General features: G+C 37.9%; 53 protein-coding genes (2 of these 53 cut by a window edge). 29 read left to right on the top strand and 24 right to left on the bottom strand.

Annotated elements, in window-relative coordinates; translation table 11 throughout:
• Positions 1-1012 carry the 3' portion of an anhydro-N-acetylmuramic acid kinase gene (locus B2107_RS12035; RefSeq protein WP_293955863.1) on the top strand. The gene continues 185 nt to the left of window position 1, outside the view, so 1012 of the gene's 1197 nt are visible here — the last part of the coding sequence; its start codon lies beyond the left edge, outside the window; the stop codon is at positions 1010-1012.
• Here the strand turns inward: B2107_RS12035 and B2107_RS12040 are convergent, their stop codons facing one another.
• The 10 genes from B2107_RS12040 to B2107_RS12085 all read right to left on the bottom strand — a co-directional run bounded on the left by B2107_RS12040 (position 1013) and on the right by B2107_RS12085 (position 11244).
• Positions 1013-1684 carry a DUF2461 domain-containing protein gene (locus B2107_RS12040; RefSeq protein WP_293955864.1) on the bottom strand — a complete coding sequence of 224 codons (672 nt, stop codon included), beginning with the start codon at positions 1682-1684 and terminating at the stop codon, positions 1013-1015.
• 7 nt (positions 1685-1691) lie between these two features.
• Positions 1692-2492, bottom strand: a complete 801-nt coding sequence (locus B2107_RS12045; protein ID WP_293955865.1) for a phosphatidate cytidylyltransferase — start codon at positions 2490-2492, stop codon at positions 1692-1694.
• A complete protein-coding gene (locus B2107_RS12050; protein ID WP_209576943.1) occupies positions 2489-2704 on the bottom strand; it encodes a DUF2007 domain-containing protein in 216 nt (71 codons plus the stop codon). Before B2107_RS12050 ends, B2107_RS12045 begins: the two co-directional genes overlap by 4 nt.
• The gene (locus B2107_RS12055; RefSeq protein WP_293955866.1) at positions 2679-3602 is read right to left on the bottom strand and encodes a CPBP family intramembrane glutamic endopeptidase; all 924 of its coding nucleotides are present in this window, start codon (positions 3600-3602) and stop codon (positions 2679-2681) included. The genes B2107_RS12050 and B2107_RS12055 overlap by 26 nt, the downstream gene beginning before the upstream one ends.
• Positions 3603-3763: 161 nt before the next feature.
• Positions 3764-7081, bottom strand: a complete 3318-nt coding sequence (locus B2107_RS12060) for a S41 family peptidase (RefSeq protein ID WP_293955867.1) — start codon at positions 7079-7081, stop codon at positions 3764-3766.
• Positions 7082-7224: 143 nt separating this feature from the next.
• A complete protein-coding gene (locus tag B2107_RS12065) occupies positions 7225-7977 on the bottom strand; it encodes a zinc ribbon domain-containing protein (protein ID WP_293955868.1) in 753 nt (250 codons plus the stop codon).
• The gene (locus B2107_RS12070) at positions 7977-9077 is read right to left on the bottom strand and encodes a Nif3-like dinuclear metal center hexameric protein (RefSeq protein WP_293955869.1); all 1101 of its coding nucleotides are present in this window, start codon (positions 9075-9077) and stop codon (positions 7977-7979) included. Before B2107_RS12070 ends, B2107_RS12065 begins: the two co-directional genes overlap by 1 nt.
• Positions 9067-9552 (bottom strand): hypothetical protein, encoded by a 486-nt coding sequence (locus tag B2107_RS12075; RefSeq protein ID WP_293955870.1) that lies wholly within the window; start codon positions 9550-9552, stop codon positions 9067-9069. The genes B2107_RS12070 and B2107_RS12075 overlap by 11 nt, the downstream gene beginning before the upstream one ends.
• A 15-nt stretch (positions 9553-9567) precedes the next feature.
• On the bottom strand, positions 9568-10329 hold the full coding sequence (locus tag B2107_RS12080) for an alpha/beta fold hydrolase (RefSeq protein WP_293955871.1): 762 nt from the start codon (positions 10327-10329) through the stop codon (positions 9568-9570).
• 204 nt (positions 10330-10533) lie between these two features.
• On the bottom strand, positions 10534-11244 hold the full coding sequence (locus B2107_RS12085) for an SAM-dependent methyltransferase (protein WP_293955872.1): 711 nt from the start codon (positions 11242-11244) through the stop codon (positions 10534-10536).
• Between the two features lie 149 nt (positions 11245-11393).
• Here B2107_RS12085 and apaG point away from each other — a divergent pair, with 149 nt between their 5' ends.
• From apaG to B2107_RS12105, 4 genes are all read left to right on the top strand, one after another.
• Complete coding sequence (apaG, locus tag B2107_RS12090; protein WP_293899512.1) at positions 11394-11780, top strand: Co2+/Mg2+ efflux protein ApaG; 387 nt, start codon at positions 11394-11396, stop codon at positions 11778-11780.
• Positions 11781-12132: 352 nt separating this feature from the next.
• Entirely contained in the window at positions 12133-13998 is a 1866-nt protein-coding gene (locus tag B2107_RS12095; protein ID WP_293955874.1) for an ABC-F family ATP-binding cassette domain-containing protein, read from the top strand.
• A 92-nt stretch (positions 13999-14090) separates the two neighbouring features.
• A complete protein-coding gene (mnmG, locus tag B2107_RS12100; protein WP_293955876.1) occupies positions 14091-15950 on the top strand; it encodes a tRNA uridine-5-carboxymethylaminomethyl(34) synthesis enzyme MnmG in 1860 nt (619 codons plus the stop codon).
• Positions 15951-16118: 168 nt separating this feature from the next.
• Entirely contained in the window at positions 16119-17708 is a 1590-nt protein-coding gene (locus B2107_RS12105; RefSeq protein ID WP_293955878.1) for an Ig-like domain-containing protein, read from the top strand.
• Between the two features lie 49 nt (positions 17709-17757).
• On the opposite strand, the gene B2107_RS12110 is transcribed toward B2107_RS12105, so the two are convergent.
• Both B2107_RS12110 and nadB read right to left on the bottom strand, forming a co-directional pair.
• Positions 17758-18264, bottom strand: a complete 507-nt coding sequence (locus B2107_RS12110) for a gamma carbonic anhydrase family protein (RefSeq protein ID WP_293955880.1) — start codon at positions 18262-18264, stop codon at positions 17758-17760.
• Positions 18265-18269: 5 nt separating this feature from the next.
• Entirely contained in the window at positions 18270-19862 is a 1593-nt protein-coding gene (nadB, locus tag B2107_RS12115; protein ID WP_293955881.1) for an L-aspartate oxidase, read from the bottom strand.
• Positions 19863-22815: 2953 nt separating this feature from the next.
• Here nadB and nadA point away from each other — a divergent pair.
• The gene (gene nadA / locus B2107_RS12120) at positions 22816-23811 is read left to right on the top strand and encodes a quinolinate synthase NadA (protein ID WP_293955882.1); all 996 of its coding nucleotides are present in this window, start codon (positions 22816-22818) and stop codon (positions 23809-23811) included.
• 210 nt (positions 23812-24021) lie between these two features.
• A complete protein-coding gene (gene thiL, locus B2107_RS12125) occupies positions 24022-25074 on the top strand; it encodes a thiamine-phosphate kinase (RefSeq protein WP_293955884.1) in 1053 nt (350 codons plus the stop codon).
• A 28-nt stretch (positions 25075-25102) separates the two neighbouring features.
• On the opposite strand, the gene B2107_RS12130 is transcribed toward thiL, so the two are convergent.
• A complete protein-coding gene (locus tag B2107_RS12130; RefSeq protein WP_293955886.1) occupies positions 25103-25891 on the bottom strand; it encodes a segregation and condensation protein A in 789 nt (262 codons plus the stop codon).
• 158 nt (positions 25892-26049) lie between these two features.
• Here B2107_RS12130 and dxs point away from each other — a divergent pair, with 158 nt between their 5' ends.
• Both dxs and dnaA read left to right on the top strand, forming a co-directional pair.
• Complete coding sequence (gene dxs / locus B2107_RS12135; protein WP_293955888.1) at positions 26050-27978, top strand: 1-deoxy-D-xylulose-5-phosphate synthase; 1929 nt, start codon at positions 26050-26052, stop codon at positions 27976-27978.
• Between the two features lie 526 nt (positions 27979-28504).
• Complete coding sequence (gene dnaA / locus B2107_RS12140; protein WP_046672557.1) at positions 28505-29929, top strand: chromosomal replication initiator protein DnaA; 1425 nt, start codon at positions 28505-28507, stop codon at positions 29927-29929.
• 93 nt (positions 29930-30022) lie between these two features.
• Here dnaA and B2107_RS12145 read toward each other — a convergent pair whose 3' ends face one another.
• The 5 genes from B2107_RS12145 to B2107_RS12165 form a co-directional block, all read right to left on the bottom strand.
• Complete coding sequence (locus B2107_RS12145) at positions 30023-30385, bottom strand: hypothetical protein (RefSeq protein ID WP_293955890.1); 363 nt, start codon at positions 30383-30385, stop codon at positions 30023-30025.
• A 146-nt stretch (positions 30386-30531) separates the two neighbouring features.
• Positions 30532-31581 carry a tetraacyldisaccharide 4'-kinase gene (gene lpxK / locus B2107_RS12150; RefSeq protein WP_293955891.1) on the bottom strand — a complete coding sequence of 350 codons (1050 nt, stop codon included), beginning with the start codon at positions 31579-31581 and terminating at the stop codon, positions 30532-30534.
• Positions 31578-32048 (bottom strand): gliding motility lipoprotein GldH, encoded by a 471-nt coding sequence (locus tag B2107_RS12155; RefSeq protein WP_293955892.1) that lies wholly within the window; start codon positions 32046-32048, stop codon positions 31578-31580. Before B2107_RS12155 ends, lpxK begins: the two co-directional genes overlap by 4 nt.
• 52 nt (positions 32049-32100) lie before the next feature.
• A complete protein-coding gene (locus B2107_RS12160; protein ID WP_293955893.1) occupies positions 32101-33477 on the bottom strand; it encodes a PSP1 domain-containing protein in 1377 nt (458 codons plus the stop codon).
• Between the two features lie 6 nt (positions 33478-33483).
• On the bottom strand, positions 33484-34629 hold the full coding sequence (locus B2107_RS12165; RefSeq protein ID WP_293955895.1) for an ATP-binding protein: 1146 nt from the start codon (positions 34627-34629) through the stop codon (positions 33484-33486).
• 209 nt (positions 34630-34838) lie between these two features.
• Here B2107_RS12165 and dnaN point away from each other — a divergent pair, with 209 nt between their 5' ends.
• The 9 genes from dnaN to B2107_RS12210 all read left to right on the top strand — a co-directional run bounded on the left by dnaN (position 34839) and on the right by B2107_RS12210 (position 42177).
• Positions 34839-35960, top strand: a complete 1122-nt coding sequence (gene dnaN / locus B2107_RS12170; RefSeq protein WP_088159749.1) for a DNA polymerase III subunit beta — start codon at positions 34839-34841, stop codon at positions 35958-35960.
• 13 nt (positions 35961-35973) lie between these two features.
• Positions 35974-36636 (top strand): DedA family protein, encoded by a 663-nt coding sequence (locus B2107_RS12175; protein ID WP_293955896.1) that lies wholly within the window; start codon positions 35974-35976, stop codon positions 36634-36636.
• Positions 36637-36660: 24 nt separating this feature from the next.
• On the top strand, positions 36661-37308 hold the full coding sequence (locus B2107_RS12180) for a DedA family protein (RefSeq protein WP_293955897.1): 648 nt from the start codon (positions 36661-36663) through the stop codon (positions 37306-37308).
• A 281-nt stretch (positions 37309-37589) separates the two neighbouring features.
• Positions 37590-38162 (top strand): CAP domain-containing protein, encoded by a 573-nt coding sequence (locus B2107_RS12185; protein ID WP_293955899.1) that lies wholly within the window; start codon positions 37590-37592, stop codon positions 38160-38162.
• A gap of 84 nt (positions 38163-38246) precedes the next feature.
• The gene (locus tag B2107_RS12190; RefSeq protein WP_293955900.1) at positions 38247-39122 is read left to right on the top strand and encodes a YicC/YloC family endoribonuclease; all 876 of its coding nucleotides are present in this window, start codon (positions 38247-38249) and stop codon (positions 39120-39122) included.
• Positions 39123-39124: 2 nt separating this feature from the next.
• Positions 39125-39694, top strand: a complete 570-nt coding sequence (gene gmk / locus B2107_RS12195) for a guanylate kinase (RefSeq protein ID WP_293955901.1) — start codon at positions 39125-39127, stop codon at positions 39692-39694.
• 4 nt (positions 39695-39698) lie between these two features.
• Positions 39699-40274 carry a nicotinate (nicotinamide) nucleotide adenylyltransferase gene (gene nadD / locus B2107_RS12200; protein ID WP_209576976.1) on the top strand — a complete coding sequence of 192 codons (576 nt, stop codon included), beginning with the start codon at positions 39699-39701 and terminating at the stop codon, positions 40272-40274.
• A gap of 186 nt (positions 40275-40460) precedes the next feature.
• Positions 40461-41216 carry a hypothetical protein gene (locus tag B2107_RS12205; protein WP_293955902.1) on the top strand — a complete coding sequence of 252 codons (756 nt, stop codon included), beginning with the start codon at positions 40461-40463 and terminating at the stop codon, positions 41214-41216.
• 97 nt (positions 41217-41313) lie between these two features.
• Complete coding sequence (locus tag B2107_RS12210; RefSeq protein WP_293955903.1) at positions 41314-42177, top strand: SUMF1/EgtB/PvdO family nonheme iron enzyme; 864 nt, start codon at positions 41314-41316, stop codon at positions 42175-42177.
• Between the two features lie 82 nt (positions 42178-42259).
• Here B2107_RS12210 and B2107_RS12215 read toward each other — a convergent pair whose 3' ends face one another.
• Genes B2107_RS12215 through kduI form a run of 3 tightly spaced genes read right to left on the bottom strand, consistent with a single transcriptional unit; the run spans position 42260 to position 44998 of the window.
• A complete protein-coding gene (locus B2107_RS12215) occupies positions 42260-43024 on the bottom strand; it encodes an SDR family oxidoreductase (RefSeq protein ID WP_293955989.1) in 765 nt (254 codons plus the stop codon).
• Between the two features lie 5 nt (positions 43025-43029).
• Entirely contained in the window at positions 43030-44151 is a 1122-nt protein-coding gene (locus B2107_RS12220; protein ID WP_293955904.1) for a DUF4861 family protein, read from the bottom strand.
• Between the two features lies 1 nt (position 44152).
• Positions 44153-44998, bottom strand: a complete 846-nt coding sequence (gene kduI / locus B2107_RS12225) for a 5-dehydro-4-deoxy-D-glucuronate isomerase (protein ID WP_293955905.1) — start codon at positions 44996-44998, stop codon at positions 44153-44155.
• A 466-nt stretch (positions 44999-45464) separates the two neighbouring features.
• Here kduI and surE point away from each other — a divergent pair, with 466 nt between their 5' ends.
• The 8 genes from surE (at position 45465) to B2107_RS12265 (ending at position 53746) form a co-directional block, all read left to right on the top strand.
• Positions 45465-46265, top strand: a complete 801-nt coding sequence (gene surE / locus B2107_RS12230) for a 5'/3'-nucleotidase SurE (protein ID WP_293955906.1) — start codon at positions 45465-45467, stop codon at positions 46263-46265.
• Complete coding sequence (locus B2107_RS12235) at positions 46255-46515, top strand: hypothetical protein (protein WP_293955907.1); 261 nt, start codon at positions 46255-46257, stop codon at positions 46513-46515. The genes surE and B2107_RS12235 overlap by 11 nt, the downstream gene beginning before the upstream one ends.
• Before the next feature lie 46 nt (positions 46516-46561).
• Positions 46562-47431 (top strand): 1,4-dihydroxy-6-naphthoate synthase, encoded by an 870-nt coding sequence (locus tag B2107_RS12240; protein ID WP_293955908.1) that lies wholly within the window; start codon positions 46562-46564, stop codon positions 47429-47431.
• A gap of 257 nt (positions 47432-47688) precedes the next feature.
• Positions 47689-50976, top strand: a complete 3288-nt coding sequence (secA, locus tag B2107_RS12245) for a preprotein translocase subunit SecA (protein WP_293955910.1) — start codon at positions 47689-47691, stop codon at positions 50974-50976.
• 20 nt (positions 50977-50996) lie between these two features.
• Positions 50997-51455 carry an SPOR domain-containing protein gene (locus tag B2107_RS12250; RefSeq protein ID WP_293955911.1) on the top strand — a complete coding sequence of 153 codons (459 nt, stop codon included), beginning with the start codon at positions 50997-50999 and terminating at the stop codon, positions 51453-51455.
• A 15-nt stretch (positions 51456-51470) separates the two neighbouring features.
• Complete coding sequence (locus B2107_RS12255; protein WP_293955912.1) at positions 51471-52661, top strand: M20 metallopeptidase family protein; 1191 nt, start codon at positions 51471-51473, stop codon at positions 52659-52661.
• 9 nt (positions 52662-52670) lie between these two features.
• Complete coding sequence (locus tag B2107_RS12260; protein ID WP_293955913.1) at positions 52671-53249, top strand: hypothetical protein; 579 nt, start codon at positions 52671-52673, stop codon at positions 53247-53249.
• On the top strand, positions 53246-53746 hold the full coding sequence (locus B2107_RS12265; protein WP_293955914.1) for a GNAT family N-acetyltransferase: 501 nt from the start codon (positions 53246-53248) through the stop codon (positions 53744-53746). The genes B2107_RS12260 and B2107_RS12265 overlap by 4 nt, the downstream gene beginning before the upstream one ends.
• On the opposite strand, the gene B2107_RS12270 is transcribed toward B2107_RS12265, so the two are convergent.
• Positions 53743-55047 (bottom strand): M20/M25/M40 family metallo-hydrolase, encoded by a 1305-nt coding sequence (locus tag B2107_RS12270; protein WP_293955915.1) that lies wholly within the window; start codon positions 55045-55047, stop codon positions 53743-53745. The two genes, B2107_RS12265 and B2107_RS12270, sit on opposite strands and share 4 nt — an antisense overlap.
• A 98-nt stretch (positions 55048-55145) precedes the next feature.
• On the opposite strand from B2107_RS12270, the gene B2107_RS12275 reads away from it, so the two are divergent.
• Genes B2107_RS12275 through B2107_RS12285 form a run of 3 tightly spaced genes read left to right on the top strand, consistent with a single transcriptional unit; the run spans position 55146 to position 55993 of the window.
• Positions 55146-55460: a rhodanese-like domain-containing protein gene (locus B2107_RS12275; RefSeq protein WP_293955916.1), complete on the top strand. Its 315-nt coding sequence runs from the start codon at positions 55146-55148 to the stop codon at positions 55458-55460.
• Position 55461: 1 nt separating this feature from the next.
• Positions 55462-55761, top strand: a complete 300-nt coding sequence (locus B2107_RS12280; protein ID WP_293955917.1) for a hypothetical protein — start codon at positions 55462-55464, stop codon at positions 55759-55761.
• Position 55762: 1 nt separating this feature from the next.
• Positions 55763-55993, top strand: a complete 231-nt coding sequence (locus tag B2107_RS12285; RefSeq protein WP_293955918.1) for a DUF6358 family protein — start codon at positions 55763-55765, stop codon at positions 55991-55993.
• Positions 55994-56027: 34 nt separating this feature from the next.
• Here B2107_RS12285 and gcvT read toward each other — a convergent pair whose 3' ends face one another.
• The gene (gcvT, locus tag B2107_RS12290; RefSeq protein ID WP_293955919.1) at positions 56028-57110 is read right to left on the bottom strand and encodes a glycine cleavage system aminomethyltransferase GcvT; all 1083 of its coding nucleotides are present in this window, start codon (positions 57108-57110) and stop codon (positions 56028-56030) included.
• Positions 57111-57190: 80 nt separating this feature from the next.
• A protein-coding gene (locus tag B2107_RS12295) for a DUF6929 family protein (RefSeq protein ID WP_293955920.1) crosses the window boundary here: on the bottom strand, positions 57191-57671 show its 3' portion. The gene runs 338 nt beyond the window's last position; 481 of the gene's 819 nt are visible here — the last part of the coding sequence; the start codon falls outside the window, past its right edge — the gene reads right to left on this strand; it ends in the stop codon at positions 57191-57193.

A 57671-nucleotide genomic window follows, 5' to 3' on the forward strand; every position in this document is an offset into this window, starting at 1 on the left:
AGCACGAGTCCGTGAAGTATTTGCAAAACGAAATATCGACCAACAGTTATTTTCGGGACTCAATGCTTATATTGGAGTCACACATGCCAAATTAATCAATACAGCATTACGACAGTGGAATATACCAAGCAGCGAGATTGATTGTATAGCCAGCCATGGGCAAACCGTATACCATGCTCCCCAATCATTAACCAAAGACCGCAACTGGCCTAATAGTACCTTACAGATGGGCGATGGAGATCATATTGCCGTAAATACCGGCATCATAACCCTGTCTGACTTTAGACAGAAACATGTTGCTACGGGAGGGGAAGGGGCACCTTTGGCGGCGTATGGCGACTATCTACTTTTCTCGCATACAACAGAGAATCGATTCTTACTGAATATTGGCGGTATTTCTAATTTCACCTTTATCCCAAGCCATCAAACAAAATTGAAAGCCTATGCAACAGATCTCGGTCCAGGCAACACAATGATGAACCAATACATGAAGGCTAATTTTAATCAGGAGATGGATAGAGATGCCTATATGGCCAAAAAGGGACAAGTAAATGATGCGCTATTGAATCAATTATTAACAGAAGAATTTCTAACACTGCCCTTTCCAAAAACCACCGGGCCAGAACTATTTAATCTCGCTTATCTCGAAAAGGCGCAAGAGTGTTCGAAAACAACTCATATTCCACATGGAAACGTCATGGCAACCCTCAATCGCTTTGCGGCTCTTGCGATGGTCAACGGCATCCAAAAGCAGTCAGAAGGACTATCTGATGTGGCTGTATATATAAGTGGTGGTGGACTGCACAATCCATTGCTGTTTGATTACATCAAAAGGAGCTTACCTACCTGTAAAGTTGAAAGCTTTGCAACATTAGGTATCAATCCAGATGCAAAAGAGGCCGTCCTCTTTGCTTTGTTAGCAAATGAAACTTTGGTAGGCAACAAATCCAATGTAGCGCAAATTAAAGATTCGCCCGCTGTCTGCATGGGCAAAATCAGCTTACCCGAATAATTAATCCGTATCGATGGCTTCTTGTAAAAACTCTTTGAAAGGAAGCATACTTTTATAGGAAGCCACGATATTATCTAACGCATTTTTTGCAGATAAATCCTTAATAGTTAAAGATCTTTCCAACACAAAACTTTTCAATTTGATAAAGTCAATGAAAGGATTATCCTCACTATAGCCCGCAGGGGCACGCTTCAGTAAATCTTCTTTGAAAAGTGCAATATTACTACCTGTCAATACTGTTTTTAAAATTTCATCCAATTTATTTCCACTGTAATCAATTTCTTGTCTTATTGCCTCTAAATGTTGCTTTTCTGGACGCCAGTAGCCACATGCTATAAATGAATTTTCTGCACCGATATGGATATAGTACTCTGGTCCTTGTAGCTTTCTTCCATCAACAGATATTCCTGCCCCAAACCAACTTTTATAAGGTGTCTTATCATTTGAAAAGCGTGTATCACGGTAAATACGAAACAAACATTTACTTGCCTGTATGGAAGTATTGATTTTAGGGTCAAACTCACTTAAAGCCGCTATTAAATCCGTTAAAAAGCTTCTTACGTCAGCCAATGCAGCCTCATATTTAGCTCTGTTATCGGCAAACCATTCCCGGGAATTATTGGCTTTCAATTCCGTTAAAAAATCAAATGTAGAATTTTGAATGTGACTCATATTACAATCAATTGATTAAAAGTAAGAAAACATAGACCATAGGAGCCGCTAATAATAGCCCGTCAAATCTATCTAAAAAACCACCATGTCCGGGCAATATATTTCCAGAATCCTTTACGTGCAAACTACGCTTTAACATCGACTCAACTAAGTCACCCAAGGTTCCAACAATACTGATAATTGCCGCAATACTTATCCATTGCCAGAGCGGTAGATAACCAAAATACTTCTCCAGATTCACTGCAGCAACAATTGCCAAAATCAATCCACCGAAAAAACCTTCCCATGTCTTCTTTGGCGAGATCCGTTCGAATAGTTTACGTTTGCCGAAGCTTCGTCCAGCGAGATATGCCCCTGTATCGTTTATCCACAATAAGATCAAAAAACCTAAGGGCAACGCATAGTTAAAAGTTCCTTCCATAAATCCTAATTTGGAAAATAGGAAAAAAGGTAATGTAACATACGCTATTCCCAAAAAAGTATAGGCAATATCATTAAAAGGAAAAGTTCTCTTCTGAAAAAGTGAGATAATAAAAGTCGCACTTATAAATGGAATAATCAGTGCTAAAAATTTTACCGCAAGCAGATTCATCGAGATTAAGGATCCCACAACAAACAGTACCAAGGCCATGACTATACCAATCATCTTATTTGGTGCGCGTTCATCCGACGAAACGATCCCATAAAATTCATAAAGGCACCATGTACTGAGCAATGTAAAAAAGATGGAGTAAACGTATGCCCCGAAAAGAGTAGCTGCTATCATGACAGCTACAAAGATTACTCCTGTTATTGCTCTTGTTTTCATAAATTAATATCCCCTTCTGCTTCCTCAATTAATCGTTCAGCCATTTCGATAGATCCTTCGTTGACATAAAGTTCAATTTTTCCAAATAGATAAGAAGAATCTTGCTTATTCAAAACAACGGCAGGAATTCCATGCTCTTCCAACATTTGTTTGACTATCTCCGCCTGAATAGCATTTGTATATGTTTTAATTTTTTTCCAATCGTTCTCCATTGTTTTCTTTTTGCGTTGTTCGATAAAATAAGAGTACAAAAATAAGAGTAAAAATGAAGGCTACAAGATATATCCACCAAGATTGTAACTCAAATGCATTGAGCTCATCATAGCTTTTTCCTAGCCTAGCATAATAGAATGACATCACTGTAGCTCCAGCATTATTCACAAAATGCCCAAAGATGGCTAGCAGAATATTTTTACTCCATAAATAAAGGTAGCCAAAAAATGCCCCTAATAGCATACGGGGGATAAAACCAAAAAATTGCAGATGTATTGCACTAAAAATAACCGCTACAATCCAGATAACAACATGGGGATTATGCAACCATCTCCCGACTATATTTTGTAAAACACCTCGAAATAACAGTTCCTCTCCGATGGCGGGAATCAATGCCAGTACAATGATGTTGAACAGAAAGCCAACAATACCTGATTCCATGATAATACCGCGAACCAAATTTCCCGAATCCTTTTCACTTTGCTCCATCCAACGTTGCAACGATTGCATATTATCAGGCAATTGTAAGGATTCATTCCAGTGACCGATCAGACTCATAAGAGGCATAAAAGCGAGCATAGCAAATAAAACATAGGCAAACTGTGCCACCTTAGGTATATAGCTGGATTGGAAATATTTAATCCCATAGCCTTCATACATATTCATCAAATAGGCCGGAATTACAAAAGATCCGAGACTGCTCATTAGCAACAATAATCGCATCTCATTGGCAGAACCATTCATAATGACCTCAATAGAAATCACCTGTCCGGTCATCTTATAATAAAAGAACAGCAGGATAATATAGAAAACTTGTGATACAAATGTAAAACCGATGACCATTAAGATCAAACGCAACAAAGATTGAAAGGGAGAAGTAGTTTGTTCGGGAAACATATGTATTAAATATACGCTAAAGATAACAATAAAAGCAGGTAAAGCCAATATTCAGCCTAATGCTGCTCCATTCAAAATCATCAAAAGTTGCTATTGTATATCATCCAATCGCATAAAAAAGGGCTTTGAAATTTATCAAAGCCCTTAATATTTACAGTATTTTAATTCACCCGGATAGGATCGGCTGGTTTTTGCAAATTTTTGTACGGATAAGTTTTCATTTCTTCCAACAAGATCTTTACCGTTCTTTCAAGTTGAGGATCACGACCTTCTAAAAGATCCTTTGGTAATTGTTCGATAAACACATCTGGGGCAACTCCTTCATTTTCAATGATCCAATTTCCTTTCAAATCATATACACCAAAATTTGGAGATGTTATCCGGCCTCCATCCAACAATGGAGGATAACCGCTGATACCTACTAAGATTCCCATTGTGGTACGCCCAACCAATTTGCCTAATCCCTTAAAACGGAACATATAAGGCATCATATCACCGCCCGAACCGGCATTTTCATTGATGATCATGGCTTTCGGTCCATAAATACCGTTACCGGGTGTCGTGAATCCCTTTCCATCACGAATGCCCCAGCCGGCAATTAACTCGCGAGACAAGAGGTCGATCACATAATCAGCAACCCATCCGCCACCGTTGTTCCGTTCGTCCATCAGAAGAGCCTTTTTATCCATCTGAGCGAAGTAATAACGATTGAAATAAGTATACCCCTCAGGGCCGGTGTTCGGCATGTACACGTAAGCTATTTGGCCATTACTCAATTCATTCACTCTTTTACGGTTTCGCTCTACCCATTCCATGCTACGCAAGTTCATTTCATCGCCAAAAGAAATCGGTTTAACAATGACTTCACGCGCGCCAACCAATGAAGGTTTTGAATTGATCTTGAGCATCACTTGCTTGCCCACAGTATTGTCAAATAAGCTATAGATATCTTTATCTTCAGTCAATTCTATACCATTCACAGCAACAATATAATCTCCTTCCTTGATGTTCAATCCAGGTTCAGCCAATGGTGCTTTGAAAGAAGGATTCCATTCTAGGCGCGTAAATAATTTAGCGATCTGATAGTAACCATTCTTTAGCGTATAATCTGCTCCAAGCACACCAACAGAAACTGAAGGTGTAGAAGGCTGATCTCCTGGATAAATATAATTATGTCCTACGACCATTTCTCCCATCATTTCATTCAATAAATAACCAAGATCAGAACGATGGTTGACAAAAGGTAGGAATTTTTCATATTTAGCTTTCATTGCTTTCCAGTCGGCGCCATGCATATTTTCCACGTAAAAATAATCCTTTTGCATTGACCAAACTTCATTGAACACCTGCTTCCATTCCGCTGCGGGATCCACCAGTTGCTGGATTCCAGCTAATTTGATTTCTCCAGCAGTAGGTGAAGCAACTTTTTGCCCAGCATTTACGATATTAAAACCATTTCCCGTTTGGTACAACATTTTCTTACCATCAGCACTAATAACATAACTACGTGCATTTTCCACTAAGGTTTTATTTTCGAGTTCCTTAAAATCATAGGCACCAATCGTTCCACCGCGTTGATAGGTCAATTGATTAGGTACTAAACCATTCAGGTTCCAATAAGGACCTGCCGGTAAAGGCAGCGCAACAATTCGATTTTCTATACGATCGAAATCGACCGGAATAGATTTGTCAACCGGCTTGCTTGCAACATACTCTTCCTTCTTATCCTTTTTAGGAGCTTTTTTATCATTCTCTTTTACACGTTCCTTTTTATTATTCTCTCCCTCTTCCTTTTTATCAGGTTTATCTTCACGGATTTGCTCATCATCACTATCGTTTTTAAAGAATGATGGTGTTTTGCTCGACAGGATAAAAGCATAGACTGCATAATCTACGTTACGCTGTACAGCGGACATATGTAAACCAGAATTTGTTAAACCTGTATTTGTACTCGCCGTGAAAAATAAATATTTACCATCTTGCGAAAATGCAGTACTGCGGGCAGAGCTCATACCATCCGTAATTTGCTGCGTTTTCTTTGTATCTAAGTTATACATGAACACAGCAGGTACTCCATTTTCCAGCGTACGAATAAAGGATATCCATTTAGAATCTGGAGACCAGCTTGGCTGGAAATGATTAGATACCCGCCCTGTTTGCCCACTTAATTTATCATCAGCAACTTTGACAACTGCTTTAGAAGCGATGTCAATATAATACAGATTGAGATGCGAATCATTGTAAAATAATTTTTTTGAATCGGGCGACCAAGTCGGCTCAAAATAGAAATTAGTTTCACCCAAATTAAAATATAATGGTTTATCTTTTCCGAACTGATCTGTCAGCACCAACTGATAGGACCCATTTTTGTCTGAAATATAAGATACCCATTTACCGTTTGGAGACCAATCTGGAAAACGCTCATGAGAACCCGGTGAATTTGATAAATTTCGAGCCTCCCCCTTTTCTTTTGGCACTGTAAATATCTCTCCTCTCGCCTCAAATAGTGCGCGCTGACCAGTTGGTGATAGCGTAGCATAACGTATATCATCCTTGATATCTTTATAAAACGGCCTTTTATACATCACATCAGTGTTTACACTGATATGTAGCGGAGTCACTTTATTATTGCTTAAACTCAACGTATTGAGTGTTCCAGCATATTCAAAAATCAATTCTGCGCCATTACCATTGAGTGAACGTACATCATAGTCTTTAAAATCTGTTAATTTATCTATCTTCTTGGTTTTGGTATCATAACTGAAGATATTAACAATTTTATCGCGGTCAGACAAGAAATAAACCTTATTACCCAACCATAGTGGCTTAACATCATTGCTTTTAACTTGCGGAATTGCTTCTATTTCTTTGGTTTTCGTATCGAATATCCAAATTGTCGGCATACCGCCACCCCGATAACGTTTAAAGGCTACCCGGTCTCTTTCTGTCGGATCGGTATTCTTGATATAGGCCCAATAGCGACCATCCGCAGAAGGGCTGCCCTGCGTGGCTTCAGGCATCATCAATGCCTTGTCCATTCCTGACATTTGTATATTGGAACTATATAATCGCGGACTTAAAGCATAGGTAAAATCTCGCGATGTTGTATAGTATACTTCATCATTGTTAAGCCACCCACGTAATACATCCGAAGAGGGATGATAAGTGATACGCTTGGGTTCACCTCCTGCTACAGGTATTACATAGACGTCAGTATTTCCGTCATAGTTGCCTGTAAATGCCACTTTCTTACCATCAGGAGAAAACATCGGATTCTGCTCTACACCAGGATTGGTTGTTAGTCGTCTCGGATTAGTGCCATTTTTGTCTGCAATCCAAATATCTCCACCATAGACAAAAGCGATATTATTAGCGCTTATACTTGGATTTCGAAGCAATAAGGTTTCTTGCGCTTTTGCTGATAGAAAAGTTGTTCCGACCAAAAATGCTGCAATTAGCTTGAAGTGAGTTCTATTCATAAACATGTTAAGGTTAAAATTTACCACATACAAAACTACGATTTTGCACAGTGGACCTAGTTAGTATATCAACAAAGTTGCATAAAAAAATGATTAAAAAAAAAAGCCCTGCTAAAAATAGCAGGGCTTTACTTTATGAAAGATTAAAAACCGTACTCTTGTTCGATTTCCAATACAATACCTTCGTCAACTAAAACACGTCCACAATGTTCGCAAATAATAATTTTTTTGCGCTGGCGGATTTCCGACTGCATTTGAGCAGGAATTTTATTGTGGCATCCTGAACAGCTATCGCGATCAATTGAAACCACAGCAAGTCCATTCTTGAATGAATTACGAAGACGGTAATATACTTTGTTCAACCGATCTTCTATATTAGCCTCAGCTTCAGTAGCTTTTGCCAATAATCCATCTTCTTCCTTTTGAGTTTCAGAAGTAATGGTTTCCAATTCTTTCTTTTTTCCCTCAAGCTCGTTTTTACTATACTCAAGATTACCTACAGTAGTATCGTAGTTTTCTGTCTTGTTGCGAATCTCGAATTCTGCTTCTTTAATTCTCTTTTCACAAACCTGAATCTCAAGACCTTGAATTTCAATCTCTTTTGAAATAGCGTCATACTCACGATTATTCTTTACCTCATTTAACTGCGACTCATATTTCTTGATAGCAGCTTGGGCATCCTTAATCATGTTTTTACGCTTAACGATCGAATCTTCTAAATCGTCTAAGTCTATTCTGATCTTCTCAATACGAGTTTCTAAACCAGCAATCTCATCTTCAAGATCTGCAACTTCCATAGGTAACTCACCACGAACCTGGCGAATTTTATCTATTTTAGTATGAATGGCTTGCAAAAGCCATAATGCTTTCAATTTTTGTTCTACGGTTTGTTCCATCAACTGTAGTATTTTATAGGGTTTGTATCTATTTCTGTTGTTAAGGTTGCAAAGTTAGGAAATTTTTTCGTAATAATGTCGTACAATAATTCTTGCGTAAATTGTTCGCTCTCAAAATGTCCTGTATCAGCAATGACGATTTCACCTTCTGCATCAAAGAATTCATGATATTTGTAATCGGCCGTCACAAAAAAATCAGCGCCCGAACGTTTGGCAGCCCCGAGTAAAAATCCACCTGAGCCACCACAGACAGCTACTCGTCCAACCTTTTTACCCAATAGCGCTGTATGACGAATAACTTGAAGTCCAAGTTTTTCCTTAAGATAAGCTAAAAAATCGAGTTCATCCATTGGTTCTGGTAAATTTCCGATCATACCAGCCCCAATTTCACTGGCATTATTCGCAATATCAATCAGATCGTAGGCTACTTCCTCATAGGGATGGGCGTCATAAAGCGCCAAAAGCAACTTTCTCTCGATGCTTTTCAGATAAATCACTTCTATCCGGGTTTCTTCAACACGCTCTTGGATGCCAACTTCTCCAATCGCAGGGTCTGCACCAGCCAACGGTCTAAAACTACCATAACCTGCCGTATTAAAGCTACATTGATCGTAATACTTTCCGACTTTTCCGGCTCCTGCATCGAATAAGGCCTGACGAACATCTTCAACGTGGCTTCTCGGAACAAAGACAACCATTTTCCGTAAAATATTTGTTTTAGATTCCAAAATCGCCTGATTCTTCAAACCTAGTTTAGTCGCAATTTTTGTATTCACGCCGCCCGTAACATTATCCAGGTTTGTATGAATCGCATACAAGGCTATTTTATGTTCGATTGCCTTAATAACCGTACGTTCCACATAATTTTTTCCGTTGAATTTCTTCAGTCCTTTAAATACAATAGGATGGTGGGAAATAATTAAATTACAGCCTTTATCAATAGCTTCTTGTACAACAGCCTCCGTACAGTCCAATGAAATGAGCACTTTTGTAACCTCCTTATACGCGTCTCCCACAATAAGTCCAGCATTATCATAAGATTCCTGTAAATCTAAAGGAGCAAGCCGCTCCAAATAGTCAATGACATCTTTAATTCTCATGGTCTACAATTACCTCCTTTTCTCTAAATTTATTATGCTCTTCTAAAATTCTTTTGTTGGCATTAATTTCAAACCAATAATTAGCTAGTGTCACAAAATGCATGACGATTAAGACGCCCGAAATAGATAATGGCAATGGAATATTTGTTGCTAAATAAATCCAGGCATATAATGATCCCTTTCTAAAGGTAGGATTCTCCTCAACGGCAATTTTTCGGTCATAGAATTCATTGATCAACGAATCACGAAAGCGTGTAGCGACCTGAAAATTCCAATAAATATTCACCAAAGGGACTGCGACCAACCAAGATTGATTAGGGGTCATTAATCGATTTTCACTGGCGACTAATTTTAACGTTTTCCGGATCGTATTTGCAAACAATAGCCACACAATAATACGTACAGCTACAATAGCCATGGCTGTATAAATTACCTCCGGCTTACTTAATTCTTTTATTAGTTCCTCTTGCGTCATTGAAATTTCTATTGCTTATTTATTTTCACGTTCTAACAAATCTACTAATTCTTTCAGCTTTTTTATTTGCGGATTGTGATCACCAACAAATTCGATCGTTTTAAAACCAAGATTTTTTGCCTCTTTGTAAAAAGGATAAAAATCATCCTTCTCCAATGCTGTGCCATCTTCATACGTTAAGATGTAGGTCGTTGGAATTTTATTTCGTTTCGGATTTATCAAATGAATCTTATCTGTAACTGTTTTTAAAGGGTGGGGGACATCTCTCGGAAACTTATTATCATCTTTTACCCAAAAGGGAAGAATGTAGCCATCCTTTTCAAATTTCAAAAGTCCATTATCCGTATCCGGTTTCCGCATCAAATCCATTACTGATTGTTGGTCTTTAGGAAGGATAGCATCCAAATAAACCATTTTTCTGATTCGATCCGGAAGGCTGTCTGCTACTGCCGTTATAACCATACCACCATAACTATGTCCAACCAATATGATATCATGAAGGTCCTCAAACAAAATTGTATTCACAACATCGTTCACATGCGTCTGCAATCTAATAGCAGTATCTGCTAAATGATAACGTTCACCTAAGCCAGTTAGCGTGGGACGATAAATTTTGTTTCCTTTTTTCTCTAATTCGATGGCCGTATTTTTAAACTGCCACGCACCGCCCCATGCGCCATGAACTATTACATAGGTAGAAGACTGTGCATAAAGACTTTTACCTAAAAAACATAATGAAAAACAAAACATTAAATACAATAATCTACAGTAATTCATAGCGTTATATTTTTGAATAATTTATATCAATTTATCTTTGTTTTACAGCGAATCATTCTATTCATCCTATCCTCAAATAAAATTGAAAGATAAAATATAAAATGTAAGTACTCACTCATAATGTTCAAATAACCTAAAACCTATTTCTAGCAATTTTATAGCGCTTATTATATAGTACCCTATAAGTAGGGTAGGGGAGAACCATCAAACATACAAAAGAAATATAGTAGGCCTCTTATGAAAATCATCCTTTCGTTTTCGCCACTCAGCTATTGTGAGGCTTTGAATGAATTCATCTGGAGCTGTCACATTCGATGCTACACAAAGTAAGGTGGAAGGCTTACAGGTTTTCAGCAGATCTGCTAAAAGCTGATTATTTCTAAAAGGAGTTTCAATAAAAATCTGCGTTTGTTTATCACGCCCTGACTGCAGCTCGAGACTTTTAATTTCTCTGGCTCGTTCTATTTTATCAATCGGCAGATAACCATGAAAAGCAAATTTCTGACCACTGAAACCCGAAGCCATCAGAGCCAGCAGAATAGAACTAGGTCCAACAAGCGGAACAACTTTAATCCCCAACTGATGCGCACGCGCAACAATCGAAGCCCCAGGATCGGCGACACCGGGGCATCCTGCTTCCGACATCAGACCAACATTCTTACCCTGTGACAGACCTTCAAAAAAATCATTGATATTTCCTTTATCGCGCGCATGTTTTCCATAATCATGAATTTTAAGTTCGCTTTGCGGAATTTTTAAACCGGCAAGTTTTAGAAATTTACGTGCCGTTTTTTCATTCTCCACAATATACTCGTCCAATGAATTTATCGTTTCCACCAAATAAGGAGTAAACGACTGGAAAGCTGCATCATCACTCAATGGAACAGGAATTAAATATAATATGCCATTTGCCATAATACAAACGTACTAATTAAGCTCCATTTGACTATACTAATTTTAAACTTAGCATTATTTAACCTTTTAAAATGATTATAATTTCGAATTTTAAACTCATTATTAGTATTTTAGCATACATATTTAGTACAACAATAAACATCATTCAAATGATCACACAAATTACAGAAGGCGTAAAAATCTCGGTTGAAACCATCTATCAATCGGAGTATTCAAATCCGGACCGTGAGCATTTTATGTTTGCTTATCATATTAGCATAGAAAATCTGAGCGATTACACGGTTCAATTGATAAGCCGCTATTGGAAAATTTTTGATGCGAAAGGAGATTATAGAGAAGTATCGGGAGATGGTGTAGTGGGCGAACAACCGATTATTGAACCTGGACAGACCCATCAATATACTTCGGGTTGCAATCTCAATAGCGAATTCGGATTTATGGAAGGATATTATAATATGATCCGGACACTAGACAACAGCAGCTTTCAAGTTGAAATACCTCGTTTCAATCTGATCGCAGATTACGCGTTGAATTAATTTTATCAAGGCAGTATCATTATTGCCAATTAATCATACAACGAAGCTTTTTTCGCATCGAATAAGAAACTATTTCTTTATTTTTGCGAGCGTTCCAAATTATTGGTTATACGGACACCATTTGAATTAGTCATTTGTTAAATGGTATGTGCTAAACCTCGTTCAGAACGCCACCCGATATTTTAAAATTAGTCAGCAATCAAAAAGATTATTGATTTGATATATAAATAACTGATAATCAAATATATAGTAAAATATTGATTATCAACACCATGCATACTACCGAGAGCAGAAATCTCTTGGAAGTATCTTGCTGTGTAAATTGACTGAATATATTTTAGGGTGATATAACGTGAGTATTTTAGCGACAGAACAAGTAAGCCATTCCTTCCATGATCGATGGCTTTTTAAAGATTTACATTTCGGCCTTCAAAAAGGGGATCGAGTAGCCTTGGTTGGAATAAACGGAACAGGTAAGTCAACATTACTTTCCATTTTAGCCGAACGGATCTTACCAACTTCAGGAAAAGTTGTAAAAGAAAAAGGCATAAAAATTGGTTTCTTGGAACAGGATCCTGATTTCACAGGATTAAAATCAATCAACGATTTTATTTATAGTACAGACAACGATCAACAACGTCTTATCCGTGAGTACGAGGAGCTGTTATTGGAAACCGATATCGATCAGAAAAAATTAGAAGATCTTACAGAAAAAATAAGTTCATTGAATGCCTGGGAGTATGAACATAATATTAAGACGATTCTTAATCGTTTAAACATTATGGATTTCCATCAGGATATTAAAAGTCTTTCAGGAGGTCAACGAAAACGCCTGGCACTTGCCAAACTTCTAATAGACGAACCTGATATATATATATTGGATGAGCCTACCAACCATTTGGATATTGAAACCATTGAATGGTTGGAAAAGCTATTGACAACAGGAAATAAAACCGTTCTTCTGGTCACTCACGATCGTTACTTTTTAGATAACATCTGTACGGAAATCCGCGAGCTGGATAGGGGCAACCTTTACAATTATAAAGGAAACTATTCGTATTTTCTAGAGAAAAAATCGGAAAGAGAAGCGATCGATGCAGTGATGGTAGAGAAGAGCAGAAATCTTCTTCGCCGCGAACTGGAATGGATGCGACGTCAGCCCCAAGCGCGCGGTACCAAATCTAAGTCGCGTATCGATGCATACTATGAATTAGAAGAAAAATCGAAAGCAATAAAAGGAAACGATTCCGTGCAACTCAGTGTGAAGGTAAGTAGACAGGGATCTAAAATATTAGAACTGGATAACGTTTCGAAAAGTTATGGCGCAAAAGATATCATACAGGATTTTTCCTACATATTTAAAAAAGGAGATCGTATCGGTCTAGCTGGCAAAAACGGAACTGGAAAATCTACCTTTCTAAACTTAATCACCGGAGAAGAAAAGCCTGCTACAGGAGTGATCGCTGTTGGAGAGACAACTGTATATGGTTACTACAAACAAGGTGGATTGGAAGTGAATGAAAACGACCGTGTACTAGATGTTGTTAAGAATGTCGCAGATTATATTGAGATGGCAAATGGAGAGGTAATCACGGCTTCCCAGCTATTGACACATTTCTTATTTCCTCCTGAAAAACAATTTGGATTTGTAAATAAACTAAGCGGAGGAGAAAGAAAACGTCTTCAGCTTATGCGGGTATTAATGAAGAACCCAAACTTCCTTATACTGGATGAGCCTTCAAACGATTTAGATATCGACACGTTAAATGTACTGGAAGACTTTCTTGATAACTATAAGGGAGTACTTATCTTGGTATCCCACGATAGATATTTATTAGATAAATTAACGGACCAACTTTTTATTTTCGAGGGAAAAGGAAAAGTACAAATCTATAATGGAAATTATGCTGATTTTAAACTGGAGCAAGACGAAGTTCAGAAATTGGAAAAAGAAAGGCAGAGAAAAAGTATTCAAGAACAGATAAAACCAGTTGCAAAAGAAGAGAAGAAAAAGCTTTCTTACAAAGAGCAATTGGAGTATACTAAATTAGAGGAGGAAATCGAAAAGTTGGAGCAAAATATAAAGTTAAAGACTGAAGAACTGAATCAACTAACAGATCACCTTAGATTATCTTCCCTTGCTGAAGAAATTCAATCCATCCAAAAGGAGATAGATGAAAAATCGGAAAGGTGGTTATATCTTGCTGATTTTATGTAAAATTTTATAAGGCGTTTCACGTGGAACGTAAAGAAAACTTAAATTTGTAAATAAAATAAATACCACGTTTCACGTGGAACAAGAATAGAAAAATGTTTAAAAAATATAATGTAATAGTAGTTGGTGCAGGTCATGCGGGCTGTGAAGCTGCAGCCGCTGCTGCCAATTTAGGATCATCAACTTTACTGATTACAATGAATATGGGAGTAATAGCCCAAATGAGTTGTAATCCGGCCATAGGTGGAGTTGCGAAAGGCCAAATTGTACGGGAAATAGATGCCATGGGAGGATACACGGGTATCATCGCAGACAAGTCAACCATACAGTTTCGCATGCTTAACCTATCCAAAGGACCGGCCATGTGGAGCCCGCGTACACAAAACGATCGTATGCGATTTGCAGAAGAATGGAGACTACAATTAGAATCTCTTCCCAATTTAGATATGTGGCAAGATACCGTCAAAGAGGTAATAGTCAAAAATGGTAGAGCCTGTGGTGTCATTACTTCAATGGGAATAGAAATAGAATCCGATGCTGTAGTATTAACCAATGGAACATTTTTAAATGGTGTCATCCACATTGGCGATAAGAAATTTGGTGGAGGGAGAACAGGAGAGAAGGCAGCCACTGGCTTGACAGAGCAGCTTGTCTCACTCGGCTTCGAATCAGGAAGAATGAAAACCGGAACTCCTCCACGTATAGATGGAAGAAGCCTCAATTATGCGCTGATGGAAGAGCAATGGGGTGATGAAAAAAGAGGTAGATTTTCTTATACTGATGTAGATATACCAACAGAACAACGTTGTTGTTGGATTACATATACCAACGATAAAGTGCATGAGATGCTACGAACTGGCTTCGAAAAATCGCCTATGTTTACCGGTAGAATCAAAGGATTAGGACCACGTTATTGTCCATCAATAGAAGATAAAATTAACCGCTTTGCGGAACGTGACCGCCACCAGATATTTGTCGAACCCGAAGGCTTCAAAACAGTAGAGATCTATGTAAATGGTTTTTCGACCTCTCTACCGGAAGATGTACAACTAAAAGCATTGCAACTCATCCCTGGGTTTGAGAACGCCAAAATGTACCGACCTGGCTACGCCATAGAATACGATTACTTTCCACCCATGCAACTAGATCTTACACTCGAAACACAATTGGTAAAACACCTGTTCTTTGCAGGCCAGATCAATGGTACTACGGGATATGAAGAGGCGGCTGCACAAGGTTTCTTAGCTGGAATTAATGCACACCAACGTATTAATGATGATAAAGAACTTATCTTGAAAAGATCAGAATCCTACATCGGTGTATTGGTTGATGACCTCGTCACAAAAGGAACAGAAGAACCTTACCGGATGTTTACATCAAGAGCAGAACATCGCTTGTTACTCCGTCAGGATAATGCGGATATTCGCCTTACTCCATTAGCGTACAAATTGGGACTAGTAGGAGAGGAAAGGCTAAAAAAAGTAGAGAACAAAATAGATAACTCTAATAGTATTATCGAGTACTTGAAACAGAACTCCACTAACCTCGAAAAGATGAATACGGTGCTGGCCGACGTGGGCTCAAGTGCGCTTGCTCAAAAAACCAGATTAAGCAATGTACTCGCGAGACCACAGGTCAGCATGCAAGACATTATAAAAGGAGATGAAAGCTTCGCACAATTTGTAGCACAATTCGATAACGATACTATAGAACAAGCAGAGATCAATCTCAAATATGAAAGCTACTTCGAAAAAGAAATAGAGATTGTGAACCGAATGAAAAAGATGGAAGATAGAGAAATAAATCCCGATTTCGATTACAGTTTGTTAACTTCACTGTCCATCGAAGCAAGACAAAAATTATCGAAGGTCAAACCTCGTACATTGGGTCAGGCTTCGCGCATCTCGGGTGTTTCACCATCTGATATCAGCGTATTGATGGTTCACATGAGTTAAGTAATTGATTTTCAAATTATTAAATATAAAACAACTACAAGCTTAAAATAAACGATTTAAGACAATATTCTATTTTTTATGATCAATTCTTCAAAAGAAAATAAAAGTAGCTCAAAAAGGCTAAAAAATAGCTTTACGCCAAGATTACTTATTTTAAGCTTGTTTATCATGCTTATTGGCCTATCTATACAGTGTGCAAGTATACAGCAACCAACCGGAGGGCCAAAAGATTCGATACCACCTAAAATCTTAGAGGAAAATCCTACGAATTTTTCGAAGAATTTTACAGCAAAAAAAATAGTTATCACTTTTGACGAATACATCAAACTCGCCAATCAACAAAAAGAATTTAGTGTGACACCCGATATGGGGAGCAACCCGGAATTTAAAGTCAAGAAAAAAAATCTTGAAATTACCCTTCCAGATTCTCTTGAAAAGAATACAACTTATAGCATCTACTTTGGTAAAGGACTTGTCGATTATAATGCGGGAAATGCATTGGTCAATTATGCTTACGTGTTTGCTACCGGAGACAAAATTGACTCGCTCAGCATAGCTGGTAATGTAAAAAGTGCAATAACTAAAGAGGTACAAAAAGATGTTAAAGTCTTGTTGATCCCCATTAGTCAAGATTCCATTTTTGGTAAAAAGAAAGCCAATATATTTACTACAACAGATACAGCTGGCAATTATAAACTAAATAATCTAAGGGAGGGAACATACCGCATTTACGCACTTCAGGAAAAAAACAATGACAGAATTTACAATGGTGCCGACGAAGAAATAGGTTTCTTAAAAGATTCTATCGTACTAGAGCGGGATCTCAGCAACATTAATCTTGAAATATTCAAGGCCACTCCAAAGAAGTTTAGAACTTTAGAAAAGAAATTTGAAAAAAATGGAAGTGTACTACTTATTTTTAATAGAAGAGTAGTAAAACCCAATTTAAATATTCTTAATGATGAAGTAAATAATAAAGATAAAATCATACGCTTTGCAAAAACTTCTGATTCTGCAACCCTGTTTATTCCAAATTTAAAAATAGACTCTTTGAAGTTGGTCTTAATGGAAAATGAGAAGCCACTTGATACCATCCTGGTTAGAAAAGGAAACGTAAAAATAGAACCGACAATAGATCCTATTTTTACACCAAATAACGGGAGGGTCGATCGTATCACTCACCTTCAAGTGTCCGCTTTCACACCAATAAAAAATATAGATAAGACAAAATTAAAGTTCAAGGAAGATTCATTGGTGCGAAGCAATTATCAACTTGCAGTAGATACAGCCAATTCCAACATCTATCATATTCGATATAATTGGAGAAAGGACAAAAAGTACCAAATCGAATTCGCAGAAGGCGCCATTACAGGCTATTTTGGAGAACAAAATAAAGAGAAAAAACTAGATCTTACCTATGACGATAGCGAGAACTATGGCGATCTTACTTTTGATTTCACCGATCTGGATAGCAATACAACTTACTTGGTAGAATTGATTAATGAAAAAAAGGACAAAGTCTATCGCTTAGACCTAGTAGACATAGATAACCCGACAGTTGTATATAAACAATATCCAGGAGGTAAATACAGTTTACGTGTAATCCGCGACGATAACGGTAATGGTATCTGGGATACTGGAGATGTAGAAAAAAAGACATTTCCAGAACCTGTTGTATACTTAAACAAAACATTCACTATACGAGCAAACTGGGAGCAAAAAGATACCTTTTCATTAATTGGTCTCAAAAAAGAATGATTGAGGCCACTAAATAAAAAATTATTTTAATGATGCCAATTTGTTTAAGTTAAAACCAGGAACTATACAAAACATAATTATGCGGTAACTGCTGTAACAATTCTTTTTGTTCTTCAGTTAGCGCTTTTATTTTTTTCGCTGGTACACCGGCGTATAGGAATCCCGACTCACAGCGCGTATTTTCCAAAACCACCGCTCCAGCTGCTACTATCACATGAGATTCGATAACAGCATTGTCCATCACAATTGCGCCCATACCGATAAGTACGTGATCTTCCACAACGCAGCCATGTACCATCGCCTGGTGTCCTACGTTTACATAACTACCTATGGAAGTACCGCATTTTTTATACGTGCAATGTATAACAGCGCCATCTTGAATATTTGTATAGTTACCTATTCGAATATAATTGACATCACCACGTACAACAGCATTAAACCAAACCGAACAATGATGTCCAATCTCAACGTCACCCACAATCGTCGAATTAGGTGCTAAGAAGCACTCTTCAGCAATTTGCGGTGACTTATCCAAAACGGGTAAAATAAGCGCCATAACGTTTAGAAAATTGTATCCTGTAGTATTTCCGAGTGCCGCGGATGGTCAGTTGTATAATGCAAACCTCGACTTTCCTTACGCAACATCGCCGATTTAGTAACAATGTAAGCAACTTGAATCACATTTCGTAATTCACAAAGTTTGACAGAAAGCCTTGTATTTCTATAAAACTCCTCTGTCTCCTCATATAATAGATGGAGTCTCTTAAGCGCTCTTTCAAGCCTAAAATCAGAACGGACAATACCAACGTAATCGCTCATGATCTTTTGACATTCCCGTAAATTGTGAGTCACCAAAATATCTTCATTAGAACGCGAAGTCTCAGAATCATCCCATTCGGGAACATCACGTATATGACTGATTGTTTCAACCAATTGCGTCGCATCTAAGAATATACGATGGGCATAGACAAGTGCTTCAAGCAGCGAGTTAGAAGCCAGCCTATTTGCGCCATGCAAGCCTGTAGAAGAACACTCTCCACAGGCATAAAGATTGAGAATACTGCTACGCCCAAAATCATCCACATAAATTCCACCGCAGAGATAATGCGCTGCAGGGGTCACAGGTATAAAGTCTTTGGACATGTCAAGTCCAATAGAAAGACATTTCTCATAAATATTCGGAAAGTGTTTGATAATATCTTCCTTATCCCTATGCGTGATATCAAGATATACATAATCAATACCGGACTTCTTCATCTCCGCATCGATAGCTCTAGCCACTATATCTCTCGGAGCCAGCGAAGCTCGCTCATCATAATCCTCCATAAACGACTCTCCATTGAGCCTTCTTAAAACACCTCCAAATCCCCTTACTGCTTCGGATACGAGAAACGCAGGTGAGTCCTTAGGGTTATATAGTGACGTCGGATGAAATTGCATAAACTCCATATTACGCACCTTCCCTTTGGCTCTATACACCATCGCAATACCATCGCCAGTAGCAATGGTTGGATTAGTTGTGCTCGAATATACATGCCCAGCCCCACCAGAAGCCATTACCGTAACCTTACTCAAAATCTTATCAACGTGATGGGAAGATGTATTAAAAGCATAAATACCAAAACAAGTAATATCCGTTTTGTTCTTGTCTACATATTCCCCCAGGTGGTGCTGCGTAATTAAATCAATGGCAAAGTAATGTGTTACAATTTCGATATTAGGGTCAATATGTGCCTGCTCCAATAATGCCCGTTCAATTTCGTAGCCAGTAATATCCTTGTAATGTAAGATCCGATGTGCCGAATGTCCCCCTTCTTTTGCCAAATCGTAAAGTCCCGATTCTTCCTTATCAAATGACGTCCCGTAGGAAATAAGCTCGGCAATACGGTCGGGAGCTTCCCGCACTACGTTTTCCACAATTTCAACATCACATAATCCATCCCCAGCTATCTGAGTATCAACGATATGCTTTTCAAAGCTATCAGACTTATCCACAACAGCAGCTACTCCCCCTTGCGCATATTTTGTATTTGACTCATCCTCATTAGACTTGGTGACTATCAACACTTTACCGAATTGAGAAGCTTTTAATGCAAAGCTTAATCCTGCTATACCTGATCCAATGACCAAAAAATCGACCTTTCTATCTGCCATATATTTTAAATTCACAAACTATCCCCAAAAGTGACAATTCAAATTAACGAAAAATGTGGAAAACGTGTAAATAAAAGGTTAAATAAAAATGAAAAGTATTTAACAATTCACAAGTCCCCTATTTTCCAACTAAATTTCTCAAACTTTTCCGCACAAAATTCATGAGATTTCCACATTTATTAAACATAAACTATTCAACAAAAAATTATGGAAAATAAAAAACATGAATAATTACAATTTTAAAAATCAGCTATTTAATCTTAAAAATCTGTTGAAAAATTGTTGAAAACTCTATAAAAACCTAAAATCAAAATGGAAATAATCCTATTTATACCACTTTTCCACACCATAATAAACAATAAGAGATCTTCTATTTAAAATAATTAGTATTTATTGAAAAAAAAGATTGTGGAATACGTTCGAAAATCTTTGTTTAGTTTTGTAAAGTTCAATTAGACGCTTCTACATTTCGATATTTGGAAAACGTAAACTCCCCTATCGAAATACGCGATTGTAGTTGAGTTTATTTTTTTTAAAAATAATTCTAAACGCTTTTTAAGCGCTTTAGAATGCAATATTTATTTTATATTTTTTTTGATATGGGTTTAACGTGATCTTAAGAGGCTTTATTTGAAATTCTTTTGCATTTCTTGCAATCGAACGCTCATACAATTCCTTATTTTAAGTTTTTATTTAAATTGTGAATTTATTGGAATTCTAAGCTGTACAAGACGTGCGAAATACTATTTTTAAGTAAGTTTTGATGCAATCAGCCTTCAATATTTCCAATTTTCAAGGAAATAGAGAGTTTTATTGAATTCTAAAGCACTTTAGTTTATTCGAAATGATTATTTGTTGATTTTTTTTCTATCAAAAACTGATTTAAATGCCTTGATATTGGTCTATTTATAGTTTTTTGGAGCGAAAAGTATAATAACTAATTCTGGGCCATTAGATTCTTTTTGCACAGCTTCTTCATGCTGTCAAATAGATTAAACGCTTCCAGATGGATAGATTTTGGATTTATGAATAGAAATTTTTAATTTTTAAGCGCTCCTAGTAAGGTTATTTTGCTGTTTGGTCCTATGCGGATTTTATATTCAAATCTGTAGGCGCCAAATTTGAATATAAACGTTTTTACAATTGAATATTCACTTATAATCTTCTTTGAACAATATCTGTAAGATTCTAGACGACTTTATTTGAAAATTTGATTTTTAAAGGTAAAATGGATCAACTAAGGGATTGAAATTGTAGATCAAATAATTTATTCGAATAATTTATTGTAGTACAAACAATCTTGTTATATTTGTTGCCCAGCCTTAATTTTTATTTGGAACTAGTGGAAAGTCGATCGGTGAGATTTAAGTATTTTGGATGATGATTTAGAATTCTTATTATAAGGAATTCTAAAGAGGTTTGTTTTTTAAATAAACGCCCTATAGGTCAAATAGATTTATTTTAAATAGCAATTTTATCCCCTATTCAATCCTAAGCGATTAAGCGTGTTTTAGATCTTTTAAAGATATTTTCTAATAATTTTTTTATTAATCTTAAAATTCATTTATTTAACTTTATATTATTTTTTTTCTAGTTTGTATTTGAAATCCAGCTTATTTGTAGATTTTTGCTAAAGTTTGTTGATAGCATATTTAATGTGTGGACTTATTTAGCTCAATTTTTATATTAAACGTCCTTACAATGGAGTAGATAGCCATCTATTAGATTGTATTGCTAATATTCGATTCTCAGCGGGTCTGTTTGGAAAAAATATCATATCGATTTTGGCAACAATCCGATAATACAATAGTATTTTTCATAATTAGTCTGTGAGAATAGCATATAATTAAATTCATTTTATAAATATGGGAATATTCAATTCTTATTGAGTTAATTATAAATATGCATTTCCCTAGATCCAGTTCCTACCTGGTTACAATTGTTTCTCTTTATAAGATTATAGTATTTATCACACCGCGCGTTTTTTTTCAAAATATGCTGTTCTAGCGCCTTTACTTTATGACGTAATTTTCATTAGGTGGTGTGCAACTAGTTGAATCTCGATTTGAAGCTCCTGTTCAAGCTATATTAAATATTATCTGAAATTAGTTCCGATGCGAATGCGCTAATAATGCTACAGTGCTTAATAGGCAGGTTGCGGTAAATGGAAGTTATTACGAAGAATGGCGCTACAGACGATTGTCAAGCGCCTTATTTTCCCTTTTCACTGCGCCTATTTAGTATTCATCCTTTTGAGTGTTTCAAATTCATTGCTTGTTGGCTAATTTAACCCCTTGAGAATTCAATAAAAATTTTTTGATCAAGATCCACATCATAAATCGGTTTTATAATGACTTTAAATCCCATAGTCGCATAAAATGTTAATAAATAAAGCTTCATTTTGTGCCATATTTTTCATTGTTTTGTAATATGGCGAAGAACGTTCCTTAAGCTACGAAAAGGGAATGTTGGCGAAACCGATTTTCTGGCATGGAAATAGTTTACAATAAACCCGCTGAGCTTTTGATAAAGCATATGTCTCTTAATTATATGCTTTATATTCAATTGTAGAAGGGTTTATATTGAAAAGAGATTTCTTTACTATTTTTTATTGACAATAATTTAACTATTATTTTTAAATATAAAGGCTTTAAGTATTGAAGAACCTTTCGGTTTCCTTTCTTGTTTGCTTATACAAATCATGATGGAGAGCAGCTATTGGACCAAATTTCGCAATTGATAAGATCCATAAATCCGGATAATTAATACAAACAAGTTATAACAAAAAAATAATCAATATATTGGTTATCAACTATTAATATCCTAATGCCAACTACTATTTTCTGTTGATGTGAAGGTTCACTTGCAATCATTAGATTAATTTGCTTTTAATTGACTTTTATATATGCAACAATGCTTATTTTTGTCATTCACAAAAGTTGAAAGTACCCGTATGGAAATTGTAAATTATGAGCTTCAGGCCAAAGGTTATATTGATGCTCCGATCGATCCTTCATTGGATCTGGTTGAAGAAATCCAACGATTGAAAAAAGAAAAGAATGCTGTAATATTGGCTCATTATTATCAAGAGTCTGAAATTCAGGATATAGCCGATTATATTGGAGATAGCCTAGGACTATCACAAGAGGCAGCAAAGACAGATGCGGATTTAATTGTTTTTGCTGGCGTGCATTTCATGGCTGAAACCGCTAAAATACTTTCACCTACAAAAAAGGTTATTTTGCCTGATGCCAAAGCTGGTTGTTCACTGTCGGATTCCTGTCCACCACATCTTTTTGCGAAGTTTAAAGAACAATATCCAGATCATCTGGTCATCACCTATGTGAACTGTACCGCTGAATTGAAAGCGCTTTCAGATATTGTATGTACATCAAGTAATGCTGTTCAAATTGTAGAGAGCTTGCCTAAAGACCAAAAAATCATTTTTGGTCCCGACCGTAATCTGGGCGCATACGTTAAAAAGAAAACAGGACGAGATCTTGTGCTTTGGAACGGTGCATGTATGGTACATGAAATTTTTTCTCAAGATAAAATTGATCGTTTGAAAAGCGAACACCCAGAGGCTAAATTTATTGCGCATCCGGAGTGTGAAGATCATATATTGGCGATAGCTGATTATGTGGGCTCGACAGCTGGCATGCTTAAATTTACTCAAGCAGATACTGCCCAGGCTTATATTGTTGCTACAGAATCTGGTATTCTATATCAAATGCAAAAAGCAAGTCCACATAAGACTTTTATTCCTGCACCTCCTAATAATGCATGTGCATGTAATGATTGCCCCCACATGAAGCTGAATACGCTTGAAAAGCTATACAATTGCCTTAAGTTTGAATCGCCTGAAATTATTCTTCCTGAAGATGTTATTCTACGTGCCCAGCGTCCGATTGAACGCATGCTGGAAATATCGGCGAGCTTGGGACTATAACGATTAGCATAATTGTTATTAGCAATAGAAGAGTGGTTTTCGATAGCTAGCATGAGTTTTTATTTTTATATAACAGAAACTAGAACTACGATTTGACAAGTGCGGAAAACTGTGAGATTTTATTGTGAAAACTGTTTTGTAATGTTAGTATGATCAATCGTTGAGATGATTGTTTGGCATTATCGATAATAAACTTTTAAACTTTTTAACATGTTTGATTTTGACAATACCGAACGAACCAATTTGGAAGAAATGGGTGAGTTTGGACTGATTGATTATATAAGCAAAGCTGTGGAATTGACAGAGAAGTCTACCATTAAAGGTATAGGTGATGACGCTGCTGTTTTGGATTTTGAAGGTAAGAAAACTTTGATATCCACTGACTTGCTTTTGGAGGGAATTCATTTTGATCTTCGTTATGTTCCTTTAAAGCATCTAGGTTACAAAGCTGTTCAGGTCAATTTGAGCGATATCTACGCAATGAATGGAATAGCCTCTCAGATTACATTTTCAATAGGTTTGTCCTCAAAATTTCCATTGGAAGCTGTAGAGGAGATTTATCAGGGAGCTTTAATTGCCTGTAAGAAATATAACGTCGATTTAATTGGAGGAGATACATCTGCTTCAGCACAAGGATTAGTAATTTCTGTCACGAGTATAGGTTACGCTGATGCAGATCAAATCGTTTATCGTAGCGGCGCTCAGGAAGGAGATTTATTATGTGTATCTGGCGACCTTGGGGCAGCATACATGGGCTTACAGCTGCTTGAACGCGAGAAGGATATTTATCTAGAAAATCCAAATGTACAACCTGATCTGGAAGGGAAAGATTACATCGTTGAGCGGCAATTAAAACCCGAAGCCCGTAAAGATATTGTAGCTTTATTTGCTGATCTGGGAATTAAGCCTACAGCTATGATGGATGTTTCCGATGGGCTTGCCTCCGAGATTCTTCATATCTGCCGACAATCGGACAAAGGCTGTCGTCTATACGAGGAAAAAATTCCACTGGATCAGATGACTTACGATACTGGGCGGGAATTTGGAATTGATCCGACTGTAGCCGCGTTGAATGGCGGGGAAGACTACGAATTATTGTTTACAATTGCTCAAGCGGATCATGATAAAATTAAGAATCTGCCAGACATCAGTATTATTGGTTATATGACACCCAGATCTGAAGGTTGTGAGATGATATCTAAATCTGGAAATCTTTATCCGATTACAGCACAAGGATGGAATGCTTTTAAGAAGAAAGAATAAAAAAAGACCTGTCTTAGACGGGTCTTTTTTATGCTTCTTCAGTTTCTAAGATAAATTCTTCCTCTTCATTAGGATCTCTTCCACCAACATTGAAATTGTTGTAGCCCAGGCCTACTTCAATCTGTAACAACTGCTGCTGAAGCATTTCAAGAATGGCCAAAAAGTTATAGACAAACTGAATTTTATTTTCTGAGTTTTTAAGAATTTCCTGAAAATCCAATTTCTTGTTAATCTCAATGAGTTTGGCTATTGCTTTCTTTTGTTGTTCAATGGTGTACGGATATTTGACAACCGTATGGGTTACTTCTGGCGGACGATTACGGAATTGATACATCATTTGCTCGTAGATCATCATTAGGCCATAAAGATCGAAGTTATCCAAATTTTCGCCGCTAGAATCTAGCTTAAGTCTGTGCTGGATATCGAAACGTATATTGCCTCGGCTATAGCATTTTAGACGATCCTCCTCCAATATTCTAAGATCTTCACAGGTTTCTTTAAATTGTTTATAGAGAATAAGTTTTTGAACAAGATCTTCCCTAAGATCAATTTCATTCTCGTGCTCGTCCAAATCTGGACGAGGGAGTAGCATTTTGGCTTTAATACGCATCAGCGTGGAGGCAACGAAGATAAATTCACTTGCCATTTCCATATTGAGCGCATGCATTTGGCTCACATAAGACAAAAAATCATCTGTAATCTTTGAAATTGGTATATCATGGATATTCAATTCATCCCGTTCGATAAAAAATAATAGTAAATCAAAAGGTCCCTCAAATTGAGGAAGCTTGATTTCGTAGCCTTCTTCTACTTGCATATCTTATACAAATTTACATATAAAATCTTTTGCAGTAACGCTTATGCAAACTATTCACTATTTTATTTGTTGTACCTCAATATGTAAATGCGATTTATTTTAAACATTAAATAAATTTGTCGTTACTTTGTGAGTATACATCATGTAAATAGCATACTATGCAGTTTGAGACTGGAGAACTATTAAGTAAAATAAACGATCCCTCTGATCTTAAAAAGCTAAAGGAAGACCAATTAGAACAATTAAGTCAGGAATTACGTCAATTTATTATTGATCAAGTTTCGGTTAATGGTGGTCACTTTGCAGCAAGTTTAGGAGTTGTCGAATTAACGGTAGCATTACATTACGTAATGGATACCCCCTATGATCAATTAATTTGGGATGTCGGTCATCAGGCTTATGGGCATAAAATTCTAACGGGGCGTCGCGATATATTTCATACCAATCGAATCGAGAACGGAATCTCGGGTTTTCCCAACCGTTTTGAATCCAAGTATGATGCATTTGGAGTTGGTCACTCATCGACTTCTATTTCTGCTGCTTTGGGTATGGCAGTTGCATCTCAGATAAAGGGTGAAAAAGACCGCCAGCATATCGCTGTGATCGGTGATGGCGCCTTAACGGGAGGAATGGCATTTGAAGCATTGAATCATGCAGGAATTTCTAAATCCAATCTTTTAGTAATTCTGAATGACAATTGCATGTCGATAGATCCCAATGTTGGTGCGTTAAAGGAGTATTTGACAAGTATTACCACGTCAAAACGGTACAATAGATTTAGAGACGATATAGCAGCAGTATTAACTAAGATTTCTGAAGTTGGCCCCAATGCTCTAGGCATTGCCAAGAAATTAGAAAAAAGTATAAAAGGAACTTTACTGAAGAATGCTAATCTCTTTGAATCGCTAAATTTTAGATATTTTGGCCCAGTTGATGGGCACGATGTTAAGAAATTAGCAAAAACGCTTGAAGACCTTAAGCATATACCAGGCCCCAAATTATTACATGCAGTAACTGTTAAAGGAAAGGGCTTTGCGCTGGCTGAAAAAGATCAGACCAAGTGGCATGCTCCTGGTTTATTTGATAAAATTACGGGGGAGATAAAAAAATCGCTCAGTGATAAACCTGTAGCTCCCAAGTATCAGGATGTCTTTGGACATACCCTGGTAGAGCTTGCAGAACAAAATGATAAGATCGTCGGGATAACACCTGCAATGCCATCAGGATCTTCTATGAATATTATGATGAAAGCCATGCCTGATCGTGCTTTTGATGTGGGCATTGCGGAACAGCATGCTGTCACATTCAGTGCCGGTCTTGCAACGCAGGGGCTATTACCATTCTGTAATATCTATTCGTCGTTTATGCAACGCGCATATGATCAGGTGATCCATGATGTTGCGTTGCAGAATCTGAATGTCGTTTTCTGTTTGGACCGTGCGGGCGTCGTAGGAGCAGATGGTGCTACTCACCATGGGGCTTATGACATCGCATTTATGCGCTGTGTTCCTAATATGACTGTTTCTGCGCCCATGAACGAGGAAGAATTACGTAATTTGATGTACACAGCTCAATTGCCGAACAAAGGACCCTTTGTCATTAGATATCCTCGAGGAAATGGTGTTATGCCAGATTGGCGCCGCCCATTTATGGAAATCGAAATTGGAAAAGGACGTCTTATAACGGAGGGAGAAGAACTTGCTATCTTAAGTTTTGGAGCTATAGGAAACGAAGCTGTCAAAGCTGTACAGCATTTGAATGAATTAGGTATACACCCAGCACATTACGATCTCCGGTTTGCCAAGCCATTGGATGAGTCCCTACTTCACCAAGTCTTTAAGAAGTTTAACAAGATTATTACAGTGGAAGACGGAAGTTTACAGGGGGGAATAGGCTCAGCTATATTAGAATTTATGGCTGATCATGGATATCACAGCCAAGTGGTTCGTTTAGGTATTCCAGATAAGATCATTGAACATGCTGAACAAAATGCTCAGTGGAAGAACGCACACTATGATGCAACTGCAATTATAGCAGAAGCTAAAAAACTTTGCGACGGAAAATTGACCAGTTCAATGGTCGGATAAAGCCTATGCACTTGAAAAGTAAAAAAGGANNTCCTTTTTTACTTTTCAAGTGTTACGTTTATCAGGAACATCACATGTTACAATGTGTTTTTTCTTTCAGGTAATTTATACGGATTTTTATTTTACAGGTATCCATTAATTTGGTGAAATGTACATTAGGGATGATGTTAAGTTGGCTTTAAATTCCTATGAATTTATTATTAAAAATATATGAACCAAAGATTGTAAATAGCTATTATTTTGGTTAATTTAGATCAGCACCTTAGGAAGCGGGAAGTAGCAAGTTTACACGTCTTTTGGTTCTTTTTTTTAAATAAATTTGGAATGTTAATAATTATTTTTAGAGATCAATTTTAGCGCTAGTTTTCCACAATTTTACACTGTAAATTTCTGATATATAAGATCTTATTAATTATTTTTTATTTTAGTTTTTTAGCTGATTTTTTTTTGTCATCTTCGTTCTCAGAGAAAGTTATCAACATATTTTTTGTCGCGTATTGTAAATCAACTTATTAACAATTTTAGAATGGAAAAAACGTATTCAAGTGTCTGGAATAATTGTCTTTCGATTATCAAAGATAATATACCAGCACAAAGTTTCAAGACCTGGTTTGAACCTGTGAAAGCAGTCCGTTTAGAAGGTGACGTTTTGACTATTCAAGTGCCTAGCTTATTTTTTTATGAGTGGCTAGAAGAACACTATGTAGGAATTCTTCGCAAGACCGTAAAGAAATTTTTAGGAGAACAAGGTAGATTGGAATACAATATTGTAGTAGAGAAGTCTTCAGCTTCTCATCCTTATACGACTAATCTTCCATCGAATGGCAATGGAGCAGAGGGGAAAAGGCAATCGATCCCTGTACCGGTATCTTTAAATAGAGATATCAAAAATCCATTTGTTATTCCTGGATTGAAAAAATTGCAGGTTGATCCGCAATTGAATCAAAACTATACATTCGAAAATTTTATCGAAGGTGAATGTAACCGTCTTGCACGATCAGCAGGATATGCTGTGGCAAATAAGCCTGGTGGTACTTCATTCAATCCTTTGATGATTTATGGAGATGTTGGTTTAGGAAAGACACACCTTGCTCAAGCAATCGGAAATGAGATCAAAAGAAATCTTCCCGATAAGCTGGTCATTTATGTGTCGTGTGAGAAATTCTGTCAACAGTTTGTGGATTCATTGAAAAATAATACAATCAATGATTTCGTCAACTTTTATCAGGCAATGGATGTCATTATTATGGATGATGTACACAACTTTGCAGGTAAAGAAAAAACACAGGATATCTTTTTCCATATTTTTAATCATTTGCATCAATCTGGTAAGCAGATTATTTTGACTTCAGACAAAGCACCTAAAGATTTGGCTGGTTTGGAGGAGCGTCTGCTTAGTCGTTTTAAATGGGGATTATCTGCAGATATTCAGATTCCGGATCTTGAGACAAGGATGGCAATTTTGAAGAAGAAGATGTATTCCGATGGTATTGACTTACCAGAAAATGTCGTTGAATATGTCGCCACACAGATCGATAACAGTGTTCGTGAATTAGAGGGAGCAATGGTTTCACTTTTGGCTCAGTCTACATTGAACAAGAAAGAGATCGATTTGGGGTTAGCAAAATCGATGTTGAAGAATTTTGTAAAGAATACACACAAAGAAATTTCAATGGATTTTATTCAAAAATTAGTTTGTGAGTATTTTGAAGTTCCTGTGGATATGGTAAAGTCGAAAGTTAGAAAGCGGGAAATCGTGCAGGCCAGGCAAATTTCGATGTATTTAGCAAAGGCACATACCAAATCTTCACTCAAATCGATCGGAGCATTCTTCGGAGGAAGAGATCACTCCACTGTTATTTATGCCTGTCAAACCGTAGAGGATTTAATTGAAACTGACAAGAAATTTAAAACTTACGTGAGTGACATTATGAAAAAGTTAAAATCTTAATGTCGATTACTTTAAGTAGAAGCAGAAAGGGCTATCCTAAATGGATAGCCCTTTCTGCTTTTTACCCCAAAGACCTGTCTTTCATTGAAAACTCTAGCGTTTAGACATTCTTTCTTTCATTTTTTCTTGTTGTTCATCAAATAACTTAACTTGTTCAGGAGTTAGCCATGATTTGATCTTAGCAGCTTGCATTTCTTGAAGTTGCTTAAATTTCTCCATATTCGCTTTTCTATCCCCACCATCATTTCTTAGTGTAGCCCGTTGTTGAGCCTGACTTAGCGTAAGGTTATAGATAGAATCTTTTTGGGTTTGATTGAGGCTTAATAATTTGTCTAAATGCTCTACGCGCATTTTAGCCTGTTCTTCTGGACTACGTTGCTGACGCTGTTGAGCAAAAACAACACCTGTAGCGCTTAAAAATAAACATGCTACTGCCATTAAAATTTTCTTTTTCATCATTTATATAGTTTATATCACGTGTGCTTGTCGTGGCACAATCATTTGTTCATCAAAGAGCGAGAAGAACTTTTGAGCTTCTCCGCTTTCATATAGAATATAAATTTGATGAAAAGGTTTAGTATAGCAGCTGCTCTTAACAAAATTTAAGGTTGATTAACACTTTGAGCCACTGCATCATGCAGTCTCTTACAAAACAACTTCTGTTGGAGCGTGTCGTGAAACCGAAGTCCGATCGGTAAGTAAACCAGATGAATAGCAGTAAAGTATTTTCTAAAAGGTTTTAAACGTTGAAAGTCTTTTTCAGTTGTCAATATGATTTTGTTGCTACTCGTCGAACTGTGGTATGATTTTACAATTTTATTAATATCAGATTCGTTAAAGGAATGGTGATCTCCAAAGGAAATGTGTTGGATAACATTTGCTTGTTTTTGGAGATAATCTACTAAAGGTTCTGGTTTGGCAATACCAGTAACCAAAATAATGTCTTTGCCTTTAATATCGACTACACTTCCCTTACTATCGATAGGTTCAAGATAGTCAATATAGCTAAATACGATTAATGCTTCTTTGTTATAATACCTGATTTTCTTCTCTATTTGTCTTTTGTCTTCGGTCGGCAGTTCAATTGGACATTTCGTAATGGCTATGATCTGCGCTCGTTTTGCCTCAACAAGCAAATCTCTAAAATTTCCTGTGGGAAATACGAGCATAGGATATGAAAACGATAGAAAATCAAATAATAATATATTGAAGAGCGGTGATAATTTTCGATGCTGATACGCATCGTCCAATATAACGAGTTGATGAGTGGACTCAAGTTTTTCAATTCCGGTGCAACGATCCTCACAAACCGCAACTGTAATATCTGGAAATTTATTTTTGAATTGTAAGGGCTCATCGCCGACATCCATGGCCACTGAATCCGTCTGTACGAGATAAAAACCTTTTGTACGACGTCCATATCCTCGGCTGAGAATAGCTGTTTTATAGTGACTCTTAAGGATAGAAACCACAAATTCAGTCATTGGGCTTTTCCCTGTTCCCCCTACGGCAAGATTTCCTATAACAACAGTTGGAATATTGAAAGAGCGCGACACAAGCAGCTTATGATCATATAATCTATTTCTTATCCAGACTACCACGGTATAGATCATCGTAAAAGGAAATAATAGATATCGTAATAAGGTTATCATTTTGGAACAACGGTTAGCCCTACATCTGTAATTTCTTTCAACGGATTCTGTTTCATGTGCTGTTCGATAGCAATAGTATAAGTTCCTGTATCCGGAAATAGGTAATCTGTATGGATGACGGATTGATTATTGTACAAGCTGCCGGAAGATTTTCCTATCCATTTTCCATCAGCATTGGCCATTTTTATTTCTTTACGAAAAGTGTATTGCTTTTTATCTGGACCTAGTTGATAAATAAGTACAAAAAGATTGGAATAGGCATATTCTGGCGTATGACGGACATCCATCAATACATCATATCGTTTATTTTTGTCGGCGATATGAAATTGAAAACTGGGCAATGATGTATTTAGCCAAGCTTTATTACCAATAGGTTTATTTTCATTTATAACAAACGGTTGGTCACAAGAATACCCTATGCCAATACATAACAAACCAAGGAGGAGAGGAGTGCGTTTGAGTTTCATGTCTATTTATATAAAAGAATATGCCTAATGGGTTAAAATTAGGCATATTCTTTTATTCTGCTTTCGGTGTATTATTGTTATTACTGCCTTTGTTTTTATTCCGATGACGATTGAAACGCTTTTTGGGCCTATTATTAGCCCCTTCTTTGCTGTCTTTATTCGCGATTGGGCTAACGGCATCGCTTGCTACCTGAGGTTTACCACTTTGTTTTGATGTACTCTGTTCGGGTTTTTCAGCTTTTTGTCCAGTCTTATTTTCAGGTTTACCGGTATTGCTTTTGGATTTTCTCTTTTTCTTTCTTTTATTTCGATCATCAAGTCGGGTTAAGCTATCCTGTCCGACTACATTCTCGTAATCGTGCTTGATATTTTTTTCTTCTTTGATTTCATCAGTATCCATTACACTTGAAATTGCTTCCGGTTTAATGCCCTGCTTATTCATTTCTACAAATTCTCTGACTTGTTGAACGGGTAATGCAATCCAATTTTCTGCTCCAGGAAAAGAGAACCACATCAGTTTTTTGAAGATATCAGTTTTTTGAAGATATGCGACTCCTTTTAGCGTTTCGATGCGGTCTATGTTATTAGGAATATCCTTAAGTGCATCCATATAGCTATCCAATTCATAATTGAGGCAACATTTTAATTTTCCGCATTGTCCTGCTAGCTTCAATGTATTCAGGGATAAGTTTTGATAACGTGCAGCCGATGTGGATACCGTTTTGAAATCTGTTAGCCAGGTTGAACAGCAGAGTTCACGTCCGCATGAACCAATACCACCAAGGCGACTGGCTTCTTGTCGCATACCGATCTGGCGCATTTCAATGCGTATCCTAAACGCTTCAGCCATTTTTTTAATGAGCTCGCGGAAATCTACACGACCCTCAGCAGTATAATAGAAGGTAGCCTTCGTTTTATCCCCCTGATAATCGACATCGGATATTTTCATCGATAAACCCAAATCCAGCGCGAGTTTGCGCGCCTTGTGCATGGTTTCCCATTCGAGATCTTTTGCCGCGTTATACTTCTCAACATCAACCTCATTAGGCTTCCGATAGATTTTTTTTGTCACCATCTCAGGGGTAACATTATTCTTTTTGAGCTGTAGTCTAACCAATTCACCCGTTAAGGAGACATGGCCGACATCATAGCCCCCTGTAGAGGGCTCAACAACAACCATCTCACCCATTTCAAGGTAGATATTGTCTACATTAATAAAGAAATCTTTTCGCGATCCCTTAAATCGTACTTCGACGATATTAAATGGTTTATAGTTTGAAGGCATATCCATATCGGAAAGCCAGTCATATACATCTAATTTATTACATCCGCTAGTCATGCAAGAGCCATTGTTCTGACATCCTGCCGGTGTACCATTTACCGTGGTAGTACCGCAACCTCCGCCGGATGAGCAACTGCCACATCCCATAGTTTTCTATATTATATATTGAGTTCCTTTCGGAAACGTTTTGTACTTGTATATTAATGTTAACTGCAAAGATAAATCTAAAAATAATATTTTGGGATTTGCATTTCTTTCTATAAAATAATGTGTTTCCTCCAATAGATTTATAGTTGCTTCAATTTGTTCAAGGGTATAATGTACGGCAAATTTCTGAACAAAATCCAGTTCTTTCGCCGGTAAGAATACGAGATTGGAAAGCCCCTCTTTGATCAATATGATTTGACGCATCATACTGATTGCATAAAAAAGAAAGCTTTTTTGGTTTTCTCGACCAATTTTTGATAGCTCTTCTTCCACCAAGGAAATCATATTGGTCCCAGCATCCGAGACGATAAAACGAAGCCAGTTTACTAAAATACCAAAATGATTATTAGTTTGCGCGTGCAATAGGTTCATTGCTTCCTGAAGATTTCCATCTGCAATAAAAGCAATTTCTGCTGCCTCTTGATCTGAAAGCTGATGTACATTCTTTAGATGCAGCGTGACCTCACTATGATCTAATTTTTTAATCTTGACCAATTGTGTGCGCGATATGATTGTATTTAATATTTTGTCCTGATTTTCTGCAACGAGGATAAAGAGCGTCTTTTCGGGTGGTTCTTCGATCAGCTTCAATAAGGCATTGCCTTGCGTATCGAGGTATTCAGGAAGCCACATAATTAAAACCTTATAATCAGCTTCAAAAGATTTGAGACTTAACTTCTTGATAATAGCATGAGCTTCGGCAATATTGATATTGACTTGTTTGTTGTCTGCATCCAATCGGCTGCGCCAATACTCCAATCCCATGTATGGATTGGATAAAAAGGATTTTCTCCACTTGTCTGCATAATCCGTTGCTGTGTCTTCCTTGTGTTTGGCTATAAAAGGGTACGACATATGTAGATCGGGATGGATCAGCTTGTTATATTTTCTACAAGAGGGGCATTCGCCACAACTATCGGTTTCCTGTCGATTTTCGCAATTTAAAAACTGCGCATACGCATAGGCTAAAGCAAGACTGCCCGAACCTTCGGGACCAAGAAATAATTGCGCATGACTCACACGATTTTCCTTAACCGTGCGAACTAAATGTTCTTTGATGTCTTTATGCCCAATGATCTCTTTAAACTGCATACAATACCGCTATTATACAAATGTAATAAATATTGTGATTTATCCGGCCGAATTTGCTTTCTATCCTTGTGTTGCTGTGCTTATTGATTGAAATACAAATGCTTATTTGAGCCACTGAAATCTGTTGATGTGGAAAGAAAGCAGCCTATAAAACTGAAAAATATTGATTAATTTGTGTATTATTGCACATAATAATTAGTATTCAGGAAATGAGATTCATTGTATCAACATCAATTTTATTAAAGCAGTTACAAGCTATCAATGGCGCGTCCAGTACAAGTACTGTTTTGCCTATCTTGGAAAACTTTCTTTTTGAAATAAAAGACAATAACTTGACTATTTCGGCTACAGATCTGCAAACAAGTATGGTTACTTCTTTACAGATCGAAGCAAAAGAAGAAGGAAGAGTAGCCATGCCTTCGAAGATATTGATTGAGACATTAAAAACCTTGCCGGATCAACCTGTTGCATTTTCAGTAGACATGAATACTTTGGCTATTGAGATCAGTGCGGGTGATGGAAAATATAAATTGAGTGGAGAAAATGCGGACGATTTTCCTAAAATTCCTTCCATCGATAATGGTTCGGTTATTCAGATGCCAGCACCGATCTTGTCAGAAGCTATCAGTAAAACGATCTTTGCCGTCAGTAACGACGAATTGAGACCAGCTATGTCTGGTGTATTGGTGCAATTGGCAGAAAAAAATGTCACGTTTGTTTCTACTGATGCGCATAAATTGGTGCGTTACTCGAGAACGGATATTGGTGCTGAGAAGCCTGCGTCCCTTATTTTACCGAAAAAGGCACTTTCATTGCTTAAATCGTCACTACCATCCGATGATGTTACCGTATCGATAGAATATAATCAAACCAATGCGTTCTTTAGCTTTGGCAATATTAATTTGATCTGTCGTTTAATCGATGAACGTTATCCAGATTATGCAGCTGTGATTCCTCAAGTTAATCCTAACAAATTGACCGTAGATCGATTATTGTTTTTAAATACCTTAAGACGCGTGGTGATTTTTGCTAATAAAACCACACATCAGGTGCGCTTGAAGATCTCGGGAAGTGAATTGCATATATCAGCAGAAGATTTAGATTTTTCTAACGAAGCGCATGAACGTTTATCCTGTCAATTTGAAGGTGACGATATGGAAATTGGTTTTAATGCCAAGTTCCTCGTCGAGATGTTAAATAACCTGGAGAGTGAAGAAGTTGTTTTGGAAATGAGTACGCCAAATCGTGCTGGTTTATTGATTCCAGCAGTATCGGAAGATCATGAAGATATTTTGATGTTGGTGATGCCGGTTATGTTAAACAACGCTTAATTTTTATCACGGTTTGGAACTAATTACGCATCTCATTGATTTTATTCTCCATATCGACAAACATCTGGTAGAAATAGTCAATGATTATCAGACTTGGACCTACCTTATTCTGTTTCTTATTATTTTCGTGGAAACGGGTGTGGTTGTGATGCCTTTTTTGCCAGGAGATTCTTTATTATTTGCTGCGGGTATGCTAGCCGCACAGCCAAATGATCTCAATGTATGGCTGATGATTTTTATCTTGTTAGTAGCTGCAGTTTCGGGTGATTCCCTGAATTATTCTATCGGAAAGCATTTTGGTATGCGCCTAACAAAATTTAAACTCTTCGGTAAGCAAGTTGTCAAAGACGAGCAGATTGCCAAAACCCATTCTTTTTATGAGAAATATGGTAGTAAAACTATCGTTATTGCGCGTTTTGTACCCATTGTTCGCACGCTAGCTCCTTTCGTTGGTGGTATTGGAAAGATGAATTATGGTACCTTCATCACTTATAACGTTGTAGGAGCGGTATTGTGGGTAGGTGGTATAACGCTTGCTGGATTTTTTTTGGGAAATATTCCTATTATACGCGAAAACTTCTCGAAGGTGGTGTTGATCATTATTTTTTTATCTGTATTGCCCATAATCTTTGAGCTAATAAAAGAAAAAATCAAATCAAAAAAAGGAGTCTTATAAGACTCCTTTTTTTATATATGGAAAATGGAAATCGTTTCACAATTCATAGATGTCATATTGCATATTGATCAGCATCTTTTGCAGCTGATCAATAGTTATGAAAATTGGACCTACCTGATTTTATTTTTAATCATCTTTGCAGAGACAGGATTGGTGGTTACCCCATTTCTACCCGGAGATTCTGTTTTATTTGCTCTGGGAGCTATAGTCGCTCGTCCAGATTGTCATATCGCTCTGTTGTTGATTATTTTGATCCTAATTCTTGCTGCTATTTCCGGGGATTTTGTGAATTATGAAATCGGTAAATATGTTGGAATGAAGGTTTTTAAACCAGGATCGAAGATATTCAGACCTTCTTATCTTCAAAAAACACAAAATTTCTATGCTAAGCACGGAACGAGGACCATCATTTATGCCCGATTTGTACCCGTTGTCAGAACTTTTGCACCATTTGTAGCAGGTATTGGCAGAATGTCCTACAAAACCTTTGGTAAATACAATATTTTAGGCGGCGCATTATGGGTATTAGTTTTTACGCTTTCAGGTTATTATTTTGGGCAGATCCCATTTTTCAAGCATAATTTTTCGCTAGTTATTTTGGCCGTTATTTTTATGAGCTTATTACCCATGCTTGTACAGTTTTTATCGGCTAAAAATTCAGAAAAAGATTAAACGTTGCATACTAAATATCGTCTTTTAAGGTTAAAGGGTAAGTACGAATTATTGTTACTTGAGAAGTACTAAGGTTGATTGCCGAGCAATCGTTTTAAAAAAGCTTTTGAGTAAACGAGGCAAATAAAATCGGCAGTATACTCGTATTTACCATTGAAGGGGCATTTTTTTCTGTATGATTGATCCATGCTCGCATCTAAATGTGGGAATGTGAATGATCTGGTTATTGCTTTATACAAGAAAGTTGTGCAGCACGAGCTTATAAAAATAACTATTTAGGTATGAATTATTTGGTTTTAGCATTTACCATTTTTTTTACACAGTTCGCTTTAGCACAGCGTGTTGTTGTCGATCACCATCAAGCGCGGGAGGCCTATGAACTATTGAACAACATTCGTACAAATCCAGAGAAGTATACGAAAGAACTGAACCTTTTTAATTTGCAGAAGATAAAACGGACTAAACTCAATTGGAATAAACAGTTGGCAGAGGTTGCAGTTTATCGCGCAAAAGATATGGCCAAGCGTTCGTATTTTGACCACGTATCGCCGGAGGGCTACGGACCTAATTATTTCATAGAAGAGGCCGGTTATAAACTTAATCCCGAATGGTTATTAAAACGAAGCGCAAACAATTTTGAATCAATTGCTGCCAATCGAGCGAGCGCTACAGCTGCGGTTAAAGCTTTGATTATAGGAAAAGAGTCTCCGGGCTATCACCACCGTACCCATTTATTGGGTATGGATCAGTGGAATGCTTCTTTATATGATATTGGAATTGGTTATGTCGAATGCAAAGGGGCAAAGCCCTATGAAAGTTACTTAGTCGTTATCATTGCTAAACACGATTGGTAAATAAGACGAGCCTTAATTTAGGGAGTATCAGCAATTAATCCCTTTAGGGTATTCAATTTTTACTGAAAAGTCATACCTTTGCATATGATAAAATCCATGACAGGATATGGCACTGCATCTGCCGATAACGGTATAGTCAAATATAGTGTCGAAATAAAGTCCTTAAATTCAAAATTTCTTGAATTAAATCTTCGCTTGCCCAAAATCGTTTCGGACAAGGAATTGACCCTGCGTACTGAATGTAGTAAACTTATTGAGCGAGGTAAAGTGAACCTGACTGTGATGGTTGAATACACGGATCAAACCGCTAAAGCTTCTTCCATTAATGCTGATTTACTCAAAAAATACTATAGTCAGTTGCAGCAAATTGCTGTGGAACTCAATGATACGAATGTCAATCTGTTTGAACTTGCATTAAATATGCCGGAGGTAATTACCAACAATGATGATTCGGTCGATGATGAAGAGGCTAAAGTATTGATGGATGCTTTTTATGATGCCGTCAAACGCTTCAATACCTTCCGTGAGGATGAGGGAAATGTACTAGCCGGAGACCTGAAAAAGCGCGCGGAGCTAATCTTAGCTTATCTTGCCGAAGTAGAATTGTTGGAAGTTGAGCGTATACCTTTGATCAGACAGCGTATCGAGCAATTTTTGAATGATACCATTGGCAAAGAAAATGTTGATCAAAATAGATTCGAACAGGAACTGGTGTACTACATCGACAAATTGGATGTGACCGAAGAAAAAGTTAGACTGCGTTCCCATTGCAACTACTTTCTAAAAGCGTTTGATTCAGCCGATTCAAACGGAAAAAAATTAGGTTTTATTTCACAAGAAATGGGTCGGGAAATCAATACCCTTGGTTCTAAAGCCAATCATGCCGGCATTCAGCAGATTGTGGTCAGAATGAAAGAAGAATTGGAAAAAATAAAAGAGCAATTGCTCAACGTATTGTAAGAATGAGCGGTAAATTAATTATTTTCTCAGCACCATCGGGAGCTGGAAAAACAACAATAGTAAGAGATCTTTTAAGTAAACATGGTGATAAGATTGAGTTTTCCATTTCAGCAAGTACCCGTGACCCAAGAGGACAGGAAGTGAATGGAAAAGATTACTATTTTATGTCCAAAGAAGAATTTTTACATAAAGTAGCGAAGCAAGAATTCATTGAATTTGAAGAAGTATATTCAGGAACATTTTATGGCACTTTGCGTTCGGAAATAGAACGCATTTGGAAAGAAGGTAAACATGTTATTTTTGATATCGATGTTGTTGGTGGATTACGTTTAAAATCAAAATTTCCTGAACAGGCGATTTCTATTTTCGTCCAACCGCCGTCACTGGAGGTTCTTAAAGAACGTTTGACAGGACGTGGAACGGATTCCGAGGATAAATTAAAAGAACGCTTTGCTAAGGCCGAATTGGAACTTACCTATGCCAATAAATTTGATGTTATCTTAAAGAATTTTGATTTAGCTACAGCCTGTTCCGAAGCTGAAGATATTGTAATGGAATTTATCAATAAATAAATTCATGCGAAAGATTGGTTTGTTCTTCGGATCTTTTAATCCAGTGCACATAGGGCATTTGATTATAGCCAATTATATGGCCAATTTTACTGGATTGGACGAAGTTTGGTTTGTCGTCTCTCCACAGAATCCATTTAAAAAGAAATCTACCTTGGCAGATCCCTACGATCGATTAGAAATGTTAAATCTAGCGTTGGAAGATTGTGACCATCTGCGGGTCTGTGATGTTGAGTTCCATTTACCAATACCGTCCTATACAATTGATACATTGACACATCTTAAAGAAAAATATCCAAACAGGGAATTTGTATTGCTCATGGGACAAGATAATTTGGATTCTTTAGCAAAGTGGAAGAATGCAGATATTATCTTGCGTGATTATCAGATTTATGTTTATCCAAGGCCTGGGTACGATACTGAAAAATTTAAAGACCACCCAGCTATCACACTGACGGATACACCATTAATGGAATTGTCATCTACTTTTTTACGAAGAGCCATTAAAGAAAATAAAAATATTCAATTTTTTACACCCCAAAAGGTGATTGAGTTTATCGATAAAAAAGGTTTATATTCTTAATATATAAACGTATACATTAAATATACTATCCCCAGATTTCATTAAATCTGGGGCTTTTTTTTATCTAGAATGGGATCATTGTAATTACGGTAGGTGGAGCCATAACCTAGCAGATAATAGCATATAAAAGGAATAGTTTTTGTAGCGATAATTTCTTTATTTTTAAAATACAACAAATCATACGTTATGAAAAGGGGACTTTTATTTTTTATTTCTTTCCTGTGTTGGATGAATGGTTCTGCGCAAACGGCTCAAGAGGATGAAAATGGCCTTTATATGGATCCTGCTGCGATTGAAATGCGTAGTAAAATGACCATACCACCCTATGGTCTGACCAAAGTAAAAGCATTAATTGCCAAGATTATTCCTGAGGAAGATAACGAAACAACCGATGCCAGTATAAATGCAATTCCAGCAACAGATTTCAGCGGATTATCACTGCGCGAAAAGTTTACCTATACCATGATTCATGCAGAACTATATGCGCAGAATTGCGCTATACCTGAATATCAGACTCAAGTTGACAAAAAAATATTTGGAACATTATTGGACGGTTTTAATGAAACTTCCTGGTCTCAAAGACAGACTGATTTTTTAAATGAAAATAGGGATTCCGTAATGAAGCTTATCCAGGAATCTGTGCTCCGGAGCAAACGAATGGGAGTAAATTATAAGCATGCACTAGTGGAGATCAATGCTTGGGAAATGATTCCTTTTATTATTGATTATGCCAAGAAAACACCAAAAGATAAAGATGCGTTGACGTTGCTGATGTTACTCATGAAGCGTGGCAAATATCAGGAATTTACAACGTCTACTTCTTTTAAAAAGCTATATGGTGAAAATAGCAACTATTACGCTTATCTAAACTATAATAAAGAAAATGAGGCCTTGATCTTTAAACGGGCCCTGAATTATTACAACTATAGAAAAGGTAAATAAGCGATTCGGTTTTAAAAATCGCAGTATGATGAATAGGGTCAAATAAGAGGTATAGTATAGAAGCCGTGAAAGTGTATTATAACCAATGCTAATGATTATGAAAAAGCTGTTCTATGTGATTGGTTTGTTTTTTTTATATCTCCGTTGTGAAGCGCAAGCTGGAAAATATATCCAAATTCCAGCAGGAAATTATCATTTGGGTGAAGTAAGCAGTATAGAGAATCCCAAAAGGGTTGTACATATTGATTCCTTTTGGATTTCGGAGTTTGAGCTGACGAACGCTGAATTTGAGAAATTTATTCTGGCAACAGGTTATAAGACCTTAGCAGAACGCTATCACAATGCCATGGTCTTTGAGCCTGGCTTGCCAGAGTTTCGTTGGCTACCCGACAGCACGGCTTATTGGCGCTTTCCCAACGGTATAAGTCGCGGCGGAATCGAAACCAAAATGGATCACCCTGTTACCTGTATCTCCTATAAAGATGTGCTGGCCTATTGTACATGGGCGGATTGCAGATTGCCCTCTTTTGACGAATGGGAGGTGGCGGCTAGGGCAGGAAGCGAAGGCCCCTATTTCGACGGTTTCACTAAGGAGAATATGGCCGATTATGCCAATGTTTGGCATGGAAAAGATCATTTGAAAGCCGATTATTCCGATGGTTATCTTTATACTTCACCTGTTGGAAAATTCAAACCCAATCCATGGGGGCTTTATGATATCTTCGGAAATGTCTTTGAGTTTTGCACCGGAAGGCTTGAAAGAGATGGCAACCGTTCTGTTGCCCATGCCCGCGGAGGCTCTTGGTGGTGTAGTAAAAATAGCTGTGCAGCTTTCAATAGCGTTTATATAGGTTCTGTACATCCAAATGCATCGTTTAGCAATCTGGGATTTAGAACTGTAAAAAACTCTCATGATTCCTTTGGATCAAAAACGGGCATGAAAGTTCTTGATGGCCTTTGAAAACTGACACTTTTGAAAAAAAAGTCTTTATCTTGAGAGATAAAGACTTTTAAAGCAAACTAATCCACTATGGATTGATCATTTATCTCCCCATCCAACCACCATCTACGGTAAGAATGGTTCCATGGACATAGTCGGAAGCTCTGGAAGCAAGGAATACTGCCGGTCCTTTGAAATCTTCGGGTGTTCCCCAGCGGCCTGCAGGGATACGACTCAAAATGGACCTCGAACGTTCGGGATCTTCTCTAAGGGCCTCGGTATTGTCCGTAGCAATATAGCCTGGAGCAAATCCGTTTACATTGACACCTTTGGATGCCCACTCATTAGCAAAAGCCTTTACCATAGATCCTATGGCACCTTTCGAGGCCGCATATCCTGGAACATTAATGCCTCCTTGGAACGTTAATAAAGACGCTGTAAATATGATCTTTCCAGTTCCACGTGAAATCATATCCTTCCCAATTTCACGGGTTAATATAAATTGCGCATTTTGATTGATTTCAATGATTTCATCCCAGTATTCATCCGGATGTTCAGCGGCTGGTTTTCGGAGTATATTTCCAGCATTGTTACACAGAATATCGATCGTTGGATGGTCTGATTTTACTTTCTCAATAAAGCTGTAAAGCGCTGTCCGCTTAGAAAAATCGCACTGATAGGCATAGAAATTTTTGCCCAATGCTTTTACGGATTTTTCTACAGCCGAGCCTTCAATTTCTAACGACGCTGAGACTCCAATAATATCTGCTCCGGCTTCAGCCAATGCCTCGGCCATTGCCTTGCCAATTCCCCTCTTGCAGCCAGTCACCAAGGCTACTTTTCCACTCAAGTCAAAAGATTGCAGTATGGACATTATTTTGAATATTTTATTGTTAATGGTTGATCTAAATTATTTCTGAATGTTTTGACATAGGACTGCCACTGGTCAAAATTGGTTATTTTACTAGCTTTGTTGAAAGCAGCACCTGCAAAATAAACAAGGGGTTTATTGTTTTTGACCGTTGTGGCTAGTAAAAATTGTTTCGGGCTATCCTTAAATACATACTTTACATCTGGAAGAATAACAGCAGTGCCTGTAATCTTGTCTCCTTCGGCAGGCTCCCAATACGCTAAAATCCCATTTTTTTCATCGTTTAAAACTTGAGGTTTTTCTTCTTTTCTCTTAGCGATTCCCACCACAACTGGAGTGGAACCCGACGTGGTGTTTTTGACCGAATAGCTTATTTTATTCAATTGGCTGCCAGCGTCTAAAGAAATCGTTTTTTCAACTTGTAATTGCTGGCCTTTTACACGTTCAGGCTCATGAATAAGTTTGAATGTGGTGCGTAAAGGACCATTATCTAATACCTCGTACTGGCGATAATGTTTATGGTATACGACCTCTTCGCCAAAGAATGGTGTCGCGTCGCCAACCCCTAAAGTTTGTCCAACGGAATAATAGTCCAAGCCTTTTCCGTGATCAGCATGATAATCGCCGGTTTTATACCATTCGTCAATAACAAGATCATTGGTCCGCTTTGCCCAAAAATCAAAACCTTGTGCATCTTCGGAGCTGCCCTCTAGAGCCTTTCCATAGGCTCTGAATGCTGCAATGTCATTTTCCCATGCAAAATCATCCTTCCTTTCGGGGATATATCTCGCGTAGGTTTTGGATTCAAATGCGGTGGGCTTATTGCCATTCACGCCAAATGTCAATGAACTTTTGGGTGGGATGGCGATCTGGATCAATACGTTTTGAGCTGTGGTCTTTCCTAATTTTTCAAGCTGATAAGCTAATTCTTTTTGATCCTTATCGACAATTGTAAACACACCACCCTTTAGATCGAAATGTTTTTCGAAGGTTGCATAGGGAATACTGACCAGCTCCATTCTAGTGCTAGCACTGGGGTTGCTTACGGTAATTGTTTTGTTATTCTGCGATAAGGCAATCGTTGAGAGCCCAAGCGCTAAACTTAATACGAATAATTTTTTCATATCACTTCAATTCTGTAATAGCACATTTGTCCATATCATCATAATCTAGATTTTCGCCGGCCATACCCCATATGAAGGTGTAATTTGAAGTTCCCGCCCCTGAGTGAATAGACCATGGCGGTGAAATGACAGCTTGGTCATTTTGCATCCAAATATGTCTTGTTTCATCAATAGGCCCCATGAAATGCGATACAGCCTGTCCTTCAGGTAATTCAAAATAGAAATAGACTTCCATACGACGATCATGTGTATGCGATGGCATGGTATTCCATACCGATCCAGGCTTCAACTCGGTCATCCCCATCTGTAACTGACAAGTTTGTACCACTTTGTTTAATAACATCTGATTAATTGTGCGGTGGTTGGACGTCTCTAATGATCCCAATTCTATTTTATTTGCATCTTCTTTCGTTACTTTTTTAGTAGGGTAACTGCAATGTGCAGGTGTTGAGTTTAAATAGAACTTTGCGGGCTGCGCGGCATCTTTGCTTGAAAAATATACTTCCTGAGCCCCCTGTCCAATATAGAGCGCTTCTTTGGTATTCAGATCGTAGGTAACACCGTCAACTTCTACCTGTCCGTTTCCTCCAACATTGATAATACCCAATTCTCTTCTCGAAAGGAAGTAAGGTTCTTTTAATAATGCCGAGATGGTCTCTAATTTGATTTTTGAACTTACCGGCATCGCCCCTCCAGCCATATAGCGGTCATAGTGGGTATAGACAAAATGAATTTTATCTGCTTCAAAAACTTTTTCAATTAGAAAATTTTCTCTTAATCCTTGTGTGTCTAAAGTTTTGTATTCTTTGGGCCCTATTGCATAGCGGGATTCAAAATTAACGCTCATAACTGAATTATTTTTTTGTTTGAATGCTAAATTTAAGGCTAATATTTATCAATAACGATACAATGTTACGCAAACGATGTCGTAGCACCGTGGGGTTTTATTTTTGCTCAGCAAGCTCCTATTTAACGCCCGGATGTTTGTATAACAACTTTCCACCAATTCCTATATTAACAAGGAGATAACAGGGGGTTTACAGGGGGATAGCAGGGGGTTAACAGGGGTTTACCCCTGTTAACCCCCTGCTACTACCTTATAAAGATGATTAAATAGCGGGGTTAATGGTAGATTTGGTGTTATTTTGATAAGATGTTGGTAGTATTCGCATAACTAGAAAGAATAATTGGTGGTTGTATGAATATTATTTACATCTCGGTTTCAGATTTACTAACTTCGTAAATGGGGATAGAGAAATATCGCAATGAGGTGGATATACACGATGACCCGATGAATAAAAAATAATTTACATATGAAGCCCAATATTTTAGTTGTTAATGACGACGGTATCACAGCCCCAGGTATCAAGGTGTTGTTGGAGGAAATGCAGAAAATAGGAAATGTTGTCGTCGTTGCTCCAGATTCTGCACAATCTGGTATGGGGCACGCCATCACACTTGGCAGGCCGTTACGTTTAGATAAAATCAATTTATATGAAGGGGTTGAAATGTATCAGTGTTCAGGGACGCCGGTAGATTGTGTCAAGCTGGCTGTCAATAAAGTTTTCAAAGGTCAAAAGCCGGATATCTGTGTATCGGGCATTAATCATGGTCTCAATAATTCCATTAATGTGTTGTATTCCGGCACCATGTCTGCTGCGGTAGAAGGAGCGATCGAAGGGATTCCTTCCATTGGTTTCTCGTTAGATAACTTTTCCCGTGATGCTGATTTTAGCCCTTGTAGGCCTTATGTGATATCTATTACTGAACAGGTATTGGCAAACGGACTCCCTAAAAATACCCTGCTGAATGTCAATTTTCCACAAACTTCGGGTTTTAAAGGTATTAAAATTTGTAGGCAGGCTGGAGGGCATTGGGTGGAGGAGTTTGATGAACGAATTGATCCCCATAATCGCGATTATTACTGGACAACAGGTAAATTTGTGTTGCAGGACAGAGGAGAAGATACCGATTGTTTTGCTTTAGCCAATGGCTATGTATCTGTCGTTCCTACACAGTTTGATATGACGGCGCATCATGCCATTCCTGAACTGAATTCGTGGAGTTTTGACCATCTTGAAGAAAAGAGTAGCAGTCGGAAACGTGAAAAATAATTTTTGGATAGGTTTGGGTATCGGTGCTGCATTTCCAGTATTGGCTCATATATTGGTACGTTTCACGGATCTTGCACTTCACTTTTTACCCGAGAAGCCTATGGCTATCTATACCATAGCCGTACTGATAAATTTAGTGCTATTACGTTTTGCTTATCGGTCGGGAAACGATCAACTTGGAAAGGGAATTATTGCAAGTACTTTCTTGGCGATGATTATCTATCTGATAACGCATAAAATTACGGTTTGATTAAATTTGTAAAACTCATCGGATTGATGGGAAAAATTTGTACAACATGAAATTAACATTAGGATTTTCTCCATGTCCCAATGATACATTTATTTTTGATGCATTGATTCATCATAAGATAGATACTAAGGGATTGGATTTTGAAGTGGAATATCACGATGTGGAGACCTTAAACTTAAAAGCTTTTCAAGGCGAGCTTGATATTACCAAACTAAGTTATCATGCTTTTGCCTATGCTGTTGAGGACTATGAATTGCTCGATGCAGGGAGTGCGCTGGGCTTTGGTGTGGGGCCCATGCTAATTACGAAAGATCCAAAGATGGCGAAATTACTTCAACAAAAATTGGAACGCGCAGAAAGCATGGAAGCATTCGATCAATTGAAAATTGGCTATCCAGGAAAATATACAACGGCTAATTTTTTATTGAGCTTGGCTTTCCCTGAGTTGAAAAATAAAATAGAACTGGTTTTTTCTGATATTGAAGGCGCCTTATTGGATGGTTCTATTGATTTAGGATTGATTATTCACGAAAATAGATTCACCTATGCGAAAAAAGGATTGCATAAAGTTGTCGATCTCGGGGACTATTGGGAGAAAACGACAAAATTTCCGATTCCTCTTGGCGGAATTGTCGTAAAACGTAGTCTGCCGCAAGAAGTAAAAGATACATTGAATACAATCTTGAAAGAAAGTGTTGAGTTTGCCTTTGCCAATCCGAAGTCTGGTCTGGAGTTTATTCGCGCACATGCACAGGAAATGAGTGAAGAGGTGATGTACAAGCATATCGAACTTTATGTCAATAAATATTCAGTAGCGTTGGGTATTGAAGGACGTAACGCAATTACCAAGATGTTTGAAAAGGCTCAGGAACTCGGTTTTATACCGCATTCGGAAAAGAAATTATTTTTGTCATAAGTTAGCTGCTACCAATAGGTCCTTATATTGTGTTCAAAAAAGCATGTAAAATGCACTAAACGAACACAAATATATCCTGGCCTCCTGTTAGAATTAGGGAACTGACATATTCAATAAAAATAACGTAAAAAAAATGGGCCTAAGCTGTTAGATATCATATCTAATAACTAAATTTGCCCGATTAGTGTCAAATTGTCTGCAATTTTACTTTGGAGTCATTATTGTACAAAATCTTAAGTTGAGATAGAAAAAAAATTATGTTAAAGTTTTTAAGTAAATTATTTGGAAGTAAATCCGAGAGAGATATCAAGGGAATTCAGCCTGTGGTAGACCAAATCAAAGCTGAATATGAGAAGCTTTCAAATCTAACCAATGACGAGTTACGTGCCAAGACCGTTGATTTCAAAGAAAGAATTAAGAATTACCTCGCAGATATTGACCAAGAAATTGATTCGCTAAAGAAGGAAGCGGAGGAAGATGAGGACGATATGGCAAAGAAAACTTCTATTTACGAGCAAGTGGACAAGCTGTCTAAAGACCGTGATAAGAAGTTGGAAGAGGTATTGAAGGATATTTTGCCGGAGGCATTTGCCGTGGTTAAAGAAACTTCCAGACGTTTGACGGAAAACGAAGAATTAGAAGTTACTGCCAACGATTTTGATAGAGAGCTGGCTGTTTACAAACCAAATGTTGTCATCAATGGAGATAAAGCAATTTGGAAAAATAAATGGATGGCAGCTGGTACTGAAGTCACTTGGAACATGGTTCATTACGATGTCCAATTGATTGGTGGTATTGTGTTACATAGCGGAAAAATCGCTGAGATGGCTACGGGAGAGGGTAAAACCTTGGTAGGAACATTACCTACTTATTTAAATGCTCTTTCTGGTCAAGGTGTGCACATCGTAACGGTGAACGATTACCTTGCTCGACGTGACTCTGAATGGAATGCTCCATTATTTGAATTCCATGGTTTGTCTGTTGACTGTATCGATAAACATCAGCCAAATTCTCCACAACGTCGTAAGGCCTATCAATCGGACATCGTATATGGTACAAATAACGAGTTTGGTTTCGATTATCTACGGGATAATATGGTTCAGACTCCAGATGCATTGGTACAGGGAAAATTACACTTTGCTATGGTCGATGAGGTGGATTCCGTATTGATTGACGATGCGCGTACGCCTTTGATTATCTCTGGTCCAATTCCACGTGGTGATCAACATGAATTTTACCAATTGAAACCACGTATTGAGCGCTTGGTGCACGTTCAGAAAGCGTATATTAATACCGTTTTAAATGATGCTAAAAAAGCATTGGCCGCTGGTGATTCTGATGTTGAAGGCGGTGGTTTAGCACTATTAAGAGCTTATAGAGGTTTACCCAAAAATAAAGCTTTAATCAAATTCTTAAGTGAGGGTGCAAACCGCTCTATCTTGCAAAAAGTTGAAAATTACTATATGCAGGAGCAAAATAAAAATATGCCTAAAGTAGATGCGGAGCTTTATTTTGTCATAGACGAAAAGAACAATCAAGTAGAATTGACAGAGAAAGGTATCGAGTTGATTACAGCAACTGGAGAAGATCCTTCCTTCTTTATATTACCGGATGTTGGTACTGAAATCGCTGAAATTGAAAAGTCTTCGTTGACTTTGGAAGAGAAGGCCGCTAAAAAGGAAGACATGTTGCGTGATTATTCAATTAAAGCAGAGCGTATTCACTCGATCAACCAACTGTTAAAAGCATATACCTTGTTTGAAAATGATGTTGAATATATCGTTGATGAAGGTAAAGTAAAAATTGTTGATGAGCAAACAGGTCGTATCATGGATGGCCGTCGTTATTCGGATGGCTTGCACCAGGCGATTGAAGCGAAGGAAAATGTGAAAGTAGAAGATGCTACACAAACTTACGCTACGATTACATTGCAAAACTATTTCCGTATGTACCACAAGCTTTCGGGTATGACTGGTACGGCATCGACCGAGGCCGGCGAGCTTTGGGAAATTTACAAACTTGATGTAGTTGAGATTCCAACCAATCGTGTGGCTCAACGCGATGACCGTCAAGATTTGATTTATCGTACTGCGCGTGAAAAATACAATGCAGTAGCCGAAGAAATTCAACGATTGACCGATGCAGGACGTCCAGTATTGGTCGGAACGACATCTGTAGAGATATCGGAGCTGTTAAGTCGTATGCTACAACTGCGTAAGATCAAACACAATGTTTTGAATGCTAAGTTACACCAAAAAGAAGCTGATATCGTTGCTGAAGCTGGACGTCCTGGACAGGTGACTATCGCTACAAATATGGCTGGTCGTGGTACGGATATTAAATTGACTGAGGAAGTGAAAAAGGCTGGAGGTCTTGCGATTATCGGTACGGAAAGACACGAATCTCGTCGTGTTGACCGTCAGTTACGTGGTCGTGCTGGTCGTCAAGGAGATCCAGGTTCATCGCAATTCTTTGTTTCACTTGAAGACAACTTGATGCGTTTATTTGCTTCCGAGCGGATTTCTAACATCATGGTGAAAATGGGAGTCGAAGAGGGTGAAGTGATGCAACATAGTATGTTGACCAAATCCATTGAGCGTGCGCAACGCAAAGTCGAAGAGAATAACTTTGGTATCCGTAAACGTCTATTGGAGTATGACGATGTCATGAATTCACAACGTACCGTCATCTATTCAAAACGAAAAAATGCCTTGTTTGGAGAGCGTTTAGATGTGGATTTGAATAATATGATTTTTGACGTTGCTGAAGAAATTGTCGTTGAAGCGAAAGAACAGGGTAACTACGAAGATTTTCAAATTGAAGTAATCCGTATTTTTGCAATCACACCAGAAATTACCGCAGAAGAATTTGCTCAAGGCAAAATTGAAGCCTTGACCGAACGTCTTTTCGAGCATGCACTCGATGCTTATCATCATAAAATTGAAGCCGTTGGTGCTTTGACAGTACCTGTTCTGAATAATGTCTATGCAGAAAGAGGTCAAATTGTCGAAAACGTAGTCATTCCATTTACCGATGGTATCCGTGGCATTCAGGTTTCGGCCAATTTGAAAAAAGCGATTGAAAGCAACGGTAAAGAAGTTTTTAAGTCTTTTGAAAAAGGAATTGTTCTAGCCTTAATCGACGAGGCTTGGAAAGAGCACTTGCGTGAAATGGATGATTTGAAACAGTCCGTTCAGAACGCTGTTTATGAACAGAAAGATCCGATTATCATTTATAAAATGGAGGCATTTGATTTGTTCAAAGGAATGCTGGCTTCCATGAATAAGGATGTGGTAAGCTTTATTTTCAAAGGGGAGATCCCTGGTCAAGAGCCGACTTCCATGCAAGCGAGACAAGTGCAGCAGGCTCCAGTGAAAACTGTTGAAACAAAAGCGGAGTTGACTTCACCTACAGGCGTGAGTGAAGAAGATGTGAACGATGGACCAAAAGAACCTGTTCGTAATGAAAATACGGTTGGACGCAATGACGAGTGTCCTTGTGGTTCAGGAAAAAAATATAAAAATTGCCACGGCGCAAATAACTAATCGATAAGAAAGGTTAAACTATGCTGAAGAGAGGATTGATTTTCGTACATGTACTTGTGTTGTTTTCTGTTGTTCAAGTAAAGGCGCAGGAAAAAGGTGGAGTAATTGTAACCAAAGATACGTTGATTACACAGCTTCAAAATTTCAGGGCAGCTATGGGAATCAATCCTGTCGAAAGCAAAGCGACAGCAGTACCTGCTAAGCCCATTGTCCGATCTGCGGCATCGCGGGTCAAAGTAAGAGGCTTTCGCGTCCAGATATTTGCTGGTTCGAGCAGAAATCAAGCGTTTTCGGAGCAGACACGTTTCCGAAACATGTATAAAGATATTGATACTTATATCACCTATGATGAACCCAATTATCGCGTCAAGGTAGGAGATTTTAGAAGTCGATCGGAGGCAAATGCCTTCATGCGCGAGTTACGTCAATATTTTAACAATGTCTTTGTATTTTCGGAGAACGTTTTTGTCTATCAATAAATCAATCAACCTTTTATGGCAAGTACGAAAGAAAAAGTCCTGGCCCTAGCTCATCAATATTTTGAAGATACGGTTTCCAATCGTAGACATCTTCATCAGAATCCTGAACTTTCCTTCGAAGAACACAATACCTCGGCTTTTGTAAAATCGCAGCTGGATCAATTGGGAATTCCCTATGAGGCTAAAGCCGATACAGGAATTGTCGCTTTAATCACGGGTGACCTACCTTCCAATGAAGTAATTGCATTGCGTGCAGATATGGATGCTTTACCCATTCAAGAAGTGGAGGGGCGTTCATATGGATCTAAAAACCCAGGGGTGATGCATGCCTGTGGCCATGATGTACATACTTCTTCTCTTTTGGGGACAGCTAAAATATTGTATAGCCTAAAAGCTGAATTTGGAGGAACAATCAAATTGATCTTCCAACCCGGCGAGGAGCGCTTACCAGGTGGTGCCTCTTTGATGATAAAAGAAGGGGCATTACAAGACCCTGCTCCATCGGCCATTATAGGACAGCATGTAATGCCTTTTATAGAAGTGGGAAAAGTTGGATTCCGTGAAGGTAAATATATGGCTTCATGCGACGAATTATTTATGACGGTAAAAGGAAGAGGCGGGCACGGTGCTCACCCCCATCAGAATATCGATCCTATTGTAATCACAGCTCAGATTATTACCGCTTTACAACAGGTAGCCAGTCGCTTTGCAGACCCGCGTACACCAACGGTATTATCTTTTGGAAAGATAATGGCTAATGGGGCTACAAATATTATCCCCGATCAGGTTTATTTGGAAGGTACATTTCGAACATTTGACGAGAAATGGCGTGCTGAAGCCCACGAAAGAATGGTGAAAATTGCTGTTGGAATCGCCGAAAGCATGGGGGCAACCTGTGAATTTGAAGTTCGTAAAGGATATCCCTTTCTAATCAATGAGCCTGAACTCACTAAAAGTGCGCGTGCTTTTGCTGAAGAATATCTCGGTAAGGAAAACGTTGTTGACCTAGATCTATGGCCGGCAGCGGAAGATTTTTCGTATTATTCGCAGGAAATCGATGCTTGTTTTTATCGTTTGGGTACAGGTAATACAGCGCGAGGGATCTCTTCGGCTGTACATACACCGACCTTTGATGTGGATGAGGCTGCTTTGGAGATTAGTACGGGATTGATGGCTTACATTACCTTGCGTAGGCTCGGTTGTTAAATAGAACCTATGTCATCGCACCATATTGTCCGCGAAAATCAGGAACCGGCATTACTGATTGAAGATCTTTTTCTTATTGATGAAGAGGATTTGGGCCAGCTGTTGGAATGGAGCCCAACCATTTTAATCGAAGAAGGAACAATGGATTTACTGGACGCAAGAGGGTATAAGTTCGATATTGTTTTTACAAAAAGTGCCATTAACGCATCTCAGGAGAACCTAAAGGTAATTTCTTATGATGTTGCTTTTCTAAAAGCTGCGATCGAATACCTTATAGCACATCAATATAAAGCGGTAAATATTGTTTCGGATCAGTTGGATTTAGGCTATTATCGGGCCTATCTTGAGCAGATAAATATTGTCCTCTTTTCCAACGGCTTTCGTTATTATTTTGTGACAACAGGGTTTACCAAATGGAAGGCAGAAGGTGAGCGAATTCTGATAGGTGGCATTGATAAGGACGAAGATATTAAGTATACGGGATTGATCAAGATAAATGATAAGGAATACGAAATGGAAAAGGATGGCTTATTAATACTTGAATTTTCCCAAGTAAAATACATTTTAATAGGAGAGAAGATCACATGATAACAATCGAACTGGCGGAGCAAAGCGATATCAGAAGCATTTCCAATATGGCTTATATCATTTGGCCGCTTACTTATGCTGAAGTACTTTCGCAAGATCAAATCGACTTTATGCTGGAAAAAAATTATACAGTGGAAGGGCTTGCGGAAAGTATGGTCAATGGTCAGTTTTTTTATGTATTGAAAGAAGATGGTATCGGGCAAGGGTTTATTGCATTGAAGACGCTCGAAGATCGCGTACGTATCGAAAAACTCTACTTGATGCCGGGTGTACAGGGTAAAGGGTTCGGAAAAACACTGATAGACTTCGCTTCAGAAAAAACAGTTCTAAAAGGAAGAGGTATTCTTGAACTGAATGTCAACAGGAATAACCCTGCTTATCATTTTTATTTGAAGCAGGGCTTTAAAGTGGTTCAAACCGTCGATATTCCTTATTATGACTATGTACTAAACGACTATGTTATGCAGAAGGAGGTCAAAGCGACTGCTGTTTCTTAATCTTTTAGTTTTTCGACTCGGGAAGGTGTTTGTCTGCCTTTGACAATTCCTGCGGCACCTATCGCGATAGCTTCTATACTGGAAATGATATTTTGAACGTTTAGCGTAGATACTTCATCTTTTACAGTATGATAGTATTCATCCTTGTCCATTTGGGAGGTTGAGAACGAATGTGCCGGAACCCCCTTGGCCGCTAGCACTGCATTGTCACTTCGGTAAAACAGATTCTGTTTAGTGTAAGGGTCGGGGTAGAATCTGAAGGTCGTATTTTTCAGATTCTCCTGCATCAATTGGCCCAGATTGGATTGATCGTATCCGGTAATGTACACGGTATTAGGGCCGAATTTAGAATCTTTTCCAATCATTTCCATATTGATCATGGCCACTACTTGGTCGGCATCGATATGGTTGGAAAAATATTTTGAGCCGTACATGCCCAGTTCTTCTGCGGTAAAGGCAACGAAAATAAGAGTCCTTTCATTCTTATTCTGTTTTTTGTAATAATCTGCGAGGGTCAACATTGCTGTCACGCCCGAGGCATCATCATCTGCTCCATTGGCAATGGAATCTTTACCAACAGCCGGAAGAATACCAATATGGTCGTAATGTCCCGAAAAGATGACGTATTCGTTGGGCTTACTTTTTCCAGGAATGATGCCCGCCACATTGAACAGTGGAAATTTTTGAAGAGCTTTTTTAATCTGAATTTTATAAGTTGTCGGGATTTCCTTTGTCAGGAGATAGACAATTGAAGGTTTCTGTACTGTAGCATCTTCGATAAATTTAGGCGAGTTAAGCATTTGACCAAAACGGACAAAATAGTTTTCAAAAGAGGGATCTACCAATACAAGTGTATTTTCTTTGGACAAGGAATGTTCTCTAAATACTGTGGAAAAATCATCCCCCGATTTTATTTTCACAATAGTTATAGCGCTTTTATTATCCCATTCCAAATCCACCTGGTGGCCAAGTGAAATAATGTGATCTGCAGGAATAACCTGGTTATTTACCGTTGCAGATTTGCTCACTGGGGAGATTTTATCTAGTTCAAAAGATTGTCTATAGCTTTGTTCTGCATAGGGTGTGAGACCTATTCTTTTCATTTCGCCGGCAATAAAATCTGCTGCTTTTTCAATATCTTTTGTGAGCGCAGATCTACCACGCATATCGTCAGCAGCCAAGGTATTCAGTATACGGCTAACATCTTGGCGTTCCTGATTGGAAATAACCTGTTGTCCATAGGTAATTGCCGAAATTGCCAGCAAAGATAAGGATAAAATAATTTTAGGTATTGAATTCATATAAAGCTCAGTAATATCTGCATGAAGATAAGGAAAATTCTATAAGTGGACAGCGGGCGGAAAAAATGTAGTATATTTGACTATTAAATTGTTTGAAAATGAAAGAAGTATCTGTAGAAGAATTAAAGAATAAAATCGATAACAAGGAGGATTTTCAATTGATTGATGTTCGGGAACCGTTTGAATATGAAGTATCAAATCTAAATGGATTGAATATACCGCTTTCGGGCATATTGATCGAGGCTGATAAGATCGCAAAGGATAAGCCAGTGATCGTACAATGTCGTTCAGGAAAGCGTTCTGCGCAGGCAATCATGTTATTGGAACAACAGGGTTTTGACAACCTGTCAAATCTAAAGGGCGGAATATTGGCTTGGAAAGAGGAGATCGACCCCGAGTTAGACGTTTATTAAAATGAAGAATTTAGAGCATCAGACTAAACAAGCTTTCCTGTTTAGTCTTGCTTTTTATATCGTTGCCATGTTGGCGCGAATATTTAACCTTGGCGTTTTCCCTATGCTGGGAAGCCTTTCGATCTTATTATCGCTAATATGGGTAATTTTGGTTCTACGGGAAATCATGCTTTCAAGAACGATCTCCAATACTGAACGGATGGTTATGGCTTTGACGATTGTTTTATTGAATATTGTTGGTGGGGCATTCTATTTCTTTGGTGGATGGAGAGAACGGGTATTAGGAGTAATAAAAAAATAATATGTTAAAGTATTTTTTTCTAAATATAGTTTTAAGTTTAGCCATTGTATTTTTAATCTACAGTGGTTTTGAAGGGTATAAGGCCGGCAACATGCTGGTAACAGGATTGTCTATCGCCTTTTTGGTCGTATTGATCTATCTGCGTGTGGTTTTGAGCAAACGAGTTCGGTCGCTTATTCAACAAAAGGAGAGTGGAAAACAACAACCAACTGCAAAACAAAAGAAGAAGTAATAAAAAAAGCCTGCTTTAAGCAGGCTTTTTTTTATTACTTCACAAATGGTGGTTTTGTTACTTTTGCTTTGATTTTTTGATTACGGATGAGAATGAAGATTTCACTACCATCTTTTGAAAAAGCTGTATCCACATAACCCAATCCAATTGATTTTTTTAATGTTGGGGATTGCGTTCCCGAAGTTACACGTCCAATTACATTTCCTTCGGCATCGACAATTTCATAATCATGACGTGGAATGCCTCTGTCAATCATTTCGAAACCGACAAGCTTTTTCTTCAAACCAGCTTCTTTTTCCGCTTTGAGTGCTTTAGAGTTCACAAAGTCTTTTGTAAACTTCGTTACCCAGCCCAAGCCACCTTCTAAAGGCGATGTATGATCATCGATATCATTTCCATATAGGCAGAAGCCCATTTCTAGGCGTAGGGTATCGCGGGCACCTAAACCAATTGGTTTGATTCCATAAGGCTTGCCCGCCTCAAAAATAGCGTCCCAAACTTTCTGCGCATCTTCATTGGCCACATAAATTTCAAAACCTCCAGCGCCAGTATATCCTGTTGCAGAGACCAAAACATTCTCTACACCCGCAAATGTACCTTTTGCAAAAGTGTAATATTCCATGGGAGCTAATTCGATATCGGTAAGCGATTGAAGTGCATCAGCAGCCTTAGGTCCTTGAACAGCAAATAAGGAAGTTTGATCTGAGATATTTTTCATCTCTACTCCATCCGTATTATACTTTGATATCCAGTTCCAATCTTTTTCGATATTCGACGCATTGACAACCAAAAAATACGTTTTATCGTCTATACGGTAAGTTAGGAAGTCATCAACTACACCGCCAGTTTCATTTGGGATATAAGCATATTGAACTTTCCCATCGTATAATTTTGACACATCATTGGAAGAGATTTTTTGAAGTAGGTCCAGGGCTTTTTCACCTTTTAAGATGAATTCACCCATATGGCTTACATCAAAAACTCCTACACCTGTACGAACTGTTTCGTGCTCATCATTAATGCCCGTATATTGTACCGGCATGTTGAAGCCTGCAAAGGGAACCATTTTTGCTCCTAAAGCAATGTGCGTCTCCGAAAGGGCGGTATTTTTTAACATAAAAATTAAGTTTTAGTCAGCTGCAAATTTAATAAAATATACGTGATTCCTCACTGTGAATCTATTTTAGAACAATCGATTTAATTGTTGACTTTAAGGGAATAGACGGTCAGGTTATCATCGTCGCTATCGTTATCCTCACAAAGTAAGAAAACTAAACCGTTGGCTGTTTCTTCTTTCAGCGTGATTCCTTCAAATTTGTGCTTTTCGGGAATTTCGAATGTCTCGGGTTTGCCAGAAAGATCTGAAGGTATTTTTCCAAGAAGGGAACCTCCGATTTCTCCATCCAGATAGGTCGATTTTGCGTCTTCGGCGGTAGCGATAAAATAGATTTCATTTCCAATCAGGGTCGCATCTGAGAAGCCTGTCGAGATGCCATTTAGCTTGGGTAGTTCAATCGGGATACATCGGGACTGGCCAGGAGAAAGCGGGTGATACTCTAAAATGGCATTTGTGCCTTTAGGACCATTTCCCCGGTTAAAAAATAGGATCTTATCTTTTACATGAACAACACCTTCAATATTGAAGTCTTCTTTGGAAATACTGAATTTTTCCATTAAC

This window comes from Sphingobacterium sp. UBA7855, assembly GCA_002500745.1.
Classification (GTDB): domain Bacteria; phylum Bacteroidota; class Bacteroidia; order Sphingobacteriales; family Sphingobacteriaceae; genus Sphingobacterium.

Excerpts from the sequence above, each read along its gene's own strand:
- nadD (WP_209576976.1), top strand. The coding sequence starts at position 39,699 with ATGCGAAAGATTGGTTTGTTCTTCGGATCTTTTAATCCAGTGCACATA.
- B2107_RS12110 (WP_293955880.1), bottom strand. The coding sequence starts at position 18,264 with ATGGCGCTTATTTTACCCGTTTTGGATAAGTCACCGCAAATTGCTGAA.
- B2107_RS12240 (WP_293955908.1), top strand. The coding sequence starts at position 46,562 with ATGAAATTAACATTAGGATTTTCTCCATGTCCCAATGATACATTTATT.
- apaG (WP_293899512.1), top strand. The coding sequence starts at position 11,394 with ATGATCACACAAATTACAGAAGGCGTAAAAATCTCGGTTGAAACCATC.
- B2107_RS12285 (WP_293955918.1), top strand. The coding sequence starts at position 55,763 with ATGTTAAAGTATTTTTTTCTAAATATAGTTTTAAGTTTAGCCATTGTA.
- B2107_RS12050 (WP_209576943.1), bottom strand. The coding sequence starts at position 2,704 with ATGGAGAACGATTGGAAAAAAATTAAAACATATACAAATGCTATTCAG.
- B2107_RS12130 (WP_293955886.1), bottom strand. The coding sequence starts at position 25,891 with ATGCAAGTAGAAGAAGGCTACGAAATCAAGCTTCCTCAATTTGAGGGA.
- B2107_RS12250 (WP_293955911.1), top strand. The coding sequence starts at position 50,997 with ATGCTGAAGAGAGGATTGATTTTCGTACATGTACTTGTGTTGTTTTCT.
- B2107_RS12220 (WP_293955904.1), bottom strand. The coding sequence starts at position 44,151 with ATGAAAAAATTATTCGTATTAAGTTTAGCGCTTGGGCTCTCAACGATT.
- B2107_RS12270 (WP_293955915.1), bottom strand. The coding sequence starts at position 55,047 with ATGAATTCAATACCTAAAATTATTTTATCCTTATCTTTGCTGGCAATT.
- B2107_RS12045 (WP_293955865.1), bottom strand. The coding sequence starts at position 2,492 with ATGAAAACAAGAGCAATAACAGGAGTAATCTTTGTAGCTGTCATGATA.
- surE (WP_293955906.1), top strand. The coding sequence starts at position 45,465 with ATGAAGCCCAATATTTTAGTTGTTAATGACGACGGTATCACAGCCCCA.
- B2107_RS12205 (WP_293955902.1), top strand. The coding sequence starts at position 40,461 with ATGAAAAGGGGACTTTTATTTTTTATTTCTTTCCTGTGTTGGATGAAT.
- B2107_RS12075 (WP_293955870.1), bottom strand. The coding sequence starts at position 9,552 with ATGACGCAAGAGGAACTAATAAAAGAATTAAGTAAGCCGGAGGTAATT.
- secA (WP_293955910.1), top strand. The coding sequence starts at position 47,689 with ATGTTAAAGTTTTTAAGTAAATTATTTGGAAGTAAATCCGAGAGAGAT.
- kduI (WP_293955905.1), bottom strand. The coding sequence starts at position 44,998 with ATGAGCGTTAATTTTGAATCCCGCTATGCAATAGGGCCCAAAGAATAC.
- lpxK (WP_293955891.1), bottom strand. The coding sequence starts at position 31,581 with ATGATAACCTTATTACGATATCTATTATTTCCTTTTACGATGATCTAT.
- nadA (WP_293955882.1), top strand. The coding sequence starts at position 22,816 with ATGGAAATTGTAAATTATGAGCTTCAGGCCAAAGGTTATATTGATGCT.
- B2107_RS12260 (WP_293955913.1), top strand. The coding sequence starts at position 52,671 with ATGTCATCGCACCATATTGTCCGCGAAAATCAGGAACCGGCATTACTG.
- dnaN (WP_088159749.1), top strand. The coding sequence starts at position 34,839 with ATGAGATTCATTGTATCAACATCAATTTTATTAAAGCAGTTACAAGCT.
- nadB (WP_293955881.1), bottom strand. The coding sequence starts at position 19,862 with ATGGCAGATAGAAAGGTCGATTTTTTGGTCATTGGATCAGGTATAGCA.
- B2107_RS12255 (WP_293955912.1), top strand. The coding sequence starts at position 51,471 with ATGGCAAGTACGAAAGAAAAAGTCCTGGCCCTAGCTCATCAATATTTT.
- B2107_RS12145 (WP_293955890.1), bottom strand. The coding sequence starts at position 30,385 with ATGAAAAAGAAAATTTTAATGGCAGTAGCATGTTTATTTTTAAGCGCT.
- mnmG (WP_293955876.1), top strand. The coding sequence starts at position 14,091 with ATGTTTAAAAAATATAATGTAATAGTAGTTGGTGCAGGTCATGCGGGC.
- B2107_RS12070 (WP_293955869.1), bottom strand. The coding sequence starts at position 9,077 with ATGAGAATTAAAGATGTCATTGACTATTTGGAGCGGCTTGCTCCTTTA.
- gcvT (WP_293955919.1), bottom strand. The coding sequence starts at position 57,110 with ATGTTAAAAAATACCGCCCTTTCGGAGACGCACATTGCTTTAGGAGCA.
- B2107_RS12165 (WP_293955895.1), bottom strand. The coding sequence starts at position 34,629 with ATGCAGTTTAAAGAGATCATTGGGCATAAAGACATCAAAGAACATTTA.
- B2107_RS12160 (WP_293955893.1), bottom strand. The coding sequence starts at position 33,477 with ATGGGATGTGGCAGTTGCTCATCCGGCGGAGGTTGCGGTACTACCACG.
- B2107_RS12085 (WP_293955872.1), bottom strand. The coding sequence starts at position 11,244 with ATGGCAAATGGCATATTATATTTAATTCCTGTTCCATTGAGTGATGAT.
- B2107_RS12060 (WP_293955867.1), bottom strand. The coding sequence starts at position 7,081 with ATGAATAGAACTCACTTCAAGCTAATTGCAGCATTTTTGGTCGGAACA.
- B2107_RS12155 (WP_293955892.1), bottom strand. The coding sequence starts at position 32,048 with ATGAAACTCAAACGCACTCCTCTCCTCCTTGGTTTGTTATGTATTGGC.
- dxs (WP_293955888.1), top strand. The coding sequence starts at position 26,050 with ATGCAGTTTGAGACTGGAGAACTATTAAGTAAAATAAACGATCCCTCT.
- B2107_RS12265 (WP_293955914.1), top strand. The coding sequence starts at position 53,246 with ATGATAACAATCGAACTGGCGGAGCAAAGCGATATCAGAAGCATTTCC.
- B2107_RS12185 (WP_293955899.1), top strand. The coding sequence starts at position 37,590 with ATGAATTATTTGGTTTTAGCATTTACCATTTTTTTTACACAGTTCGCT.
- B2107_RS12280 (WP_293955917.1), top strand. The coding sequence starts at position 55,462 with ATGAAGAATTTAGAGCATCAGACTAAACAAGCTTTCCTGTTTAGTCTT.
- B2107_RS12065 (WP_293955868.1), bottom strand. The coding sequence starts at position 7,977 with ATGGAACAAACCGTAGAACAAAAATTGAAAGCATTATGGCTTTTGCAA.
- B2107_RS12210 (WP_293955903.1), top strand. The coding sequence starts at position 41,314 with ATGAAAAAGCTGTTCTATGTGATTGGTTTGTTTTTTTTATATCTCCGT.
- dnaA (WP_046672557.1), top strand. The coding sequence starts at position 28,505 with ATGGAAAAAACGTATTCAAGTGTCTGGAATAATTGTCTTTCGATTATC.
- gmk (WP_293955901.1), top strand. The coding sequence starts at position 39,125 with ATGAGCGGTAAATTAATTATTTTCTCAGCACCATCGGGAGCTGGAAAA.
- B2107_RS12275 (WP_293955916.1), top strand. The coding sequence starts at position 55,146 with ATGAAAGAAGTATCTGTAGAAGAATTAAAGAATAAAATCGATAACAAG.
- B2107_RS12055 (WP_293955866.1), bottom strand. The coding sequence starts at position 3,602 with ATGTTTCCCGAACAAACTACTTCTCCCTTTCAATCTTTGTTGCGTTTG.
- B2107_RS12040 (WP_293955864.1), bottom strand. The coding sequence starts at position 1,684 with ATGAGTCACATTCAAAATTCTACATTTGATTTTTTAACGGAATTGAAA.
- B2107_RS12080 (WP_293955871.1), bottom strand. The coding sequence starts at position 10,329 with ATGAATTACTGTAGATTATTGTATTTAATGTTTTGTTTTTCATTATGT.
- B2107_RS12180 (WP_293955897.1), top strand. The coding sequence starts at position 36,661 with ATGGAAATCGTTTCACAATTCATAGATGTCATATTGCATATTGATCAG.
- B2107_RS12105 (WP_293955878.1), top strand. The coding sequence starts at position 16,119 with ATGCTTATTGGCCTATCTATACAGTGTGCAAGTATACAGCAACCAACC.
- thiL (WP_293955884.1), top strand. The coding sequence starts at position 24,022 with ATGTTTGATTTTGACAATACCGAACGAACCAATTTGGAAGAAATGGGT.
- B2107_RS12190 (WP_293955900.1), top strand. The coding sequence starts at position 38,247 with ATGATAAAATCCATGACAGGATATGGCACTGCATCTGCCGATAACGGT.